We start from the raw sequence: 57671 nt of genomic DNA on the forward strand, positions 1-57671 counted from the left end.
CGACCCGACCAAGGGGTTGCGCCGTGGTTGGAAGACCCTGCCCTGCAGCCTGGCGATAGATTTGTCAGCGACAAATTTCCGTTGATCTATGGGACCTAAACGTCGATTTCTGCCGAAGACATAAAGGGCTTAATCATCCTCTGGAAATGCGCAGCTCATCAACCATCCAATAGTGTGGCAAGCGCGCGCCGGGACTTTGTCACATCAGCGAGCGTGTAGCGGTCGAGCGTCGCAAAGAACGCCTCCTGCGCCCGAGCCAGAGGGTCGCGCAAACCGCAGGCGGGCAGGATCAGGCAAGATTGATCCGTCCCAAAACACTCGACGACGGGTTGGGCCTTTTTAACGGCGCGGACCACTGCCCCCACGACGATCTGATCCGCCGGCCGCGCAAGGGTCAGGCCACCATTGCGGCCCCTCTCCGACGTAACAAAACCTTCGCGCGCGAGCTGAGTGGCCACCTTCGACAGATGGTTTTCCGACAACCCGAAAATCGCCGCTATCTCTGACGTCGGTAGTCTCTCCGGGTCACGCACCGCCAGCGTCATCAGAATGCGCAACGCATAATCAGTGAACTTGTCCAATTGCATGTCCAATATTTAGCATTTGCAATGCGCAATTAAAAGCGCTAGATAATGCGCACTCAGAATGCGGATTAAGGTACTTATGCCATGACACTGTCTGATGCGTTTCTCTGGCCCGGAACCAAAGCCTGCGAACGCTTGGGGTTGGACCCCGAAGCAGATGCTGGCCTGATCCGCTGGTTTTTCAACACGCTCTTCTATCTGGTGATCGGCCTCGTGATCGTCTGGATCATCGTCGCGTGACCATGCCGCCGCGCATCTCCGTGACCGAAGTGCAGATCGACCGGGTCGTATCGCGGTTCTATGCCCGCGTTCGCGCGCATCCGGCCCTTGGTCCGATTTTTGCCGCGCATGTGGACGATTGGCCAACGCACGAGGAAAAGATCGGGCGGTTCTGGCGCAACGCGTTGCTGCTCCAGCGCTGCTATGACGGCAACCCGATGCGGGTTCATAAAGAGGCGGGCAACGTCAGGAGCGCGCACTTCCCTGTCTGGCTGTCGATCTTCGATTCCGTGCTTCAGGAAGAGCTACCCCCGCCCTTGGCGCAATCATGGTCTGCCCTGACCCACCGGATCGGACGTGGGCTTAGCTTTGGTTTGCCCCAGCAGGATGGGCCGGGCCCGGTTCCTTATCTGGGCGAAGGATGGAACAAGAGATCCGGCGCCGCGTAGAATAATACCGAGCGAGTCTCAGTTTCGCACAGTTATCATCTGACTATCGACCCAAACAACAGAGTGTAGGATGGCTTTGCGCTGGAACATCAAGGGGTGTGCGTTCCACATTTTACGCCAAAATTTGCCCGTCGTTCATCTAACAAACCAAGATGCCGTGAAGGTTTCCCAAAGCCCTGCACCATGTGGCCTTTAAGTCCCGGAAGAGTGCGGGCGCGTAACGCGGACCTAATGTCGAGAATACACCCATTCAGAACCCAATCGCCGCATTCTGACCCGCGACCATTTTTACGACACTCATCGCCGCAAGGGCGGATGTTCGGGCGTTGCCGGGCAACGTCTTTCCGGAGATCGTGAAAGTCAGTTCACCGAAGTCTCCGGTCGCGTGGATTTCGTGGATGTTTGCGTGGACATTCGGATCGGCGATCAGGGAAACGCGTGTATTATCGAACCCGACCCCGGCGATTGCGACCGCGGCGGCGACGTTGGCATTTTTTGGATATTGGGCTGCGGCATCCCGGGCTGATCCTTCGAAATGGGTAGCCGCTTCGGCGGTCAGGGCGTCGAGGTCTAACACCTCCTCGGCGGGTGAGCCTTTCCAGCCGGCGGGTGGTTTGCGCCCGGTATAGGTCACCGATTGCAATGAACCGACACGTGCCGAGGCCAAGGCATCCAACCCGCCAATCGCCCCTGTCGACAAATGTAATGCGGTGCGCCCGACCTGAGCCGCCTTGGTCAGTTCCTGATGAAGCGCGTCATCAGACAGTGCTCCAATTGACACAGTAATCAGCGGCACACCTGCGCGCAGGATATCGGCGCCATGCTGACGCAAACCTTCGTGGCCGGCGCAATCGACGACCACATCCGGTCGAGCAAGGCCCAAAGCCTCGGCGGTTCTGACGTTGGGACCGAGCGCGTTCTTAGCCACCTCGCCCCGTCCGGGTCGTGTGATGGCCAAAACAAGCTCTGCGCCGATACCCGGCAAGGCAGCGGCCAAATATTGCGCGATTGCGCCATGTCCGATTACGCCAACTCTCAGCATTGGGTTCCTCCGGTTCGCGTCCGTTTCGATTGCGTCGATAGGTCAGCTTACGCCGTTCAAAAGCATCATGGCAGGCAGCCAACCGGTGAGAATTCCGGTGATGGTCGTGCTCCACGCAGTCAGTCTTTGGATGGGCCACCGCGCAAAAAGTAGCAGGAAATACATCAGCCACAGCGCCGCCCAAACGCCCCCGCTGACCGCCAGCAACATATCAAGCGCAGTCGTGGCCACCAGCATATCCTGCATCGCGACAGGCGCGACCCAAAGATAGGTTGCACTGAACAACAATGTCAGGGCGGCGGCCCTAACCTGTCTGACATCAGCGCTACCACGAGAGCATCAATAACGTTACACCCGCTGACGTTTACTTCGGGCGCGACAAAGCCATTCTAAAGCAAAGGGAAAGGATCAAACGAAAGGCACTCGAAGCGCGACGCTTGCATCACCGCCTGTGCGCCGCATAAATCTACCAACCAGATGAGCCAGATTCTCTCTTAGTTCAGGCCGCCTTTGGACCCAAAAACTCTGCCGACGGACAGGAACGTACGGAACTGAATAACGTCATGAAGAATGTTATTCGTTGATCAACGTGCGCTTTTGTTTATCAAGATCGTCAACATCGAAAAAAGCAGGTCCATGTTCTATGGTTTACGATCCTCGCGACAATATCCCGACATGAGCGATGCGCGTGATTGGGTAAAGATTCTAGCAAACTACCGCGACCCCAGCACGTTGCGCAGTTCATTTGAACTCGCCGTCACCTTGGGGCCTTTTGTGGCGCTTTGGGCTTTAGCGTGGTGGTCGTTGTCGATCAGTGCATGGCTGACCCTCGCAATATCCCTTTGTAACTCGGCCTTTCTCCTGCGCCTGTTTGCAATCCAACACGATTGCGGACACGGAGCGTTTTTCCATAGCCGGGTCGTGCGCGATTGGTTGGGGCGCGCAATTGGGGTGCTGACGTTGACTCCCTACGACGTCTGGCGACGGTCACATTCCGTTCACCATAGTTCTTCAGGGAATCTTGGTCGCAGGGGGATGGGCGATATCCATATGTTGACTGTCGCAGAGTATCGCGGCCTTACACCTCTCAAGCGCTTGGGCTATCGGCTTTATCGTCACCCAATCGTATTGTTCGGACTGGGACCGGGCTATCTGTTTTTTTTGCAAAACCGATTGCCCTTGGGGCTGATGAGCAAGGCGAAGTACTGGATAAGCGCGATGTGTACGAATGTTGCGATACTCGCTGCGTTGACGCTAATTCTATATTTTGGCGGCGTGATGCCGATCCTGCTGATTTTTCTGCCCTCAACGCTTCTCGCAGCGTCGGCGGGACTTTGGTTGTTCTACGTGCAGCATCAATTCGACACTACGCATTGGGAAGCCGAAGAGGATTGGGATTTGCATGATGCCGCCCTACACGGAAGTTCGCACTATGTGTTGCCACCTGTTCTGCAATGGTTGAGCGCAAATATTGGCATCCACCATGTCCATCACCTTTACAGCCGCATCCCATTCTACCGCTTGCCTGAAGTGTTGCGCGACTACTCCGTCCTTGCGGACGGCAATCGAATGACGATCCGTGAGAGCATTGCGAACGCGCGATTGCACCTATGGGATGAAAACAGCAAAAAGTTACTTTCGTTTTCGCAGGCAGAGAAGACCGTGTGATCAGTGTCGGCCTATTCTTACCGTTGAACGGATCGTTTAATGCTGAGTTGCAGCCCGTCAAATCTACCATCGGGCTCATATTGCAAACGATCTGGGGACCACGAACCCGATGAGGCGATAGCGTCAATACTCAAGGTCGCGCGATCGCTCCAAACACCATTTCTCCTATAACCGTTGCGCCACTTGAACGGCGCTCTTCTGCCAATCGCTGTTCCAGCGTTTCCACGTCGATTTCACGCGCTGTAGCAACACCTGCGGCCTCAATGCGCGGCAACATCACTTTCAGAATATCTGCCGTCAGACCCGCTTGTGTGGGGGTTTCCACCACCGCTTCAGCAGAAATAGTGATGCGTGAGCAACCTGCGGCAGATAGAATTTGATGTAGCTCGAAACCCGTGTTGATGTTTGCGCCTTCGGACTGAACGGTACTCCAAATCCACGACCGCGCCTGACGATGAAGCGGCAGCGATGTGCTTGCGTGCATAATTGATGCATCGTGCTCTTGAACAATGAAAACCCCATCTGGGTTCAATAGCTTGATAAGAGCCTTTGTGGTTTCAATTTGTTGCGGTAAATACATCAGAACACGCCGACACATAATGACATCAAACGTCTCTCCCTGCTCTGCGAATATTCTAATGTCGTGTTCTGCGAAAGATACGTTGCTGACGCCGTCATTTTCGGCTGTCTGACGAGCCACTTGCAACGCGGCGGAGTTCAGATCAATTCCTAGCACCTCTCCACTGTGCCCAACTGCCTTAGCTAGTCGGAACGTAACGTCGCCGCCACCGCATCCAAAATCCAATGCCTTTGCGCCCTGCTCAATACCAGCTTGAGCGATCAAACGGTCTGTAATCGTGCCACCATTATCCATAAGCATGGCAGCTACACGCTCTTTGTTGTCAAAACCATACGTCACGTCCACTAAGGGCTCTCTGCCGCCGTCGGATACACCGCGGCATCAGTCGAAAATCCGGCATATCTAGCGGCTGACGGCCCGAAGCTACCGTTGGTATCGACCAGAATTGCTTCGGCTGGGTATCACATTGCCGGCGTTCCAAAAATTGCGCAGTCTTGGCATATGCCGATACGGATCGCTAACTTCTCGGATCTACATGGTTGGGTTGAACTCCGCGCCCAGCTTTGGGACGATACTCCGCTCGACCGACATCGGGACGAAGCTACTGCGATGCTCGCCAAATCTCCTGATGAATGCATCGTTTTCTTGGATGTCGTCGATGGAACAGGCATCCGTGCATTCGCTGAAGCGGCCCTGCGCTATGATCACGTAAACGGATGCGAGACGTCGCCGGTTGCTTTTCTCGAAGGTGTTTTCGTACGTCCCGAAAATCGAGGGTCCGGCATCGGTCGGTCATTGTTGGGTTCGGTTCAATCCTGGGCACGGAAAATGGGCTGCTCGGAGCTTGCATCTGACGCCGACACCAAGAACCTAGCAAGTCATGCGTTTCACCGAGCCCTGGGCTTCGACGAAACTGACCGCGTCGTGTATTTTCGAAAACCGCTTTAGGTCTGCTTTCCTTCGCTCGAAATCACCTGAGGCGGTCGCAGCACCGATCAATATGGCTCCGATGCCGAAATACCAACTGCAACCCATTGTTTGAGCCGTCCATCTCGAAAACACTCAGCAACGTGCGTGGTAAGCGCGTGTGGAATCATCAGAGATTGGTGGTAATTTTGTTGATATATTACAATGCTTTAAATATAGTAAACTTGTTTGGCGGAGGAGGTGGGATTCGAACCCACGGTAGACTTTCACCTACGTCGGTTTTCAAGACCGGTGCATTCAACCACTCTGCCACTCCTCCGACGGGGTTTCGCTTAAACGCCCGACGCCGATTCTGAAAGGGAATTTCAACGGGGAATTTTGCCTATGTCGCTTGGCGGTCTTTCCAACGGGCATTGGCAACGCTAAGATGCGCGCGGGCGCTGGCCTTTCAGCCCAGCAGAGCAAATCAGACCGTTAATCGGCAATACGCGCAGCGAATGGCGTTGCAAGGGGGCAAAATGGCAAGAACAAAGCTGGGACAGCTTTTGGCACTTTCGGGTTTGGTCGTCGCATTGGCGGGCTGCGAAGACGGTGGAGGCTTTAATTTCCTAAGGAATAACCAAGACGCATCGGCGGACGGAGCACCCGCAGCGCGATCAGCCACAACCGTTGAACGAGATGTCGAAGCACCGGATGTGTTTCAGGTGTCCGAAGACGGGCTGTGGGACGGACGCCCCTCGCTTGGCGGCGTTTGGGTGGCCTATCCTGATGTCGCGGACCCGGAACGGGTGATGATCCGCAACAGCAGCACCGGCAAATCCGTTGTCGGCGCGCTGTTCAGACGTGAACGGGAAACGCCGGGGCCGTCGCTGCAAGTCTCCTCCGACGCAGCTGAGGCGCTTGGAATGCTGGCCGGGCAACCGGCGAGTCTGAGTGTTGTCGCGCTCCACAAGGAAGAAGTGCCTGAGGTCGTGGAAACCGAAGCAGCAACCACAGCGCTCGGCGCGCCTGAGCAGATTGATCAGACAACAATCGATCCGATCGAAGCAGCTTCTGCCGCGATTGATGGGGGCGGAGAGACCGCTGAAGCTGCCACGGCCGCGCCAGCAGCGGCGCCTGCCCAACCCACATCATCTTCGCTGAGTAAGCCGTTCATCCAAATCGGAATTTTCAGCGTTGAGGAAAACGCCGAAGGCACCGCAACATCCTTGCGCGCGGCCGGGCTTGTCCCGACAGTGTCCGAGGGATCCAGCAACGGCAATGCGTTCTGGCGCGTCGTTGTCGGGCCCGCACAGTCGGAGTCTGACCGCGAAGTGCTTTTGGCGAAGGTCAAGAACCTCGGCTTCGAAGACGCCTATTTCGTAACCAACTGAGACACGGGATAACGATCAACAATGACACGTCGCCTATTGCCGATCCTGATAAGCGCGATTGCGTGCGTCGCGACCATCCTGCCCGTCCACGCCTTTGAGACGCGGGCGGAAGCGGCATATGTGATCGACCTGAAAACGAACACGGTGCTTCTGGAAAAGGAAGCGGACGTGCCGCTTCCCCCTGCATCCATGTCAAAGCTGATGACACTCAACATGCTGTTTGAGGCGTTGCAGGATGGCCGCGTGGCGATGGATACCCGGTTCGGAGTGTCGGCACGGGCGGCTGCTATGGGTGGCTCTACCATGTTCCTGACGGAACGCGACCGCCCAACGGTTGAGGAGCTGATCCAAGGCATTATCGTGCAGTCGGGCAACGATGCCTGCGTGGTGGTGGCCGAAGGGCTCGGAGGATCAGAAGATGCCTTTGCGCGCATGATGAACGAACGCGCCAAAGACCTCGGCATGGCGGGCAGCACCTTCGCCAACTCCTCTGGCTGGCCGAACCCGGCACAACGGATGAGTATGCGCGACCTCGGCACCCTCGCAAAACGTCTGATTGAAGAATTCCCGGAATATTACGGCTATTTCGGCCAGATCGAGTTCGGATACGATGGCCGCGCGCCCGACAACCGCTTTAACCGCAACCCGTTGCTCGAACTCGGGATCGGCGCAGACGGCCTGAAAACCGGTCACACGAGCGAGGCTGGATATGGGCTTGTCGGGTCGGCGACGCAGGGCACCCGCCGCATTGTGTTCGTCATCACGGGCCTGCAAAGCGAAACCGACCGGGCCGAGGAATCCGAGCGTGTCGTAAACTGGGCCTTTCGCCAGTTCTCCGAACGCGAGGTGATTGCCCAAGGCGCGAAGTTCGCGGATGCCGAAGTGTGGCTTGGCGACGCGAGCGAGGTCGGGCTGATCGCGCCGAAAGACTACACGCTGCTGGTCCCTGCCCTGTCCCGCGATGGGGTCACGGCAGAAGTTGTTTACACAACGCCCATCGAAGCCCCGATTGAGGAAGGCCAGCAACTGGGTGAGCTTGTGATCCATCTTGATGGCCTGCCTGAAACCCGCCTTCCGCTGGTCGCTGATCGCGCCGTCAACGCGGGCGGGTTCGTGCCGCGCCTGCGCACCGCGGCGCGCGTATTGTTTCGCGACGTGGTCGGGGACGCCGTGAGCTTCAATTGATGTCGCAGGGGCGCTTTATCACCTTTGAAGGCATCGACGGGTCCGGCAAATCAACGCAAGCAAGGCTGCTTGCCCAACATCTGCAAGATCGTGGCGCTAAGGTCGTTCTGACCCGCGAACCCGGTGGCTCTCCGGGTGCTGAGGACATTCGCGCTCTGGTACTGGAGGGGGACCCCGACAAATGGTCCGCCGAGACGGAGCTTTTGCTGTTCACCGCCGCCCGCCGTGACCATCTGGAAAAGACAATCGACCCCGCGCTTCGCGCCGGGAAAATCGTGATATCGGATCGGTTCGCGGATTCCACCCGGCTGTATCAAGGGATTACCCGCGGGGATTTGCGGGCCAAGGTCGATACGCTTCACGAGATGATGATCGGGCGGGAACCGGATACGACCTTCATCATCGACATGGACCCTGATGTAGGGTTGGAGCGCGCGCTGTCCCGTCAGACCTCCGAAGAACGGTTCGAGGGCTTTGGCGTCGATCTGCAACGAAAGATGCGCGACGGTTTCCTGAAACTTGCCGAAGAATTTTCGAACCGCTGCATCGTCATCGACGGCGCCCGCGCGGTGGAGGATGTTGCAGTGGACGTTGCGGCCAAAGCTGATGCGCTGCTCGCATGAAAGACGGCTCTCCCAACCCCGAAAGTGACCGGGTCGAAGGCGCACCGCATCCGCGCGAAACCAAAACCCTGTTCGGTCATACAGCGGCAGAGGACGCGTTTCTTGACGCCTACCGCTCTGACAGGCTGCATCACGCGTGGCTGATCAGCGGGCCACGCGGCGTTGGCAAAGCAACGCTCGCTTGGCGCATCGCACGGTTCCTGTTGGCGACACCGATTGCTGGTGAAACGGGATTGTTCGACGACGCGACGGAAGCACCCACAACGCTCAGCATCTCGCCAGACCATCCCGTCGCCGCCCGAACCCGCGCCCTGTCTGAACCGCGCCTACACCTGATGCGCACGCCGTGGGATGATGAGAAGAACCGCTTCAAGCAAGGGATCACGGTTGATGAAACCCGTGCGCTGCGCGGGTTCTTTTCCATGTCGGCAGCCGATGGCGGACGGCGGGTTGTGATCGTCGATGCCGCCGACGACATGAACGTCAACGCGGCCAACGCGCTTTTGAAACTGCTGGAAGAACCGCCAGAGAACGCGACGCTTTTGCTGGTCAGCCATCAGCCGACTGGCCTACTGCCAACGATCCGATCCCGCTGCCGGACGCTGCGCCTGTCGCGCCTGTCACCTGACGATATGGCTCGCGCCCTTAGCGCCGCTGATCTACCGCCGACTGACGACACCGAATCCTTGGCGGCCCTCGCCGATGGATCGGTCGGAGAGGCCATACGCCTGCTGAACCTCGATGGGCTGAAAACCTACAAGACTCTTGTCGATCTGTTCGCCACGTCCCCCGGCCTGGACCGTCCGAAACTGATCTCGCTTGCCGAAAGCGTCGTGGGCGCCAAGGCGGTCGCCCGCTACGATCTGCTGCTGGGTTTGATTGAACTGTTCCTGTCCCGCCTCGCCCGCGCCGGTGTAACGGGCCCGATGACCCCCGCCGCCGCCCCCGGCGAAGCGGAGCTTTTGGCGCGACTCAGTCCCTCCCCGGCTGCCGGACGCGCCTGGGCCGAAATTCAGCAGAGCCTTAGCGAACGGGTCCGGCATGGGCGGGCGGTCAACCTTGACCCTGCCTCTCTCATCCTCGATATGGGGTTCAGTATTGATGCGACGGCGGCAAAATGGGCCGCCCGATAAGGCGGTTAGACATGACGACACCAGAAATCACCGACAGCCATTGCCACCTCGATTTTCCCGATTTTGACGGGGAATTGCCGGATGTGATCGCCCGCGCCGCCGAAAATGGCGTGACCCGGATGGTGACGATCTGCACCAAACTGCGGCTTGAACCGCAGGTCCGCGCCATTGCCGAGGCGCACGAAAACGTCTTCTACGCCGCCGGCACCCACCCGATGAGCGCGGCGGACGAACCACTTGCCACCGTTGACCAACTGACCGCCTTGGCGACGCATCCGAAATGCGTCGGCATCGGCGAAACCGGGTTGGATTACCACTACACGTCCGAAAGCGCGGCGGTGCAGCAGGATAGCCTGCGCATCCATATCGAGGCCGCGCGCCAGACCGGCCTGCCGCTGATTATCCACGCCCGCGCCGCTGATGATGACATGGCGAAAATCCTGAACGATGAGTTCAAGAACGGCGTCTATACCTGTGTTATGCATTGCTTTTCCAGCTCTGCCGAGCTTGCGAAAGCCGCGCTGGACCTCGGCTTCTACCTGTCGATGTCAGGCATCGCGACCTTCCCCAAAAGTCAAGAGCTTCGGGATATCTTCGCCGCCGCCCCCGTTGACCGCATCCTTGTCGAAACCGATGCGCCCTACCTCGCCCCGCCGCCTTATCGCGGCAAGCGGAATGAACCGGGTTACACCATGCACACGGCGCAGTTCGGCGCAGAGATCTTCGGCCTTCCCTACGAAGAATTCGCCGCGCATACCCAGGCGAACTTTGATCGCCTGTTCAGCAAGGCCGCGCAATACGAGAAGGCCGCCTGATGGCGCAGCATCGTTTTACCATCCTCGGCTGCGGATCGTCCGGCGGCGTCCCAAGGCTTGGCGGCCATTGGGGGGAGTGTGATCCGAACAACCCGAAAAACCGGCGGCAAAGATGCTCTATGCTGGTTGAACGGGTTGCGGAGTCCGGCACGACGACCGTTCTGATCGACACCTCCCCCGACATGCGCAATCAGCTTTTGTCGGCAGGGGTCGGACGCCTTGATGGCGTCGCCTACACCCACGCCCATGCGGACCATGTGCACGGCATCGACGACCTGCGGATGATCGTGTTCAACATAAAAACCCGCCTGCCGGTTTGGGCGGATGAACCGACACGCGCCGATCTGATGAAGCGGTTCAGCTATGCCTTCGTGCAGCCCGAAACGTCTAACTACCCGCCAATCCTTGAGATGAACGATATCGACGGCGATGTTGTCGTCGATGGCGCGGGCGGGCCGATTACGCTGTCCCCGTTCGATGTGAAACATGGTTCCATCAACGCGAAGGGGTTTCGGATCGGTGGCCTCGCTTACCTGCCCGATGTGGAACAGATGAATGACGCCGCGTGGAAAGCGGTGAAAGACCTCGACATCTGGGTGCTCGATTCCCTGCGCCGCGCGCCGCACCCGACCCACACGCATTTCGAACAGTCGCTAGAATGGATCGCCCGCGCCGCGCCTAAACGCGCTGTGCTGACGAATATGCACTTCGACCTCGACTATGCGGCGGTTGATGCGGAATCCCCCGGCAATGTCACCCCCGCGTTTGACGGCATGACCCTGACGCTGGACGTTTAGCGTGCAGGCGCTGATCGAGGTTATCCTTCCGGTCTTCCTCGTCATCGGATTTGGCTACCTTGCCGTGTGGCGAAAGCTGTTCAGCGCGAACGGGGTCGATGGATTGATGAAGTTCACCCAGAATTTCGCGATCCCCTGCCTGCTGTTCCGCGCGATCTCATCGCTCGACCTGTCTCAAAGCTTTGATGTCGGGCTGCTGGCAAGTTTTTACACCGGCGCAACCCTCTGCTTTCTGCTCGGTATCTGCGGCGCGCGCTACATCTTTGGCCGCAACTGGGAAGACGCCATCGCCATCGGGTTTTGCTGTCTCTTCTCGAACTCCGTCCTGCTCGGCCTGCCGATCACCGAACGCGCCTACGGCGATGGCGCGCTTGCCGGAAACTACGCGATCATCGCGCTTCATTCGCCGTTTTGCTACGCGGTCGGCATCACGTGCATGGAGGTCGTGCGCAACCGCGGGCGAAGCCCGTTTGACACCGGGCGACGGGTTATCACCGCGATGTTCCGCAACGCGCTCGTCATCGGTATCGCGCTGGGGTTTGTGGTCAACCTCGGCGGGATCAACCTGCCCGGTGTTCTCATCGACGCCGTTGATCTGATGGTCCGCGCCGCCCTGCCCGCCGCGTTGTTTGGCTTGGGCGGCGTGCTCGTCCGCTATCGGCCCGAAGGCGACATGCGCACGATACTTTACGTCTGTGGGATATCACTGATGGTGCATCCGCTGATTGTCTGGACCATCGGCAGCGCGATTGATCTGCCGACAGACGCCTTCCGCTCTGCGGTGCTGACCTCAGCCATGGCGCCCGGAATCAACGCTTATGTCTTTGCCAATATGTATGGCCGCGCGCAGCGGGTCGCGGCCTCTGCCGTTTTGCTGGCGACCGCGCTGACGATCCTGACTGCGTGGTTCTGGCTTGGCGTGCTGGGCTAATAATCGCGTTCGAAGAAGACGCCGACGCCGGTATCACCATCGGTGCCCACGCTTCCGCGGACGGTGACGGAAGGCGACAGGTCGAGGTTCAGGTTGATTTCGCTCTGCCCTTCGCTGTCGATGGTGACGTCGGTGTAGACGTTCTCGGATAGGTATTTCCCGGCCCGCAGGCCGGCGGTGCCGTCCTCGTCGGTGGTAATGTCGAGGTCATCCAGCCCGAAATTCTCGCGCAGCTGACCGATGACCCCGACGCCCCCGCGCCCGGCAAGCGTCGCGACCGCCGAGGCAAGCTGCGCCGCTTGCAGGGGGGATATTTCGCTGATCGCGCGGCCAAACAGCAGGCGCGATAGCACTTCATCCTGCGGCAATTCGGGTTCCGACAGGAATCGGATGTCGGGGTCCGACGCATCGCCCTCAACCACGATGCGCACATTAACGTCGCCCGCATCCGTCGCGGCCACAAGGCGGATAAATGGCGTGAAGTTGCCCTGCAACTGCGCGAAGCCCTCATCAAGGGTCAAACGCTTGCCAAGGATATCAAGCCGCCCACGCACCAGTTCAAACCGCCCGGTCGGGATCAGGTTGTTGGTCGTGCCGCGCAGTCGAAGCTGGCCACCCAGTTCCGCGTCAAGCCCACGACCCCGCAGAAAAATCCTCGACGGCGCACGGATCAGCAGATCGACCGGATAGGCCGGGCCGCTTGACGCGGCGCTACCTTGTGCGGCCTTGATAAGTCCCGCGCGGCGTCGCGTCGCCCGCACATCCGACGGTTCGTTGACATGGGTAAGGTCAGGCAAAGACCCATCGGCGCCAAAGCCGGTTTCCGGCACTTTCAACTCAGTCTCGCGCAGGTCGAACGCACCCTCGATGCGTGCACCGCCCGTCAACGGGCCGTCGACGCTCAGCTCTCCGTCAACGCGGGTTTCGTAAAGGTCAGGCTCTACCAAAGTGAGGTTTTGCGCCACCGCGCGAAGGGTGCCGCGATATGGCGGGGTCAGCGCAATCGGGCCAGACAGCGTGATCCGCCCGCCTGAGGAAAGCTCGCTCGACACATCGACAGTCGCGCGGCTGTTGGCGATGCGCATATTGGCACCGATATTTGTCAGCGCAAAACCGAGTGTCGGTGCGGACAGTCGTCCTTCATTGGCCGTCACGTTGCCGCTTAGCGACGACAACGCCAGCGGCCCGTTCAACGCGAGATCGAACCGCGCCAATCCCGCGAGGTTCCTTGGCCGGATAATCGGGTTGGCGAGTGCAAGCGGCGCGGTCCCGGATATATCAAGCTGCGCGGTTCCCGCATCGCTCGCCACCCGCCCTTTGACCGTCGCCCGCGTCTCGGCGGGACCGTCCGCCGCCACATCGATCTGCCAATCACCCGTGTCCGTCTGCGCCGCGTCACCCGATACCGTCAGCGGGCCGGACAATCCGGGCACAAACCGCGCCGTATCACGCAGCCGCGCCATAAAAGTCAGCCCACCGTCTGAGGAGCTAAGCGCACCCGATGCCTCGCCCTGAAGTTCGGGGGTCGTCACAGTAAGCTCCCGAACCGTCAGTCCCTCGGTATCCCGTTTCGCGGCCAAAATGACCTCACCCGCACCGGCGAGCAGTCGGTCAACCTCGGCAATTCCAAGCGCGAGGTTCGTGGTGTTCGCCGATAGCGTGAGGTCGAACCCGCCGCCAAGCGGTGTCACCTGCCCCGCGATATCCAGTTCCGCCGCCCCGCGCAGGTTTTGCCCTGCAAGGTCCGACAGGCGCGACAAGTCCCCGGCCCGCGCGGTCAACCGCCCGGCGATCCCGAAGCCTTCGCCCAAACCCGCAATCGTCGCGGTCGTTTCTGCGGCCAAATCACCGCTTTCCAGCGTGGCAGAACGGATTTCAAACGGTGCGTCTTCTTTCCATTCAAACACCGCCTGCCCCGCGATGTCCGTGCCGAGCGCCTTGGCCAAGGCGGGGTCCGTCGGAACGACACCTGACGCGCTATAGATCAACGTGCCGTCGACCCCGCCAAGGCTGTTATCCGCGCCATTCGTGATCGTGCCGGTGCCTGTCAACTGCGCCTGCTGAACCTTGATGTCGCGCTGACCGAAGCCCGCCACGTTCAGTTTCGCGGCCCAACCGTCGCCTTCGGCGCGGTCGTGTTCCAATTCAAGCGACAGGCGGTTGACTTCGGTCGGGTCGCCCGATGTTGGCAGCAACACGGGCGCGCCATCTTCGCGGCGGATTTCGGCGGCAAGCGACATCCGTTCCGGCCAACCGCCGGGGCCAAAAACGCCGTTTCCCTCAAGTTCGACAGACTGCGCACGCAACGCAATTCGCTCAAGAACCGCGCCACCTTCGGTCGGGATATTGCCCCGCGCGACAAGCCGAATGTCGCGGCCAAAAAACTCCCGGTAATCCGGCGCGAATAGAGGGGCGATATCCCCGCCGACGTTGACGCGGAAGTATTTTGACGCGGTCTGCGCCGTATCCTCGTTCGCGCCTTCAGTCGGCGGCGTCGCCGACAACGCGACCTGCCCGCGCAGCCGAACTTCGCCCTCTGTCGAAAGGGTCAGATCGGCGGTGTAGTCGTCAATCGGGCCGTCCCCGGCGACCGCAAGGTCAATCGCAGGCGATCCCGGCAAGTTCAGCAGCGTCGCCGCGATACCCCCCGGCCCTTCGCTGAGGCCGAGTTTCAGCGCAAGTTCCGCCGTCGCGTTGCTGTAGCTGACGGTCAGGTCCAGCAAGCCCTTTTCATCGTCGATCCGTTCAATTGCCAGTTCGGCAGCGCCTTCGCCGCCCTCAAGCGACATGTTCCCATCGACCTTCACGACCGCGTCACGCCCAATGACCGGCGCACCAAGCTCGACACGATCCGCCTTCAACTCTCCGATATTGACCGAGACCGGAAGCTCCGGCAGGGCGAATTCTGTGGCTTCCGGTGCGGGGGCGCTTTCGGATGCGGCGGGCAAACGCGGGAGGATAATCTCCTCCGCGCTCAGCGTTTCAACCTCTAGCCTCCCGCGCAGCAAGGCCGAGCGGCTCCAGTCAAGCTCTGCGCCGCGCAGAGTCAGCCAAATGCCGTCGTCATCCGCGATGGTCAGTTCTTCAATGGTCGCCGTGGAACTCAGCGCGCCCTCAAAGCCGACAATGCGAATATCCCGCCCGGCATCGGACAGGTTTTCCTCAAGAAACTCGGTCAGGAACCCGCGATCGTCATCCTGCGCCTGCGCCGCGCCGGGCAGCAGAACGACCATCAAAAGGACAGATAACAGAAACCTCAAAACGCTTGTCCTATACCAACGTAAACCTGAAAACCGCTGCCGCCGCCGCTGACAGGCACGGCAACATCAAGGCGGATTGGCCCGATCCCGGTATTGTAGCGCAGGCCAAGCCCCGCGCCCGAATGCCAATCCCCCGATCCATCGTAGAAAGAGCCTGAGCCGATATAGCCCGCATCGGCAAAACCGACGACGCCCAGCCTGTCCGTCAGGCCCATCCGAACCTCGCCGGACAGGCCAAGGAACGACCGACCGCCGCGCCGCAGCCCGCCGCCAAGGTCGATATCCAGCGATTGATAGGACTGGCCGCGCACCGTGCCGCCGCCACCGGAATAAAACAGGTAATCGGGCGGCGCATCAGCGACCGACGGCCCAATGACAGAGCCGAGTTGAATCCGCCCCGCCAGAACCACACGTTCCCCCAATGCCTGATAGATGCGACCATCGGCAAACAGACGCCCGCCAGATGACGTATCGCCGAAGCCGACAAAAGGCCGCAGTTCGGCCCGCAGGTAGTATCCGTCGGAGGGGTTCAGCGAGTTATCGCGCTTGTCCCACGTCGCGGACACCGGAAAGCTCAGCAGTTGAAAGCGCTGGACTCCGCTGACATCCTCAACCCGCGAATGGCGGAGTTCGATGCCAACCTCCCCCTCCAGATCGTCAGAAAAGATACGCCGCAGGCCAACGCCGAAGCGGAATTGATCGGACAGGAAATCCGGCTCATCCAGCCGCTCAACCCCCGTTTCAACATAAAGCGAGGTATCTGGCACCGGCGTCGCGGGCCGTTCGTAGCGCGCACCAAGACTGTAATCGAGGCCGCCGGTTTCGCCGCCGATACCGCCGATTTCGCCGTCGACGCGGAAACGCTCTGCCCCGCCAAGCAGGTTCCGGTGCAGCCAGTAGGCCGAGACGGTGGCGCCCTCAATGGTCGACACCTCAGCGCCGAACCCAAAGCGGCGCGGCTTCTCATCGACAATCGCCGCCGTCACGTCGAGCGTATTGTTCGGCCCGATCCGTTCGGCTTCGGTCAGGCTGACGGATCGGAACGTGCCGGTGCGGCGCAAACGCTTTGCAACGGTCGCTAGATCATCGGGGGAAAACACGTCGCCTTCGGGGAAGCCGGCGATCTTGCGAATGCGCGCCTCTCGCACCGCGCTTTCGCCGCTTAGCAGCAGGCGACCAAACCGCAGGCGCGGGCCGGGTGCCAGCGCGACGTCAACATCAAGCCGCCGCGCGCGGTGGTCCGCCTGAACGCCCTGACGCGCGACATCAGCCTTGGCGTGACCAACATCGCGCCAGCCATCGATGGCGGCGCCAACGGCCTCCCCCACCACGGGGCTTTCGGCGGGCGCACCGGGGCGGAAGCCTTCGGGCATTTCGGTCCCATTGGCTAATGGCGCAATCCGTGTGCGCCCGAATTGGAACGGTGGGCCGGGGTCGATCACAATCTCGGCCCGATTGATCCGGGCGGGGACGGATAGCGGCGAAATCTGCGCAGCCTCCCGGCCATCAAGCCGGATGCGGATCACCCCGCTGTAGCGCCCGGACGCATAGAGCGCCGACAGAAGGCGGCCGTAATCCGCACGGGCGGCGCTTAGGATATCCTGCGGGTTGGTCACGCCATCCCGCTCGGCCCCCAACAGCAGCGATGCGCCGCGCAGGTTTTCGACAACCTCCTCGGGCGCCGATCCGGTGTTGAAGCTGATCGACTCCAGCGCCATCGCCGCGCCGGATGTCATAACGCCAGCGACAAAGGCGGCAGCCTGCGCCGTCCGCCTTACAATCCGACATCGAAGGGTAATTCTCATATCCTCAGCCTGTCCCACTGCCAAACCAACACGGCAAACCCAATCAGGTTCCAATCAGACCTGAAACGGCGGCGGACTCCAACCCGATAGTTTCGTGGCAGGGGCGCGGGGCTTAGGTCTTGATCCGAAAACCGGTGCGGAAGGTCCACCAGATGACGCCAAGACAGATCACCAAAAAGACCGAGATCATCGCGAGGCTCAGCGCGACGGGTACATCGCCAACCCCGAAAAACGCCCAGCGAAAGCCGGAGATTAGGTAAACAACCGGGTTGAACAGCGTGACCCCCTGCCAGAACGGCGGCAGCATCGAGATGGAATAGAAACTGCCCCCAAGGAACACGAGCGGCGTGATGACCAGCAGCGGGATCAGTTGAAGCTGTTCAAAGTTTCGTGACCAAAGGCCGATGATGAACCCGAACAAGCTGAACGAAATGCAGGTCAGCGCAAGGAAGGCGACCATCGCCAGCGGGTGCTGAATCTGAAGGTCGACGAAGAACCCGGCAGTCGCCAGTATCACCAGCCCGATTATCAGCGATTTCGTCGCCGCCGCCCCGACATAGCCCAGCACGATTTCCATCGCGGAAATCGGGGCGGTGTGCAGTTCGTAGATCGAACCGAGGAATTTCGGGAAGTAGATGCCGAAAGATGCGTTCGATAGGCTTTGCGTCAGGACAGACAGCATGATCAGCCCCGGCACGATGAACGCGCCGTAGCTGACCCCGTCGATTTCCTGAATACGAGACCCAATCGCCGCGCCGAATACGACGAAGTAAAGCGACGTGGACAGCACCGGCGAAAACAGGCTTTGCGACAGCGTGCGCCAGAACCGCAGCATTTCGAATAGGTAGATGGATTTGACGGCCTGCAAATTCATGCTCTGTCCTTCAGGAAATCAACCATGATGTCTTCGAGAGAGCTTTGATGCGTGTGAACATCGCGCAGCACAATCCCGGCGTCTGAAAGCTCCGACAAAAGGGATGCGATCCCAGTTCTCTCGCCAATCGCAGAATAGGAATAGACAAGCGACTTGCCATCTTCCGCCCGCTCTAGGTCATAGCCGTTCAGGCTTTTCGGCAGGCTCTCTACTGGCTCCATCAGTTCGATCCGCATCTGCCGCTGTCCGAACCGTTCGATCAGCGCGGTCTTTTCTTCGACCACCAGCAACGCGCCTTCGCGGATGATACCGATGCGGTCGGCAATCGCCTCGGCTTCTTCGATGTAGTGGGTCGTCAGGATGATGGTCACACCGTCGGCTTTTAGCTGGCGCACAACGTCCCACATTTCCTTGCGCAGTTCGACATCGACGCCAGCGGTCGGTTCATCCAAGAACAGGATGCGGGGTTCGTGGCATAGCGCCTTCGCGATCAGCACCCGCCGCTTCATACCGCCCGACAGGTCTTTCGTCGCCGTGTCCCGCTTGTCCCACAGGGACAGCTTGCGCAAAACATCCTCCAGCAACTTCGGATCGGATTTCTTGCCGAACAATCCGCGCGTGAACCGGAGGGAGTCGATGACCGACTGAAACGGTTCCAGCGCGATTTCCTGCGGGACGAGGCCGATCATGCTGCGGCTTCCGCGAAAATCTCGGACAACGTCGTGGCCGCCGACGAACACGCTGCCCGCAGTGGCATTGACGAGGCCGCAGACAATGGAAATCAGCGTTGTCTTGCCCGCACCATTCGGGCCAAGCAGGGCAAGAATCTCACCCTCCCGCACCTCAAGATTGACGGATTTCAGGGCTTCGAACCCATCGTCATAGGTTTTGGAGAGATCGTTGATCTCAATAATCGGGGGCATCGCGCAATCCTGTTTCCGGTCCGTCAGTGTAGCCCCAACGCCGACCGGCTAAAAGGCCGATCTGACGCGTTGGGAACAATCCTGACACGCGGCTGGCAAGTCTGCTATCGCACCACGTAGACCGAACAATCCGAATGTCGGACCACCCGCGCGGCGTTCGGGCCAAGCAGGTAGTCGCTCAGCTCAGGCTGGTGCGCGCCGATTACGATCAGGTCCGACCCGGCCTTCTTTGCGGTTGCAAGGATCACGTCATAGGCCGTGCCGACCGCAACGATATGGCGGACAGATTTGTTCGCCTCGGCGCCGATCTCTTCCGTGACGAGATCGTTCAGCGCCTCGCGCGCGCCATCGACGGCCTTATCGGTGTGATCTTCGTCGAAATAGCTGCCGACGACGCTCATCCCGAAATCGGGAACGACCGTAATGACATCGACATGTGCCTCGTCAAGATCGGCCAACCGCGTCGCTTGATGCAGCACGCGTCTGGCCATTTCGGGTTGCGTGATATCGACGGCGCAAAGAACGGACTTGCTCATGCCGGGACTCCTTCACGGTTGGCCGGTGCGCGGCGCGATTGCAGCCATGCGATCGCCGCAAGCAGCAGCAGCGCCGGGATGAACATCAGTTCCTTCGGCATCTGATCCGACGGCGCACGCACCGCCGTTACTGTCACAGGCGTATCGCCGTAGAAGTCAAACGACCCCAGCTTTTCAAAGTAGCGCGTTCCGGGGAACGGCTCTTCGACGATCAGGGTCTCACCCTCCTCCAGAACCGTCAGGCCCAGCGTTTCAAGCCGCTGTTCGCCGCCCTCCTCTTCGCTGACCGGAACCAGCAGCGATACGTCTTTCATTTCCAACGTATCAAAGTCCGGGCCGGATACGACCACGCGCATCTCTTGCCCCGGTGAGGCATCCCCGACCGCTTGGATCAGCTCTGTCGGCGCACGTTCAATGAACGGTGGCTGTATCATGTTCATGAAGAACCCCGGTCGGAACAGGGTGAACGCTATCAGGATCAGCACGATGCTTTCAACGATGTTGGATTTGGTGATGAACCATCCCATCGTCCCTGCGGTGAATACAAGTATGCCTATGGTCGCTATTATGAACACTATTATCCCTTGGAACCACGTCACATCGATCAGCAACAGGTCCGTGTTGAAGATAAACACGAAGGGCAGCGCGACGGTCCGCAGACTGTAGAAGAACGCGATGAACCCAGTCTTGATCGCATCACCGCCGGACACGGCGGCGGCAGCGAAACTCGCCAGCCCCACAGGGGGCGTCACGTCCGCCATGATCCCGAAATAGAACACGAACAGGTGCACTGCGATCAGCGGCACGATCAGGCCGGATTGCGCGCCAAGTTCGACGACAACCCCGACCATAAGCGACGACACAACGATGTAGTTCGCCGTCGTTGGCAAGCCCATCCCGAGGATCAGCGACAAGATCGCCACGAAGATCAGCATCAGGATCAGATTGCCACCTGACAAGAACTCGACAAAGTCCGCCATGACCTGCCCGATCCCCGTCAGGGAAACGGTGCCGACGATCACGCCAGCGGTTGCCGTGGCAAGGCCGATCCCGATCATGTTGCGCGCCCCGTCGATCAGCCCTTGGAGTAGGTCTACGACACCTTCGCGGAATGTGTTGGTCCATTCGCTTTCTCCGCGGAACATCGCCTTCAGCGGGCGCTGGGTCAGCAGGATGCCGAACAGCAGGAACGTCGCCCAGAAGGCCGACAGACCGGGCGATTTGCGTTCGATCATCAGGAAGTAGACCAGCACGATGATCGGCAGCAGGTAGTAAAGGCCGGATTTGTAGATCTTGGCGATTTCCGGCAGTTCCAGAATCTCAGACTTCGGATCATCCAGTTCAAGGTCTTCGGTCGTCGACGCCAGCTTGACCAGCAGAACGTAGGCCAGGAAAACCAGCAGCGAAAGCACCCAACCCGAGGCATCGCCCATAACGGACATCACCGCCCGAACCGGATATTGAGTGAGATAGCAAAGTGCGGCGAACCCGGCAAAGAAAACGAACATCCCCCCGATAGTCCGGCCGAGCGATACGACCTTGTTGCCGATCGTCGGCATGTTCCGCTTCACCGCTTCCAGATGCACGATGTAGACCAGCGCGATGTAGGAAATGACGGCTGGTAGGAAGGCGTGGGTAATAACCTCAACGTAGGAAATGCCCACATATTCCACCATCAGGAATGCCGCAGCCCCCATGACCGGCGGCATGATCTGACCGTTGACGGAAGACGCAACTTCAACCGCACCAGCCTGTTCAGAACTGAACCCGACTCGCTTCATCAGCGGAATGGTGAATGTCCCCGTGGTCACGACGTTGGCGATGGAAGAACCAGAGATCAGGCCAGTCGCGGCAGAGCCGACAACAGCGGCCTTCGCAGGACCACCGCGCAGGTGGCCAAGCGCGCCGAACGCCATCTTGATAAAGTAGTTCCCGGCCCCTGCCTTATCTAGCAGCGCCCCGAACAGAACGAACAGGAACACGAATTTCGTCGAGACGTTCAGCGCGATGCCGAACACCCCTTCGGACGTGATCCACATATGGCTCATCGCTTTTTTCAGCGAGGCACCAGCCCAGCGTATCTGGTCGGGCACGAATTCGGACGATCCGAAGAACACGTAGCACAGGAAGATAACTGCAATGATCGCCATAACCGGGCCAAGCGCACGGCGCGCGGCCTCAAACAATAGCACCAGTCCGGCCAGCGCGAACCATTTGTCCACGTCATCCGCGAGACCGCCGCGATCAACGATCTTCTGATAGAAGATATAACCGTAAAGCGCGCAGAATACGCCTGCGAGGCCCAGTATCCAATCCTGTATCGGGATGTAGTGACGCGGGCTCGACTTCAGTGCGGGATAAGCCATAAAGGCAAGGAAAATGGCAAAGGCCAAATGGATTTGGCGGGAGTTATTGATAACGCTCCCCGGCAACAGGAGGTTGGCAAGAGGCGACGCCAGCAAAACCTGAAAGGCGGACCAGGTGATCGCAACGACCGCCAAGAAAGTGCCGACCGACCCGACTGGGTTCCGCGCACCGGCATCCGACGCTGCGACAAGCTCCTGAAGCTCTTCTTCACTCAGCTCGCGGCCTTTTTCCGACTTGTCCGACATGATGGTCCCTCCCGGTTGCCGCATCGTTGGCGGCGTTTCCTGTTCTTCTTTTTAGCACACCCCACGCAACGCCGGGATGAAAAAAGGGGGCGACATCAGCCGCCCCCATCTACGGCTGGTTATTCGATCCAGCCTTGTTCACGGTAGTATTTCTCGGCGCCCGGATGCAGCGGCGCGGACAGACCAGCGGTCGCCATTTCCTCGGGCACGAGGTTTGCAAATGCCGGGTGCAGCTTTTTGAAGTCTTCGAAGTTCTCGAACACTGCGCTGACCAGCGTATAGACCGTTTCTTCGGACACATCGGCCGAGGTTACGAAGGTCGCACCCACACCGAATGTCTGGGTATCGCCATCATTGCCGCGATACATGCCGCCCGGAATGGTCGCGGAGCGGTAGTAGGGGTTGTCGGCAATCAGCGCATCAACCTCAGCTCCGGACACCTCGACCAGCACGGAATCGCACGCAGTCGTCGCTTCCTGAATGGACCCGGACGGGTGGCCAACGGTGTAAACCATCGCGTCGATCTGGTTGTCGCAAAGCGCCGCGGACTGTTCCGCCGCTTTCAGTTCTGTCGCCAGCGCGAGGTTGTCGTTTGACCAGCCCAGCGCTTCCATAAGCACTTCCATCGTGCCGCGCTGACCGGAACCGGGGTTGCCGATATTAACGCGCTTGCCTTCAAGATCAGCAAAGGTCGTGATCCCCGCATCAGCCCGTGCCACAACCGTAAACGGCTCCGGGTGGACAGAGAATACGGCGCGCAGGCCTTCGAACGGGCCGTTTTCCTCAAATTTGGAAGACCCGTTATATGCGTGGAACTGCCAGTCAGACTGCGCCACACCAAACTCAAGCTCACCCTCGCGGATGGTGTTGATGTTGTAAACCGACCCACCGGTCGATTCGACCGAACAGCGCACGCCATGATCGCGGCGACCCTTGTTCACCAGACGGCAGATCGCGCCGCCCGTTGGGTAATAAACCCCGGTCACACCACCGGTGCCGATCGTGATGAACTCCTCCGCATGGGCAGCCGGGGCCATCATCGCCCCAAGCGCCACCGCGGCGGCCGTCACTTTTAACTTCATATACATATTACTCTCCCTCTGTTGATGAGTAGTGAAACTAACTATCCGTCAGAGATGTCACCCTTTTGACGGTTCGTCGCGTTGATTCTTGCAATCCTGTTTTGGGGATGTTGATGCCACCGCAACCTGCCGGACGCGCGGAAAAGTAGCCTGCCGCCGCCTTCAGCCGCGTGCTGAGCGTTCCGCATTCTGTGACGAGTTTTTCCTCGAACGACGTCGTTACTGACATCAATCCCCCCTAAGGATAGCCGAAGGGTTCCATCTGTTTCACACGTTGTCAACCGTCAGGGCATATGCTTCAAATGACCAGCCACCCGCACAGAGGGAGCTTGTGCAATGTCCCATATCCTTCATCGACAGACGAAATCTGTCCCGCCAGAGGCCGTCAGCGGCAAGGGCGTTTACCTCTACGACAGCGCAGGAAAACAGTATTTTGACGGCTCCGGCGGTGCCGCGGTCTCGTGCCTTGGTCATGGCGACCCGGACGTAACCGCCGCCATCAAGGACCAGCTCGACAAACTCGCCTTCGCCCATACCGGTTTTTTCACGACCGAGGTGGCCGAGGCGCTGGCCGACAAACTCGTCACCCACGCCCCCGGCGATATCGACCGCGTCTACCTCGTCTCCGGCGGGTCCGAAGCGATGGAAAGTGCCCTGAAACTCGCCCGGCAATACATGTTGGAAATCGGGCAACCCACCCGCCACCGCGTCATCGCAAGACGGCAAAGCTACCACGGCAACACGCTCGGCGCGCTCGCTGCCGGTGGCAACATGTGGCGGCGTGAACCCTTCGCCCCGCTGATGATCGAAACGACCCACATCGCACCCTGCTACGAATACCGCGACCGCCAGCCCGACGAAACCGCCGAAGCCTACGGCCAGCGGATCGCCGAAGAACTCGAAACCGAAATCCAGCGCCTCGGCCCGGAAACGATCATGGCCTTCGTCGCCGAACCCGTCGTTGGCGCGACCTCTGGCGCTCTGCCCCCGGTTCCCGGTTATTTCAAACGGTTACGGGACATCTGCGACCGCCACGGTGTCCTGCTGATCCTCGACGAAGTCATGTGCGGCATGGGTCGCACCGGCACTCTATTCGCCTGCGAACAGGACGGCATCGCCCCCGACATCACCGCCATCGCCAAAGGTCTTGGCGCAGGCTATCAACCGATCGGCGCCATGCTCTGCACCGCGAAAATCTACGACGCGATCCGTGATGGCAGCGGCTTTTTCCAACATGGCCACACCTATCTCGGCCACCCCGTCGCCGCCGCAGCCGCGCTCGCGGTTCTGACCAAACTGACCGAAGGCGGCCTCGCCGCCCGCGCGGGCATCATGGGTGACAAACTGCAATCCGCCCTCGAAACTGCCTTTGGCCAGCACCCTTATATCGGCGATATCCGCGGACGTGGCCTGTTCCGCGGCATCGAATTCGTCGAAGACCGCGAAACCAAAACCCCCTTCGCGCCCGAACGTGAACTCCACAAGGCGCTGAAGGCCGCGACCTTCGATGCGGGCCTGATCTGCTACCCGATGGGTGGCACGATCGACGGGCGGCGCGGAAACCACATCCTCCTCGCGCCCCCTTTCATCCTCGAAGACGCACATATCGACGAAATCGTAGGCAAGCTCAGCACCGCCTTCGACAAAGTGCTGCCTGCCTAAAGAAAAACGGGCGCTCAACCGCGCCCGCTCCTCACCATTTTCTACAAATATCCCCGCCGGAGGCTCCGGATGGCGCAGCGCACACATCGCCCGATCAGGCCGCCCGCGCCGCCCCGATCGACTCCTCAAGGATATCCATCGCTTCACCGAAAACCGCATCCGGTATCGTAATCGGCGCCAGGAAGCGGATCACGTTGCCATGCACGCCGCAGGTCAGCAGGATCAGGTTGCGCTTCAACGCCTCCGCCCGCACCCGGTTCGCCATGTCGGGGTTCGGCGCGCTTCCGTCCGTGGTGTTGAACTCCGTCGCGACCATGAAGCCGGGGCCGCGCACATCCACCATCTCCGGCGTCGATTGCCGGATCGATTCAAGCCGCTGCTTCAGGCGCGATCCAAGCTCATTCGCGCGATCACACAGCTTCTCTTCCTCGATCACATCCAGCACCGCATTCGCGGCGGCGATCCCCAACGGGTTGCCGCCATAGGTGCCACCCAATCCACCCGGTGCCGCAGCGTCCATCAGATCGGCACGACCCGTGACAGCCGCCAACGGCAAACCACCGGCCAAGCCCTTGGCCATCGTGGTCAGATCGGCGGCAACGTCATAGCCGTGCATCGCGAACAGGTTGCCGGTCCGGGCGAACCCGGTCTGAACCTCGTCCGCAACCATGACGATCCCATGATCGTCGCACAGCTTGCGCACACCGCGAACCAGCTCCGCCGGGGCAGGATAGAACCCGCCTTCGCCCTGCACCGGCTCAAAAATGATCGCGGCAACCCGCTCCGGGTCCAGATCAGCCTTGAACAGGCCTTTCAACGCATCCAGCGCCGCCTCGGTCGAAACACCGTGCAGTTCAACCGGGAACGGCACGTGATACACATCCGGCATCATCGCGCCAAAGCCTTTTTTGTAAGGCGCAACCTTCCCGGTCAGGCTCATCCCCATGAAGGTGCGGCCATGAAAACCGCCACCGAAAGCGATAACCGCAGGCCGCCCCGTCGCCGCACGGGCGATCTTGATGGCGTTCTCAACCGCCTCGGCCCCGGTCGTGACAAAGACCGTCTTCTTCTCAAAATCACCGGGAACGGCCGCGTTCAACCGCTCCGCCAGCCGCACGTAGTTTTCATACGGCAGCACCTGGTGGCAGGTGTGGGTAAAGGACTTCAACTGCTTCTCAACCGCCTCCATCACCTTCGGATGGCGATGGCCCGTGTTGACGACGGCGATGCCTGCTGCAAAGTCGATATAGCGGTTGCCCTCAACGTCCCACACTTCGGCATTTTCGGCGCGATCCGCATAGATTTGCGTCATCATGCCAACGCCGCGTGAAATCGCATCGTCGCGCCGCGCGGCTACTTCTGAATTCAACATCAAACTCTCCTTCGATGTGCCCCCGCGCCCGTCACCCTGACGGCGGTCGGTGAGTCTCATCCCCAAATCCTGCGCGCATGTTTCACATTCCGGGGTGGGGCCGCAAGATCACACATGACGACAGAGGAACTGCGCCCGGATCGACCGTCACCGACCCGCGGACGTGCAACAAAGCGCAAACATGGCCCATCGGCCATTACTGACGGGAAAACCGCTTCGGAACAGCCAGCCGCACGCCCGTCCGGCGCCAAAGTTCGTCTTTGGCTTGGCGCAGAATGCTCTTTACCCATGGCACCGACCCGTAGTGAAACGGGTTTTGCATTGTCCCGAGGTTCGTATCGCTCGACTTCTGGATACTCAGAACAGGATTCGAGACCAGACAGGTGTGATCGGTAAACCGCCGCCGGAAATGATAGAGGGCGCCGTCAATATACATCTTTCCACCTTCAGGGTGGCCCGAAGGGCGCTCGCTGACCAGCTTCATGTAGTCTCGTAATGGCGCAAGGCCGCGACGGTGGACGGCGTAGCAATGTGCCCACCAGAATTCGGCCCTGCTCGGATAGACCGGTTTCGCCGCCCCCTTGGGATGAGATCTCAGCCGGTGTCCGGGAAACCACATGGACCAGTCATGGGCTTCAACCTGCGAAAGCACGTAGTCCTGCTGATGCGGGCTGCGCAGATTCGACCGGAAGATCGCATCGTCTTCCAGAACCAGGATCCTTTCAAAGCCGTTCTTGTGGGCATCCTCGATATTCTGCAGGTGACTGAAAAAGTTCCCCCTGACCCCTTTCGTCGGAAACCCGCCGGCGTCGTCGCAGATCGGAGCTTCGGGAACGACGATCTTGTCATCGTGATCCGAAATCCCCAGGCGGCTCATCTCGGACCTGATGGATTCAAGCCTGTCAGGGCGTGACGGCAGATTAATCACGTAAATCCGATCGAAAAAATTCTCAAATGTTCTGCTCAAACCGGTATTATCATCCATGATTTATCGATCTATTAATTATGCCAGCTCCTTGGGTACGACATCTGCCCTAGTTCTCCAAAAAACCGTCGGCATGTTTCCGCTATACCGTCCCCAGACGCGGCGCCCGCCTCCTACCCCGACCTCTTGAGGCGACTGACGTGTATCACTTGCGCGGGGCACAAAGGATGATATCGCGCGGAAAACGGTGATGCTTGAATGGGGATTGACGCGGCATGATCGACCTCAAAAACCCGAAACTGGCCAAATCGCCCGATTAATGCACCAGTCCGCGGAAACCACCCGGTTTTCTGTGCGCATTTCGTCCCGAAACCGGTTTGGCCGAATATCTGCACCCGCGCCGGAAATGCGTTATACTTCCCTTATTTCGAGCCCCCATTTTGACGCTCGGCTTCCGGGCAGGAGATCAGTTATGTTCGAAGACCGCGAGATTAGCGTCAAATCCCCGCTAGCCGAAGAGGCTTTGTTCTTTTCAAGTATGAATGGCGCCGACGAAATCGGCCAATGCTTCCGGTTTGAACTGGAGCTCGCCAGTGAAGATATTGAGCTGAAGGCCGAAGATCTGCTGGGCAAAGGCCTGACGGTCCGCGTCGGCAAATCTGAACCGCACCGCTACTTCCACGGACTGATTTCGGAGTTCGGCTTTGTGCGGATCGAGGGCAGCCACGCGTTTTATCGCGCGGTCATCCGCCCTTGGACGTGGTTCCTGTCAAAGACCCACGACACCCGTATTTTCCAACAGATGAGCGTGATTGAAATCGTCGAAGAGGTGCTGAATGAATTCAGCGGCGCGACCTTTGAAAAGCGGCTTCAGGGCAACTACGAGCCGCGCGAATATTGCGTGCAGTATTGCGAAAGCAACCTCCATTTTGTCCAACGATTACTTGAGCATGAGGGCGTCTGCTTCTTCTTTGAATATGCCGATGGCGAACACACGATGGTGCTGACCGACGCCAATGCCAAACTGAAACCGGTACCGGGGTATGAGACGATCCCGTTTCAACAGGACACGCTGCTGTCGTTCATCGATGGCGACTTCATCACCGATTGGCAACCCACGCATGAAGTCATGTCGGCAACCTTCGTCCAGACCGATTATGACTCCACGAAGCCAAGCGCCGACCTTATGGCAAAATCCGAAAACGCCCTTGGCCATGAAAACGACGACGGTGAGGTTTACCACTATCCCGGCTACTACAAACAGCTTTCGCGCGGCGATGCGCTGACCGAAGTGCGGCGGGAAGAGGTGCAGACGCCATCTCACAAGGCCCACGCGAAAGGCACTGTGCGCGGAATGTGGTCGGGCGCGACCTATACGCTTGAAGGCTTCCCACGCGAGGCTGAGAACGACGAATACCTGATTTTCAAGACCCGCTACAACATGTGGGACGACCAGTATCGCACCGGGCTTGATCGCGCGGGCGCCGGCTTTCAAGTCGAATATGACGTGACGCCGACGGCACTACCGTTCCGCCCGCCGCGCCGCACGCCCGTGCCCTTCGTTCACGGCCCGCAAACCGCAACCGTCGTCGGGCCGGGGGGCGAGGAAATCTACACCGACGAATATTCCCGCGTGAAGGTTCAGTTCCACTGGGACCGGCTAGGCGGCAATGACGAGAATTCATCCTGTTTCGTCCGGGTTAGTTCCGTCTGGGCCGGGGCGGGTTGGGGTTTTATCCAGATCCCGCGGATCGGGCAGGAAGTGATGGTCGATTTCCTCGAAGGCGACCCGGATCAGCCGATCATCACCGGCCGCTACTACAACGCTGAACAGATGCCGCCCTACAGCCTGCCCGACAACGCGACCCAATCGGGGTGGAAGTCGAACTCGTCCCCCGGTGGCGGCGGATTCAATGAGCTGCGGTTTGAGGACAAGGCAGGCGCAGAAGAAGTCTATTTCCAAGCCCAGAAGGACCACAACGAGCTAATCAAAGACAGCGAAAGCCGGGTTATCGGAGTCAACTTTTTCGAAGAGGTCGGCAACGACGCGGAACAAGACGTCAAGAACAACCGGACCGAACACGTCGGCAACGACAAATCCACAGCCGTCGACAACAACCGGAACGTGGTCATCGGTGTGGACGACACGGAAGAGGTTGGAAGCAATCGCAAGCTTAAGGTCGGATCAAACGAGAACATCGAAATCGGCGTGGATTCGACCGAAAAGATCGGCAGCAACCACACCCAGACCGTGGGTGGCGTTCAAAGCATCACGGTCACGCTTGCGCGAATGGACAACGTGATGGCCGCCGAAACGCGCTCTGTCGGGCTGGCACAGACCCAGAATGTCGGCAACCGGCGCAGCGTGACCGTCGGCGCGCAGCAAAGCCACAAGGTCGTCAGCGACGATTCATGGAGTATCGGGGCGAACCAGATCATCAACGTTGGGGGAAATCAAAACCTCGATGTCGGGGGCGTGCAGAGCAATACGATCACCAAGGACCAGACCAACAAGATCAACGGCGCCCGCGCGACCGACGTCACCAAGTCCGAGGCGCACAAGGTCGGAGAGGATATGGGCGTCAATGTCGGCACCGACTACATCCTTGAAGCGGGGGATACCTTGACCCTTAAATGCGGCAGTTCCGTCATTGCGATGAAAAGTGACGGCACAATCAATGTCGAGTGCAAGGACATCACCGTTAAAGCAAGCGGCAAGATCAATTTCGACGCGGGCGGGGATATCGTCGGCAAGGGCGCCAACATCAAGTGGAACTGACGGCCATCTGCGCGACCGCATCGGCGGCGGTTGCCCCGTCGGCACCGATGGGGTCCGTGCCTTTCACCCAGATCAGGCAGCCCGATTGGTCAGGGTCAGCGACCCACCCGTCCACCGAAATCTGCGCCAACGCCTCTAACGCCTGATCGGGCGGCAGGGGCGTGTCGATGACCTTCCGGGCGGCAGGCAACACCGCATCGCACCAGCCATCAGCCGTCACAATACTGGGCGCGCCATCAGACATCATCCCTATGATCGCAAACGGGTATTCCCGGCCAAGTTTATCGTGGCTTGGCAGGATCAGCGCCGCGAAACCTCCATCCTCCCGCGCCATGACAAGTCTAATGCCATTATCCGGCAATCCCCGATCTAAAGGAAGCCCACCGACCACATTGCGCGTCAGCCATTGATCCAGAACCGGACGCAAACCGGGCGGCAAACCGCGGGCAACGAAGTCTCCGGTCGAGGGTAGCTTGCCGAAGAACCCGACCATCGCGGGTCAGATCCGTTCAGGGCATTGGAACGATCCGAACACCTCAAGATCAAACGGATTGTCGACGCTGTTCGCCCGCAGCTCATATTGCGCACGATAGGGACCGTTGCCGAGGGTCAGGCGGAACAGCTCAGGCAATTCCGTCTTTTGCATCCGTCCCGTTCGGATCATCCTCAGCCAAGCCCAATCCCCGGTTTCCGACGAAATGACCTCTCCCGCCCCATCAATCGGCGCGAAGGTGAGGGAGATCAGGTTCGTTCCATCCGGCCCCGGCCACGTCATCGGCTCGGGTCGCGTGGCGGAGTTGAAATAGTTCAGCGTCTGCCCATCCAGATTAAGCGTGACGCGGGAGGCGTTGGGCGACAGGTCAATCGGCTGAAGCGTGAAGGCCATCACCGGCCCAGCCCCGCCGGGGAACAGCCCATCACGGATCGACCGCGCGCGTTCAAACGGGGTCAGCCGATCAGCGGGCAAGTTGAAATCCGCGCGCCACTGCCATGGTCGCACAGTGTTGTTGATATAGGGCAGCAGATGGTCGTTGGTGTAGCTGTCGATCAACCCGCCGGGGCCGAACAGGCGGGCAAAGTCGGACGTGTTGACATCAATCCTGCTGGATTGGTCAAACGGATAGCGCCCCGCCGTTGCCGACACGCAGAACGGCAGCACATCAGCCCGCCAGCGGGCGTTCAACTGGGCGATCACCGCGTCCATCGTGATGGTGATCGTGTCGCCCGCGATGCCGCGCAACCAGTCGTCCAGCGGATCGGGCAACAGCGCGGCTTCGTTCGAAATCGCACCGATCAGCTGTGGAAGCCCGCCCCGTGCCAGCAAAGCCGCTTCGGGGTCGGGGCTGGCGGCGACGGTCTGGAGTTCGTTGGAAAGCGCCGTCAGCGCCGCAACGGCGGGATCAAGCAGCGGCGGCTGGCCATCGCTCTCTTCAATCGCGGTGCGAAGCGGCGCGAAATGGTCCGACACCGGCTGACCCACCGGCGGCCCCGTCGTGTCGGCGGCAAAGGTCGTTGAAATCGTCGTGGCCCCCGACCCGGCCAACTTGTTCAGGTTCGCAAGCCGCTTGCGCGCGGCGCTCAGCAATCCGTCGCTCACCGCGTCTGCGGCGGTCTCCTCGCCTTCGGTCCGGGCAAGGTGGGTTTCAGCAACGACCGCTGTCAGCAGCCGGATCAAGGCGCTGTCGGTGCTGGAAAGGTCCTTCAGGTTATTGCGTGCCTGCGTCAGATCGGTGATCGGCGTCAGCCGGACATCGCGCATGAAACTGTCCCACTGGGCGATGTAGTCCTCGTAGTAGAGCTTCAGCAGATCATTCTCGATCTCCGCCACCGACGGGTCGGCATTTTCCGAACAGCCACCGGCAAAGACAACGCGATCAAGCGCCGCTTGCGCCGCGACCTCGGGCACCAGCGGCAGGATGGTCGAATGGAACCCGTCATGCGTGAACGCGCCGGGTATTCCGATACGCAGCGTTTTTTCCGACAGGCGCGACAACACCTGTGCACCGTTTGGTCCGGCGAATTCGGCGGGCACCCAATCATCCAGATTGCCGAGCGACGGATGTCGCATCAGCGCCGTGTAGGCGCGGGTCGACAAGGGGACCGTGCAGATGGTTTCCAGCGTCAGGTTCACCAGCCTTGGGTCCGGGTCGAACTTCTGTTCATCAAGCGCGAGGCGGTGCAAGGCATCCACCTGGAACGTGCGTGCGGCCTCGGTCGGGAAGGGCGTGATCGGACTATGTTCGGGTAACTCAATCTCCCACCACGCGGCGGCGAACTCGCTGTCGAAGGGCGCGAGGCCCGTCATCATCTGATAGGTCTTCATCGCGCCCAGCAGGAATTCCGGATTGCGGATTTCGCGCCACATCGTTGCTTCGATAAGGGCGAGCATCCGGGGTTCGAGTATATTCTTCAGCGCGTGTTCATAGGCCAATTGCTGTGACTGTCGGATTTCCGGCAACGCCGTCGGACCGGCTACGGTCAGGATATTCGCCGACACCTCCGTCCGGGCCGTGGCGACGTCCTGCACCGCCGCCAGCGCGAGGTCGAGGTCGAGAGGCTCAACCGGTGCCTGCCGCGACGCGACATTCGCAAGCTGGCCCTTCAAGGCCGTCAGCAAGCGTTCCTGATCAGCAATGCCGCCAGAATAGCGCAGGTAGGAAAACAGGAACAACAGCCCGGCGAAAACCGCGACCAGCGACGCGCCCGCAAGCGTTCCGCGCCAGATCCAGCGCCGCCGTTCTTCGGCTTTTGGGTCAAACGTGCCAAGACCCGCTTCGCGGAACACCACATCGGTCATGAATTCGCGCAGAAAGAATGACCGCTTTTCGCCGTGGCTCCGGCTTTCGGGCGCGGGGGCTGCCAAACCGAACGCGCCGGAAATCTGGTCAAGCATCCTGTCAATGGGCGAGCCTTCTTGCGTCGCCGACGTCAAGTAGAAGCCGCGCAGCCACGGGCTTTCCTCATATTTGTTTTCGCCGAATACTGTTTCGGTCAGCAGCTTTAGCGGGGCGGTCAGCGCCTCGACCTGTGCCGGGAAACGGAAGACGAGCGCACGGTCAGACAGCCGGTCGGTCTGGCTTAGCCGCGCGGTCATGCGGTTCTCAAGCTGCTCCGTCAGCGCCTTGATTTCACCGTCGACCGTCATCCCATCGACCCGTGCGTCTGTTGGCAGAGTCGCGCCCCACACCTGTTCCCGCTCACGTGTTGAAAGGTCGTCAAAAAACTCCTCAAACCCCGGAACTAGGTCGGTTTTCGTGACCATCAGGTAAACCGGCAGGCGGATTTCCAACAGCTCTCGCAGTTCGGCCAGCCGTTTGCGGATTTCCCGGCCGTGCTCGCGTAACTCTTTCTCATCGCCGAGTAATTCCTGCAGTGAGATCGTCAGGATCACCCCGTTAAGCGCCCGCCGCCCCCGGTGCTTGCGCAACATTTGCAGAAACCCGCGCCACTCGGCCGCGTCAATCTCGGGATCGCTTTGCTGTTCGACATAGCGCCCGGCGGTATCGACGAGGATCGCGTTTTCGGTGAAGAACCAATCGCAGTTCCGCGTGCCGCCCATCCCTTTCAGATCGTCGGACAGGTCGATCGGGAAATGCAGCCCGGACTGGCGCAAGGCAGTGGTCTTGCCGGTTCCCGGCGGGCCGATGAAGATATACCACGGCATGTCGCGCAGAAACTTCCGCCCGCCAAGCTTGCTGCGTTTCATCTGTTCAAGGATGCCTTGGAACTTTTCGTTAACCTCGGCGACGTTCTCGTCGCCCGGCGCCGACGGTTCAGGCTCCGGCGCCTGCGCGAGTTCGGTGACGAACATCCGGTTCGCCCGCGCCGCCCGCAATTGCCGGACCAGCATCGACACCAGCCAAATCACAATGATTAGGCCAATGACAATCACGCGGGTCAATTCCGACGCCAGCGGCGCGACAGAGCCAAAGCTTATGATCGCGCCGAATTGCCAGATCAGCAGGCACAGCACGGTGACGCCAATCAGCGTCCAGAGGAACCGCGAGAACAGGAACCGAAACAGACCTTTGAGAATCTTCATGGCTCAGATCCTCTTTTCCAGCACGATTTCGACGCGCCGATTGCGGGCACGGCCTTCGCGCGTGCCGTTATCGGCGATGGGCCGGGTCGCGGCGCGGCCTTCGGAGGTGATGAGGTCGGCAGGAATGCCAAGCGACACGAGCAATCCGGCAATCGTCTCGGCCCGCGCCTCGGACAGTCCCTGGTTCGACGCGAAAGGGTTCGACCGCTGGACCGGGATGCTGTCGGTGTGGCCGATCACTTTGATCCCGCCGATCACGTCGATGTTTTCCTTGATAACCCCGGCGACTGAAGCCAGCAGCGACTGGTATTCGCTGTTCATCTCTGCCTTGGCAGAGCGGAAAACTTCGGGGTCCGTCGCCTGCATCACTATGATGGCAAACGATACGTCCTCTCGCCCGGTCAGTGCTCCGACGGTTTCCGGCGGGGCCGCCGCGGCGAAGAGGGGCAGTAGTTCCAGCACGACCGGATTGATTTCAATCACCGGGGCGGGCTCGGAATCGCGCACCGGGCGAAAGACCTCTGCCCGTTCATCGGGGGGCAGGAAATCAACCAGCGTGTAAAGCTGTTCGCCCTTGTTCGAAAGCTGCGTGCCAAGGCCAACGTAAAGCGCGATAATCAGCGCGGCCGCGCCCAGCCAAATCGTCCAAAGCGGGAGGGCAAAGCGCGAGGGCTCATCGCTCGCCTCGACGCCCTGCCAGTTGGGGGCGAGGGGGGCTTTATCCTCGTCCGGGTGGCGCAGAACGCGGGCGATAGAGCCTCGCAGCTGCGCGAGTGCACCTTCGCCTGACGCCCCCGCAATCCGGTGTTTGCCACGAAAACCTAGGGACAGGCAAACATAGGCGTGTTCCAACATCTCGGGGTCGCGTTCAGGGAAACGTAACAGGTCTTCGATGCGGTCAAAGAAGCGTTCGCCAGCGTCTACATCGCCATAAAGCGACACCACCAGCGGATGCCCCGGCCAGTCGCTATGTCCGCCCCAAGGGGTGTTAATTGCTATGTCATCCAGCAGCGCCGCGACGAACCACGCCGCCTGATCGGCGCGCGCCAGGGGCACGCCCTGTCCCACGGCGCTGTCCCGCGCGTGGATCAGGTTATCGAGCAATCCGGCCCGCAGCGTATCGGAATTTTCGGGCGCTTCCGCGCGCTCCAGTTCGGGTGCAAAGCTCATCAATGCAGCAAACGCCGCGATCAGCGGGTTGTCGTTGGTCCGCACCTGCCGGACCCGCCCCGTTCCGCCATCCACCCCCGCGCGAGCGTAGTTCTGGCCGCCCGCCTTCCGCTGGCTTTTCGAGGGGCGGATAACGGTGCGCCCCGCGTCATTGGATAGGCCGAATGGATCATCTTCGGTCATGGCTACCTGCTCACCGCATAGCAATCGATTTCGGGTTCGTGCGCCAGTTCGCCCGACACACCGATGACAAACCCCGGCGCGTCCATCAGCGACGGCCAGTGTTCCGATTTCCGGTCAAGCTCAAGACATAGGCGGTCGCCGTCATAGGGGATTTCGCGCGGCTGCGAATGAAGCGGGCGCAGCGCGATGCCCGGCAGGCGGGATTTCCAGAGCTTTTCAAACTCGTCTGCCGCGCCGACCGTCGCCTGATCGACGAAAATCTTGCGCATCATGTCTTCGGACATCTCGGACCCGACCCGCAGGACGATCCGCGCCGATTTCAGCAGTTCGGGATTATCAAGCCGCACCTTCCAAATGTTTTTGCTGTGCTTCGCGACCGGCATCGCGCGGGATTTCGGCTCTACATGGCGCAGCGACAGGATCAGCGACCGAAGCGTATCGGCCAGCGCCGAAAACGCCGGTTGCGGGTCGCTGTGGTCGTAGGCCGGAAATTCGCTCAGGCCCCGGTCGTTTGATCCATAGGTCGCCATCCGCCCGGCAAGGCCCGCCAATTCGCGGAAATATTCAGCCGGGTGAAACAGGTCGGTCGACAGCATATGCGCGATCCGTGGCCGCGCCGAATTTGCAAGTTCGAGGATCAGCAGGTTTTCGACCGACCGCCCCGCCCCGCCACGCACGATTTCGCCGTGCGCCTCGGAAATGCGGTCAAGGCCGGTCACGATTTCCTTGGAAAGATTGGCATACCACGGCACCGCTGCCGTCACCAAAGCTGGCGGCAGGAAGCCGTCGTCAAGCGCCACAGACCCGTCGGCCCGCAGCCCGTCGATCCGCGCCACGGGCAGAACCGCGTGGCCTGCGTGTTCTTCGCCCGGTAGCAGCAAAGTCGCGGCAAGGCGCGCAACCTCAACGTCTTCCGGGTCGGCACCCCCCCGCACCGCGTCGGGCACGTTGACGATACTGCCGCGATAGCGCCCACCACCCGACGCCGCGTGGGCCGGGTCAATCGACGCGGCCCCGGCGGTGTCCATCGGAATAGCGATGGCGACAAGCCCGGCCTCGGTCTTTGAGGTGACCGGAGCGGCCTCGGGCGCATCCATTTCGCCGGGGATAGAGAATGGCGTGCCGTCGGGAAAGATACCGTCGGCCGAAGCGATGGCAACGCGCCCCGCCTCAAGCGCCGAAGGGTCAAGCTCCAGACTGCGAAACCCGAAGTTCTGAAGCGGCGCAGCCTGCATTGCGCCCCGCATCAGGGCCTCAGTATAGCGGTCCTGCTGCTGGAAATGTTGGGTCCGCAGAAACAGCCCCTCGGACCATACAACCTTGTTTTTCCCTACCATTCTGCTGTTCAACCTCTATGCGGACTGCAAGGAAATGCCGCCGCCGCCGACGGTCACAACAATCCCGGCATCGCCACTGGCCGGGGCCGGGACCTTGGCGCGGAACACCTTGCCGCCCGGCTGGCGGAACCCGGCAATCACGCCGATAAACGCGGTTCCTTCTTCAACACCGACGATCTTTTGCGCGGATTGTCCGGCGGATAAGACCAGTTGGTCGGACTTGACCAGATCGCCGCCAAGCGCGCTGGCTGGATCTTGCAACGCAAAGAAATCGGCGTTGTCGAATGACCCTGCCCCGCGCAGCTGCACGATGGTCAGCGTCAGGGGTCTGTCGCTCCCGTCCGGGCCGGTGTTCATCCCGGCAGACCCGGTCGCGCTGATCGTAACGGCCCCCGGTCCAGATGGCCCAAGACACCCTCCAAGGGCTAGCATTGCGCCGCCCGACATCATCACTGTTCTGCGGTCTAGCATATCATCGTCTCCCTTTTTGTTCATATGCGTCACGAAATTCACTGCCGACTTCGCCGAGAAATCGGTTCTCTGCCGCCTCTGCAATTTCGGCGTAGCGGTCTTGGTAGAGCTTCCACAGCTTCGCGCTGCGCCCGCCCGACAGCAGCGATTCCAGCAGCCCGTCATCTTCCATCGCGCGTTCGATTTCAGCCGGGTCAAACCGGTCGATCATCCGCCTGAGCGATACTTGCAGCGCGGTCCACGTTCGTATCTGGTGGTCGGCCAGATCGGAAAACGCCGCCTCAATCGCGCGGTCGGGGTCAAGATACCCCTGCCCGCGTGCCTTGATCAGCGCGGCGACGGCGTCATCGGTGGTGACGAGCGATTTCAACGGATTGACGTCTTGCGCCCCGATCACGGTCTGGGCCACACGCACGTTCTGCTTTTCCTGTGCGCGTGTGCGTAGCATTAGCATCACGCCATCGACCAGCAGGCGAAAGCGTTTTCCCATCGCCTCCATCGCCTCGGGTGAGTTCAGATGGTCGGCCATGTCCGGCGACACGCGCAGACCACGCAGGAACGCATCGATCGCGTCGGACGGGGCGGCGGTAGGCGGCGGCGTCCGTTCGGGTTCGGGCGTGGGTTTCGTAGCCGGCTCCGGCGTCGGGCGCGATGGCGCGGGGTCGAGCGTGAATGGGTCGTCAAACAGCGGCGGCGGGGCCGCTTCCTCCTCGCTAAAATCAAACGAAGCGTCTTTCTTCAATTTCGGCCCTTCGAACGGGTCGGGCAGAGTGTCCGGACGCTCGGGCCGCTTCACCTCCTCGGATTTCACCGAAAAGAACCCGTCATCCTCAAAACCAACGGGTGATTTTTTCGCGGCAACGGCGGTCTTCGGCGTCGCCTCTGGCGCGGGCGCTGGCGTGGCATCAAGCAACTCAACCCGCATCACGAAATCACCCAGCCGTAGCCGCATTCCGTGTTCCAGAGCCGTGCCGTTTCCGGGGCCAAGTGGCGTGCTTCCCCCATCCACGAACAACCCGCCAGAGCTCGCGTCGACCACCTCGTAAACACCGTCCTGACCGCTGATGACGCAATGCCGCCGCGACACGTATTTGTCCGGGTCGTCGATCTGCCAGCCCGCGTCGTCGCCCCGGCCAATCGTCAGCTCTCCGCCCTCGAAGCGATAGCTGTTTCGCGCCTGCTTGGTCGGTGAAAATTCGAGGACGAGGTTGACCGTCATGCCGTTGCAACCCCCATCTGATCCGTCAGGGGCCGTGTGTTCAGCCGAGTGAAACAAAGGTCGTCTGCGTCTTTCGATTGATCCGGGGACAACCACAGCGTGCGACCAAGTTGCCCGTGGCCCAATCGCGCCTCCGGGACTTCACCGGCCTTCAGCACCAGCCGTAGATCGTACTCCGTTTGCAGGCCCACGGCGAACAGAACGGCATCGCGCAGCTGGTTCAGCGCGCGTCCATCGGTCACGAATTCCAGGAACCGGGACAGCGGGACGGGGCCGACCCGGATCTCAGCCCGGTCCTGCCGCGAAAAGACGCGGCTGCCGATCGTGGCCGACTGGCCGAGTTGCGCATACTGCCCGCCCAGCCGGGTTTGTAGGTTGCGCGGAATCTCAAGCCAATGGGCGATGAATTCGCGGACGGACACGGCGGCCCCGGCAACGTCTGACATGTAGCCAGTCAATCGCTCAACCCCGTGGGTTTCCGAAATCAACGACGTGCCATGCCTCAGCTTGTGGTCGCGGGTCGCGGCGCCTTCGGGCACCCCCGGCAACGCAATCCCGGCCAGCGCGCGGAACATCGCGCCGACGCGTCCGCCGGTGCCGTGTTCATGCTGAATCTCCATCCGCGCATCGGCCCAAGATCGCCAGTAAAGCGCGATCAACCGGTGCTGAAGCAGGTTGCAGAAGTTGAGGAACGCGCGGTCCGACGTCGCCCCCTCGGCATCGCCACGGAACCAGCGGTTCGACAGACGGTTGATGACCCAACGGGTGACATGCAGCGGCATCGGGCCTTCGGGGCCGAGCAGCCCCAGCGCATGCACGTCGAGCCGCACCTTCCCGGTTTCCGTTTCGATCCGCAACGCCTCGACATCGCCGGTCGCAAAACTCAGCCGCGCGCCCTGCCCCAGCCGCGCCGGTTCACGGTCCGGCCCGCCGCTGCGGCCAAAGCGCTGATCGCCAGATTCAAGCTGGCGCAGCAGTTCAAAGAACTCTGTCTGCGTGGCGCGGTCGCGCAGCAGCTCTAAATCAGGGCGCGATTGCCCGGTGTCATGGGCCATACCACCTCCTCCTGTTTCTGGGCGAGGCGCACTCGCGTGTGAACGAAGGAGTTGATGGCGGCGTGCCGCGCGAACAGTCGCGCAAGAAGGGCAGGCAATAGCAAGGTGCTGCCGCCCACAAAGATCGATTCATCAACCTCAAGCCCAATCTCGACGCCATGCCCAAAACAGATCGGCCCGGCGATGTTGAGCCGTTCCACCACGTTGTTTGACCGGATGCCGGTGATCGCACGGACATGACGGCCAAGCGTCGGGTCGCCGCGATCCGCATAAAGGTCCAGCACGGCGCGCAGTGGTTCGGCGTCTTTACCCTCCTCCGCCAGCGACAGAAAATTCAGGCTAAGCTGGGCAATCAGCCGCCATGCGAGGTCGTCCATGTACGCTTCTCCGCCGACCTGCACGGGGGCAGCGGCAGAGAGCGACGGGCGCGGACGGCGGAAGGCCGATAGCAGCGCGACACCGCCAACTGGATCGCCTGTCTCCAGCGTTAGTGTCGGCGTGTCCTCAAGCACGGGAATATCACGATTGGTGCAAAGCGCCCGGATGTCGAGCCGCTTTAACGCCCGCGCGTCCGAGGCATCAGGCATCCGCGACACCGTCACAAAGAAATCATCGCCGACGTAGCTGGTGCGCGTCTGGCCGCGGCGCACCTCGTCCTCTCCGGCCCGACGCGGACGGCGCGATGTCGCGTAGACATAGCCGCTGCCCCGGTTCTGTTCGGGCGAATAGATCGGCTGAACACGTGCTTCTTGCCCGACGGTGTCAGCGTCTTCGACACGGATCAGACGGTAGATTTCAAAATCCCTCGGCCTCGTCCGGTCGGCGTGAACCGCGTGTCGGGTGCGGCGGGGATCGAGTTCGACGAAGTTACACTCTTTCTCGAACAGATTGATCAGCGGCGTGACGAACAACTTCAGGTCGGGGTCGGAGACACTCGTCAGTTCCGGTTGGTCATTGCGCAGGGTTATGATGCACTCAAGCGCACCTTCACCGCAGGCCCGGACCGCGGGGTTGAGGCCGGTCAGCCGGGCGTAGTGGAACCGTTCCGGCATCATGAAATATTCGCGCAGCAGCCGGTAGCCTTCAAAGGCGGCGCGGGCGCGGGGCAGCAGTGCCTCGCTGCCGTCGATGCCGACCATTTGCGGGCGGCCAATGCTGCGGAATGGCGGCGCGGGCTTGCCATCCGCCGGGCGCACGAAGGCGTCGCAGGACCGCCCAATCAGCGCGTCGAACAAAGCCCCACCAAGCGCCTTGCCGCCCAGAAAGATATCAAGCCGATCAAGCGATAGCTCACTCAGCACCGCGCTTTGTTGCGCCTCAAGCGTAAAACGTAACGCTGCCGCTGCGTCGCGAATATCGTCATCGGCCAGCCCTGCTGATTTCAACTGGCCCGCGCCTTGCAGGTATTCGACATTCGTCAACTTCACGGGCCACAGGCCGACGTCCTGCGCGATGCTAAAGGTGGCGCGGGTCGATAGCCCGTCCGTCAGGCCCGAAATCAACCGCGTGCCCTTCCCCACAACATGCCCGTCCAGCATCGTTTCGACCTGTGGACCGGGCGCAAGTTGCGCCATCGTCACGGCGGGGCCGGGGCCGGTCAGATCGGGGTAAAGCGCGTCGAGCAGATCGCGGGCATAGCGGATGCTTTCGGAATCGACCTTGGCGCGGGTCCGCGCGGCGAGGTAGGCGACCCCTTCAAGCAGCCGCTCGACATAGGGGTCGGGGCAAGGCGTTGAATCAAGCGACAGGTTCCGCGCCACAGTCGGATTCAACGCCGCGAATTCCTCTGCCAGTTCTCGAATATGGGCGAGCTCTTCCTCGTAATATGACAGGAACGCCCGATCCATCAGTCGTCCTCGATCTCTGTCACCGCCTGCCCGTTGTCGAGGTCGATGGACGTCGCCAGTCGTAGGCGTTCTGGCACGGGGGACAGCATCAGAACCGCGTCAAGGGCGATCCGCATCCCGGTTTTCTTGTCCATCTCAACTTTCACCTTGATCGATTCCCGCTTCAGCCGCGGCTCATAAATCGCAAGGATGTCGCGCAGCTCTCGGGCCAGTCGGTCGCGGTCAAAATCGCTGCCGGTTTTGCCGGCGAAGGACGGCACGCCGAAATTCACCACGCTGCGGCGGACATGCGGAAAGCTTGCCAGCATTTCCTCTGGTGTCGTGTGGGTGACGCTTTCGTGATCCGTCATCATAAAGTCCGCCTCTAGCCGTTCGATGTTGAACAGCATCTCGATGTCGCGGCGCACCGCTTCGCGCAGCACGTCGGCGGTGACGACGATACCGCTCGCCTGAATCGCCCGCGCCCGGTCAAGCTGCGCGCTGAGATGGTGAAGCTCTTTTCTTGTGTCGTCCTTCAGCCCCTCCTCCTGCTCAATCGCACGGGGGCCGCCGGCCAGAACCTTGGCCAGCCGGTCTTCGCCAAGGTCTTTGCCCAGCTCTGCCAGCAAATAGTCGCTTTCCGCCGTCAGGCCCGCCAAATCATCGACGAGGCGGTCCCAAAGGCTTGGCTGAACCGCCTCTCGCCGGGATTGCAGGTCTTGTATTTCAGGCACTCGGTGCTCTCCGGAGTTGCGGCGGTGGGCGCAGCGTCATCGCGAATCAGCCGCCCGCAACGACGTCGTATTCCTGTTCGGACTCTTTGCCGCCGGAGCCGTCCGGTTCTTGAACGGTGTATTTGATGTTGATCTTCTCGCAGGCGATCGCGATGTCTTCGAGAAGCATCTGCTCGTCCTTATCCTCGCCATCATTGCTGTAGGAGTAGCGCGAGATCAGGCAATTGGTCATCGTGATGATGAGATATGGTAGCCGTTTATCGCCGGAGTCCTTGAGCGCGGTGAACACAGCCTCGTCTACCGTCCCGCCAGTCAGGCATTTCTTCGCAATATGTGGCGAGGATGAATCGTACCATTTTCGAAAGTGGAAATTCCCGATTTCGGCGCGGGCCTGGGTCAATCCGCTGCCGATCACAGCGCCACTTTTCTGGTCAACCGTCCAGTAGGCGCCGTGCACATCGATTTGCTCTTCAAAGTCAGCCTTTTTGGACTCACCCGGAATATCGGTCAGTTCTAGCAATCCATTCACACCCATTCTAACACTCCTTTAATGTCGAATTAAATTGGCTTGGCCTCCTCAGCTGCTTTTCACCGATGGAAGCTCGGAAACCAGCCTCAGGCTCGCGTTAATCCCTTCAAGCTGGTAGTGCGGCCGCAGATAGAAGCGGGCGTTGTAGTAGCCGGGGCGCCCCTCGACGCTGTCGACCTCGACCTCGGCCATCGCCAGCGGACGCTTGGCCTTGGCCTTGTCATCCGCCATTGCCGGGTTCGCCAGCACGTAGCGGTTGATCCACTCCGACAGCCAAACCTGCATGTCCGAGCGTTCCTTGAACGTGCCCACCTTGTCGCGCGCGATGGCCTTCAGGTAGTGGGCAAAGCGGCAGACCGGCAGCAGATAGGGCAGGTTTGCCGATAGCCGTTCATTCGCCTGCGCGTCCGGGTCAACCAAACGGCCCGCGCGCGCTTCGTCATCCTGCAACGAATGGGCGCCGATAAACGCCGCGACATCCGTGTTCTTCCTGTGCAGGATCGGCATCATGCCAAGCTTCGCAAGCTCCGCCTCGCGCCGGTCGTCGATGGCGATTTCGGTCGGGCATTTCATCGCCACGGTCCCGTCATCGGTCGGGAAGGTGTGCACAGGCAGGTTCATCACCGTGCCGCCGGATTCGACGCCGCGGATTTGCGTGCCCCACCCGAACAGCTTGTGGCTGCGGTTGATGTTCACACCCATCGCGAAGGCCGCGTTCATCCAAGTGTATTTCTCGTGATCGCCTGCGACGACCTCCTCAAAGTCAAACCCTTTGACCGGTGTCGTATCCTTGCCGTAGGGCAAACGCGCCAACACACGCGGCATGGTCAGGCCGATATACCGCGCGTCCTCGCTTTCGCGCAGGCTTTGCCAAGAGGCGTAATCGGGTGACGATACGATCTGCTCAAGGTCTTGCGGGTTGGGCAGTTCCTGCCAGCTTTCCATGCGGAATAACTGCGGGGCCGCCGCCGCAATGAACGGCGCGTGGGCCGAGGCACAGATGCCCGAGAGGTTCTTCAGCAGGCTGACATCACGCGGATGGTGCGAGAATTCATACGCCCCGACCAGCGCGCCGAACGGCTCGCCCCCGAACATCGAATACTCATCCGTGTAGACCTTCTTGAACGCCGGGGACTGATCCCACATCTGGCCTTCAAAATCCTCAAGCTGATCGGCGAGTTCATCTTTCGTGATATTGAGAACCCGGATTTTCAGCCGCTTGTCAGTCTCGGTGTTGTTGACGAGGTAGTGCAACCCGCGCCACGTCCCCTCCATCGCGCGGACCTCGGGCGCGTGCATGATCTCGTTCATCTGATCGCTCAGCATACTGTCGATGCCTGCGATCAGCGATTTGATCGACTTCACGGCATTGCCGGAAATCGCGGCGGTTCCCGCCTTTTCCTTCGCGGCAAGCGCGAGGTTCTGGACCAGCCCTTGCAACTTGTCGCTTTCGGATTCCTTGACGCGGAAATCCTTTTCCAGCAGTTCGCTGAATTCCCCTAAATCGAGGGCTTCAGCTTCGGCGCCTGCGGCTTCTTTTGCTTCTTCTTTCGCCATGATCAGCCCTCCCCTTCAGAAGACGCTTCGGCGGCGGCCTCAGCGGCCTGTGCCAGCAGCGGTTCGTTCGACAAAAGCTGGGCGATGCGTTTTTCCGCATCCACCTTGCCGTCCATGTAGCTCAGCAGTTCTTCAAGCTGACCGCGCATCCGCAGCAATTCAGCCAGCGCCGGAACCTGCATCGCTATCTTGTCGGGGGCGAAATCGCCCATGTTCTGGAAAGACAAATCGACGAACATCTCTTCGTCGGCATCGTCGCCCTCCTTGCCGGGCAGCTTGTTACCCACGCGCGCCTTCACGCGGGGGGACAGCGCCTCCATGAATTTCGGGAAACGACCAGCATCGGTTTCGACGAAGTTGCGTTCGCCGACCGGTTTCTGCGCCTCACGCGTCTCGGATGCGCCGGCAAGATCGGCCATGACGCCCATCACGAACGGAAGCTCGATCGTGGTCGGACTGCCGTAATGTTCGACATCATAGGCGATTTGCACCCTTGGGGCGCGGTTCCGCTCGATCACCTTCTGCTTGCTTTCAGCCATCAATTATCCCTCTCTTGCTGGTCCTATTTTGTTTTTTCGGCGGCAACGCCTGCGGCGCTGTTGAACTCTTTCATTCCGCTTGGGGCGATTTCTTCCATCAGCTCCATGAAATCCATCGGCACCATGCGCCGGATACGCTTGGCAAGGTGCGGGATTGGGCTGGATGGTTCGGTGCGTTCGTAGAATTCGATAATCAAGTCGAGGTGACGCATCACGTCGTCGCGGCTGGCAATCGCGCCGACCGGGGCGGGCGTGCCGTTGATCGCCGCAGGCTCAGCCGCTTTGGCGGGAGTCGTGGGGGTGTCGTCCGTCATATCGCCACCTTCCGTTTTTTGCGTCTTGGCCGCATCTTTCGCGGGGGCGTCCGCCGTCGCGTTCAGCGTGGCAGCCACGCGTTCAAGGAAGCGGCTCAGCTCCCCAAGGCTCACGCCTGCGCCGTCGCCGCCGATTTTGCCGCTCATCGTGCCTTCCAGCGTGGCGAGCGCGGTGACGGACTGCGCGACGGCCTCTTTCAACGCCGCCATCTCGGCTTCCTGTTCGGCGGTATAGGCCCGGCAGGCGGCACCGACACGGCTGCGCAGCGCGTCTTGCGCCTCTGCGATCTTCGCCTGTTCCTCCTGACCCAAGCCCGACGCGCTTTCGCGCAAAACCTGATCGGCATTCAGCAAGCCCCGTGCCAAATCGCGGCCCGTCACCGGTCCCAGCCCGCGAATGGTAAAGACCGGGTTGATCTGAAGATCACCCAGCAGGCCGTTTTCGTCGTTCTGTAGTTGTAGAACCGCGTTGATCCGGCGCACCGCCGCATCGCGTGGGTTATCCCGCTCTCGAAGTCCGGGATGCACGGTGTCCCAAAATTCGTCGATTACGCCCGAAAGCATCCCCAGCCCGGCGGCCAGACCCCCGAACCCGTCAAGGTTGTAAAGCGCCCTAACGACGATAACGAGAAGACGCAGGTCCTGGCCATCCTTAGCCAGGTCCCGAGATTTCTCAATGACCTCTTCCCAATCAACGATTGCTGCCGCATCCGGGTCTGCACTGTCCGCGCCCGAGCGGTTCGCTATTGCCGCGGGCTCTAATTGCCGTTCTAACGCGTGAAAGCGCGCATCGTTTCGTAGTTCGACCCCGGAGGGGTTTGAATTGTCGGCCGGGACGAGGAATATTTCCAATTCCTCGGACACTTTTTTGTCCCCACTAGACCTTACGTAACGTTAAGGACTGTTTCACACTTTTTACGATTCGTCCAATTTTTCGCTGCACTTAGGGCTGTGCATCAATGATGCGAGTCGCGACGCCAAGCACCTCGGTTTCGGGATCATTCATAACGTCGCTCAGGGCCGCCGCGACGGAGCCTGCACTTTCGACCGCAGGGCGGCGCGTATTGAACAGGCTGTCGCGGGTCAGGATCGCAACGATTTCGCTTTTTCCAAAGTCACCATCCGTGATCCGAAATGCGCGGAGCGTGTTGTCGGCAATGAACTCCTCGACCGAGTGCAAAACCCGGATCTGGCGAATGCCGCCGCGCACCTCGCCAAGTGCGCCGACATTGTGGCTCGTTTGGTTGAGGTTGGGCAGAATGTGATAAACTTCGCCATCCGTATCGACGATCAAAACCCAAAGCGATGCGTCCTCAATCCCGACGGGCACCTGAATTTCGGCAAGGGGATTTTCGCCAATGGTATAGACGCCGGACAGGTTCGCCTCTCCGGTTTCGCCCTTACCAAGCCAGATTGAGACGTTGGTGGATGGCCGCGCCGACACCGCATCGCGGATGGCGCAGATGTGGTCGTTCATCACGGTGGTTTCCAGTCGCAAGGTGCGGTCGCCGATCAACGGTTTCAGGACGGCCTCGATTCCGTCGGTATCGCTCGGCTCGGCGATGTTGCCGGTGATCGTGATGGTGTCGGTCAGGCCGTAAACGGCGGCGGGGCCGTCTGCGGTTTCAAGCGGCCCGCAACTGGCCGCGCCGTCAAGGTCGGGTTGAATGTCGGACGCAGACAGGCGCAGCGGCCCGGCGGCAAGGTCGACCGTCGCCTGAAAACCGGCCTCCGCCGCCCAATCGGACAGCGTGGTAGCGATCTGGTCCCGCGAGGGTGCATCCGGCGCGACGCCGCTGATGGCAAGGCGCATGTCGCTCGCCTCCGCTTCCCACCGCAACAGAGGGCGAAGCTGCGCGAACATCTCGGAAAGCCGCGTCGGCCATGCCGGATCGGGCAGCCCATCCGCCAATTTCGCAGCATCTTCAGGCGGTTGAACGCCGGTCACGTCGGCAAACGAAGCCCGCAACCGCGCAGCGGTGTCCGTGTCGGGCGCGTTGAACTCCAGCCGCGACACGCCTTCGGGATCATGCGCCGCGACTAGCCTGTAGGGGCTGGCGACCTCGAGCGGCGGAACGAAGAACCGATCAAGCGCTCCGCTGAAATAGGCACCCCCTCCGCCGACCATCAGCAGCAGAACCAGCGGCACCAGCCAGCGGGTCTTGCGACGGGTTTTCTGCTTTGCGGGTCGTTTGTCCCGTTCCGGTCGGTTCAAACGTTCATCCAACCACGATTGCACAGCCTTCGCGTCACGTGGACGCGCCGTAAGCTCTGGCGCGGTCAGCCAATCGATCAGTTCTTTCAACGGCTCCGGCACGCCTTCGGTATCCAGCGCGGCCTGCTTTCGGCGGATGATCTCACCCGGGGTGGCACCGCCAAACGGCACCTCTCCGCGCCACGCGGCCAGCAGCGACGCGCCGAGGCCGTATAGGTCGGATCGCGGCTCCGCCCGCCCCTCAAGCTGCTCTGGCGCGGCGTATTCATACTTTCCGGCGAAGTCATTGCCGACGATGGTGCGTGCGCCCGCCGCCGTGTCCTTGGCGATGCCAAAATCGATAATCACCGTCTTATCCGGGGCGCCATCTCGCAGGATCATGTTGTCAGGCGACAGGTCGCGGTGCACGATCCCGTGCGCATGAGTCGTCGCCAGCCCCTGCACCACTCGATGCGCGACGATCAACAGTTCGCGCACATCCATCCGTCGCGCCAGCATCAGATCGTTCAGCGACTCCCCGTCGATATAGTCCATGACCAGAACGACGTGGCCTTCATCCGTTCGCGTGCAGTCGGAATAGCGCACCACCGCATCGTTCACGATGTTGCGCATTTCCTCTTCGCGCTTCATCAACTCGATGTAGTCGGCATTGCCCGAATAACTGGCGTTCAGCGCCTTGATCGCCACCACCCGCCCGGTGATATCGTTGCGCGCGCGATAGACTTCCCCGGTGCCGCCACGTCCCAGCACCCCTTCGATATGATAGGTGTTGTTGAGGACCTGGCCGCGCGTGAAAATGTCGGATGGCAAGGCGTCGATCATCCACGGCACTCCGCAAAGCCGAACCAACCCTGACGCGAAAAAAGTCGCGTTAACGGCGGATTCCGATTAGGCTTACCTTACGGAAGTTTTTTGGAGCATTACAACAAGGAACATCGCACACCCCCAATTCATGTGAACGAGAGGAGCCCGCAATGGCCCAACGCGGATCACAGGAAACCGTGAAGCGGAAAGAGCTGGTAGGCAAACTCAATCCCCTTTGCCTGAAGGCGTTTTCCGCCGCCGCACAAGCGGCCAAGACGCGCGGCAACCCGTATGTTGAACTTGTGCATTTCGTCGCGGAGCTTAGCCGTGCGGAACGATCGGATTTCGACATCTTGCTGCGATGTGCCGATGTGGACGCGGATCGGCTTGAGGCGGACATCACTCGCGCGATCGACGACCTTCCGCATGGCGCGAGTTCGGTTGAGGAGTTCTCAGACCACATCTTTCGCGGGATTCAGGAAGGATGGAATCTCGGCTCTCTCGAATTTGGCGATGAAGCTGTGCGGTCGGCCTATGTCCTGCTTGGCGCGCTGCAAACTTCGGTGCTTGAGGCGCTGTTCTTCAAGATCAGTCTTGAGTTTGACAAGATTGATGTCGCTTCGATGCTTGGCCAGCTTGATGAGCTTTTGGTCGAGTCTCTCGAAGGGTCGGCTGATACCGAACCAAAGACGAAACCCAAACCCGGTGGGCAATCCGCGCTCGATCAATACGCGACCAACCTGACGGAGCGTGCGAAAGCGGGACAGATCGACCCGGTGGTGGGCCGCGACATGGAAATCCGCCAGATCGTCGATATCCTGATGCGGCGGCGGCAAAACAACCCGATCCTGACCGGTGAGGCCGGCGTCGGCAAAACCGCCGTCGTCGAAGGCTTCGCCCAACGGCTGGCCAAGGGCGACGTGCCGCCACAGCTTCGGGCGGTCGAACTTCATATGCTTGACGTCGGGTTGATGCAGGCGGGGGCATCGGTGAAGGGCGAGTTTGAAAAGCGCCTGAAAACCGTGATTGAAGAGGTCCAATCCTCAGACGTGCCGATCATCCTGTTCATTGATGAGGCGCATACGCTGATCGGCGCGGGCGGTGCCGCGGGAACAGGCGACGCCGCGAACCTGCTGAAACCCGCGCTTGCCCGGGGCGAGCTGCGCACCGTCGCCGCGACCACATGGGCCGAATACAAGGAACATATCGAAAAAGACCCGGCCCTGACCCGCCGCTTTCAGGTCGTGAAAATCGAAGAACCGTCCGAGGAGGGCGCCGTCCGCATGTGCCGGGGCGTCGCGGGGGTTCTTGAAAAGCATCACAAGGTCGAAATTCTGGATGAGGCGATTGAGGCGTCCGTCGCGCTGTCGCATCGCTACATCCCCTCGCGCCAATTGCCAGACAAGGCGATCAGCCTGCTCGACACGGCGTGCGCCCGTGTCGCCGTGTCCCAGCACGCCACCCCGGCCGAGGTCGAGGATACCGAGCGCCGCCTTGCCGCGCTTGAGATCGAACAGGGCATCGCGGAACGCGAGGCCGCCATCGGCATCGACACAACCGAACGGATGGTAGGCATCGACGCCGCATTGGCCGAAGCGAACGCCGACCTCGACGCCGCCCGCCTTCGCTGGGACGCAGAGAAAGAGTTGGTCGAAGATATCCTAGACCTGCGCGCCCAACTCCGCGACGCGGGGCAACCGCTGGACGACACTGGCGATGTCGGGGAAACCCCGCCGGAGGACGCTCCGGCAGAGGACGACGCCCCCAACGAACCCCAGCCGCTATCGCCTGAGGATCGCGCCAAGACCCTCACCCGACTGCAGGAACGCATGGCGGAGCTTGCGACGGCACAAGGTGAAACGCCCCTGATCTTGCCCTCGGTTGATCGCAACGCGGTCGCGTCGGTCGTGCAGGATTGGACCGGCATCCCCGCTGGGCGAATGCTTGCCAGCCAAACCGAACGCGCCCTGACGCTCGCCTCGATCCTTGGCGAACGCGTTGTGGGCCAAGATCACGCGATGGAGATGATCGCGAACCGCATCCAGACGTCCTTCGCCGGGCTGGGTGCGCCCGAAAAACCTGCGGGCGTCTTCCTGCTGTGCGGCCCCTCCGGCGTCGGCAAGACCGAAACCGCGCTGGCCCTCGCCGAAACGCTTTACGGCGGTGAGCAGAACCTCATCTCCATCAACATGAGCGAGTTTCAGGAGGCGCATACGGTCTCCACCCTCAAAGGCGCACCCCCCGGCTATGTCGGATACGGCAAGGGCGGCATCCTGACCGAAGCCGTGCGCCGCCGCCCCTACTCCGTCGTTCTGCTGGACGAGGTCGAAAAGGCCCACCCCGACGTGCACGAGATTTTCTTCCAGGTGTTCGACAAAGGCATGATGGATGACAGCGAAGGCCGCCGCATAGACTTCAAGAACACGCTGATCCTGCTGACCTCCAACGTCGGATCGGACGAGATAATGGCCCTGACCGAAGATGGCAAGACCCGCGCCGATCAGGATGAACTGACCGCCGGCCTGCGCGCGCCGCTTCTTCAGGTTTTCCCGCCCGCGCTGCTGGGGCGGCTGGTCACGATCCCCTACTACCCGCTGTCCGACGCGATGATCGAAGCCATTGCCGGGCACAAGCTAAGCTCTATCGCGCGGCGACTGGAGGAAGGCCACGGCGCGGAAATGGTCATCGGCAAGGGCACGATGGACGTGATCAAGGCCCGCTGCACCGAGATCGAAAGCGGCGGCCGCATGATCGACGCGATACTGACCAACACGCTGTTGCCGGAACTTAGCCGCCAAGTCCTGAACCGCCAGCTTGAGGGCCGAGAGGTAAATAAAGTGACCGTGACCGGCGATGATGCCGGTTTCAGCTACAAGATTGAATAGGCGGGAATTTTTCAAGTCGATTTGAGTGCGGGACGCCCTATGCAGATCTACAACCAGACGCGATATGTCAGCGAATTCACCCAAGGGATGGACCCGGCGGGCCGTGAATTCCTGTCGCTCGTCGTGAAGGGCACGTTCGATTTTCCTGACACCCCGCAAGACCGCCCCCGCGCTTGCAAGGAACAGCGCCCGCCTGTCATGGCGGATGAATTCACCGGGGAGCCGGGGTTTTCCGCGACCCTCTGGGAAACCGATTTCGCCTTTCGCAAACACCGCTGCGACGTGATCCTGCAAGGGGCGGCCCACGCACCCGGCGGCAAACCGGCAGAGAAGGTGCGTGTCGGGCTGAAGGTGGGCGGCTGGTCAAAAACCATCGACGTTCTGGGCCATCGGGAATGGCGCAATGTCGGCCCAAAGGCGGTCGCGACCCGACCGCAACAATTCGTCCGCCAACCATTCAGTTACGACACCGCGTTTGGCGGGCCAGACCGGCTCGACCCCGACAACGACAAGCCCGATGTCTATCGCCCGAACCCGGTCGGCAGGGGCTGGTCCGACGGGCGTAACCCGGACCGGCTGCCGGGGTTGCCGCTGCCCAATACGCAGATGCCCGATGAAGACGTCCGCTCGCCCTATGGCACCTATCGCCCGGCTGCATTCGGTCCGATCGGGCGCGGCTGGCCGCAGCGGCTGAAATACGGCGGCACCTACGATCAGAACTGGATCGACAATATCTTTCCGTTCCTGCCGCCGGATTTCGACGAACGCTATTACCAGTCCGCCCCCGAAGATCAGCAGATCGACCCGCCCGCCACCGGGGCCGAGGTCGTGATCGTCAACCTGAGCCACAATGGGCGCGAGGCCTTCCGCCTGCCCGAAACCAATCTGCCAATCACCGTCTTTCGTCGCCGCGACATCGTGTTTGAAAAGACTGTCCGCCCCGATACCCTGACCTTCGACACCGAGGCGCGGGTCTTTTCAATGGTCTGGCGCATCGACGTGCCGATCCTTCGCATCATTACCGAATTTACCGAGGCATGGATCGGCGCCCCAACCCGCGCGATGGAACGGGCGCGAGCCACCGGCAAGACCTACATCCGCCGACCCGCATTGCAGGAGTCCGCATGACTGGCACCCTCAGCATACGGGCGGCGGGGATGGTCACGGCTGTCGGGCTTGACGCCGCATCGTCTTGCGCGGCGATGCGCGGGCGGCTCGACGGGTTTCAGGAAACCCGGTTTCTGGGCAGCGGCGGCGACTGGCAAGTGGGCGCACCCGTGCCCCTGCCCCGAAACTGGATCGGCGTGAAACGCCTTGCCCACCTCGCCGCCGGTGCGCTGCACGACATCTACCGGAAAGTGCCCGAAGCCCGTGGCGACGCCGCCCTGATCCTCTGCGTCGCCGAACCAGACCGTCCCGGCAACCTGACCGGGGACGGCGACGGACTGGCCAAGCTTATCCTCAAAATCCTCGACTTGCCGCAGCATACCAATGTCCGGGTGATCGCCCATGGTCGCCCCTCCGGCCTCGTCGCGCTGGATCAGGCGCGGCGGATGTTATCGCGCGGTGACGCCGAGCGCGTTCTGATCCTTGGCGTCGATAGCTACCTGACGACGCTCACCATCGCGCATTACCTCGCCGAACAACGGCTGCTGACCCCCGACAACGCCAACGGCTTCATCCCGTCAGAGGCCGCAGCCGCCGTGCTGGTCGAACGCGGCGACGAAGGCCCGCTGGTCCTGACCGGCCTCGGCCTGTCCCGCGAAGAGGCGTCGATCTACAACGGCCGGGGCGAAGACGGCACCCACCTTCCCCTGCGCGGCGACGGCATGACCGCCGCCTATCGAACCGCACTGGACGAAGCGGGCGTCGACCTCGCCACCATCGACTACCGCATCTCCGACCTGATCGGAGAGCAGTATTTCTTCAGGCAAACCGCGCTCGCCGCCCTCCGGCTTGAGCGTGGCCGCAGCGAGTTCCAGGACCTGTGGAGCCCGGGTGAGAACGTCGGCAATATCGGTGCCGCCGTCGTCCCCGCCATGATCGGCATGGCCCTGACCGCCGCCGAGAAAACCTACTCTGGCGGCTCCCCGCTCCTTGTCGAAGCATCGGGCGACGACGGCGCCTGCGGCGCGGCAGTCTTCCACGAAAGGGCGGCGTGATGGGGGGCGTGTTTGCCAACGGGCTGGAGATCTCCGGCAAAGCCGTCAGCGCCAAGACGATCGCTGCATTCCCCGACGTCTGCATGACACCGCCAGAGAACCCCGCAACACCGCCAGGCGTCCCGGTGCCCTATCCGAATTTCGCGATGGCGGGGGACACCGAGAAAGGGACAAGCACGGTCTTCATCAAGGGGAAGACGGTAAACCTGAAGAACAAGTCGGATATGTCGAAGACGTCAGGTGACGAGGCCGGGTGCGCGGCGAAGAAGGGGGTCGTCACCTCGAAGAACATGGGCAAGTCCTACTTCAACTCATGGTCGAACGATGTGAAGTTTGATGGTGAGCCGGTTGTGCGCATGTCGGACGTGACGACGAACAACCATGCCTCACCGGTGGGGAACGTGTGCCCGTGGCCTCACATGGCAAAAGTCCAGGCTGTATGGGACGATTGTGAAACCATTTTTGTCGATCTGAAAGTCCACAAGCACGGCAACAGCCCATGCGACAGTGCGACCGAAGAATCTGACCACATCATGCAAAATGCTTACTTTACTACAGGTAAGCGCATCAAAAGACTCTCCGCATCAACGGGACTACCGAAGGTTGTGCCTGGTTCCCGGAACCATTACCGCCGAGGTTGGGGTAAGAGCGACAAGAGACCGGGGTATACCTGCGGAGACGCTCCTGCGATGTGTCTCGAAAAACAAACTGGTAACGGCACCGCGCACGATCTGAAAACAACGAAGCAAAAAGGACAGGCAGCGGCCAACCGCGCGGCTGGAGCCAAAACCATTCCGTTCAGTCAAGCCAAAGAAGAATCCATGGATGCGATGGTTGCGAGCGGCGATGTGGACAAGCCGTCGGATGCGTATGATTGTCTAGAAGCCTTGATCCAGGCATATTTCGAGGAGGCGGCAAGCTGCGGACCTGCGGCGTTGAACAAAAAGAAATGCCGGGTGCCCGGTGTAGTTCCCAAGGCGATATTGGATAAAACATGATAAACGCTTGCATCGGGTTGGAATTTCGTAATGGAAGTGACCTTTATGTACTCACAAACCACGAGGATGGAGAGTATACCGAGTCGCGGATCTTCTCCTACAATGTTGAGACTGGGGATATCTCTCCGTACTTTATATTTGAAAACTGGATAAAAAGGTTTCGTATTCTCGGGGACAAGAAAGTCTATGCGTCCCAATGGGACGACGCACTCTACATGACAAGCGAGACGGAGGATGAAGAGCATCACTTCACGATCAAGTGTATTACGGCATTCGATATCCTTGATTCCGGTGACGTTGTGTTGGTCGGGCTAGACGGAAAGGCGGCGCGTCTGACCAAGGAAGGTAAGCCGAGCACCATACAAACCGGGCTGACGGGGGATATCCTGAACTGCAAGGCAGTTGGTTCAGAAGTCTACTTTTGCGGTGCGAAGGGACTATTCGGAAAAATCCAAGATTTGAAGAAAGCGACCAAAATCGAACTCGGCACTAATCGCTTTCTGACTGCTCTTGAAACCAATTCGGATATGTCGAAATTGCTGGTCAGCGGTCGCGGTATTCTTCTCGAGATCGAAGACGGCGAGTTAAAGGAAATCGCGAGGGATATCGACTTCTACGAAAGCACCGAAATCGAAGGGGTTTGGTATGTCACAGCAGGCACTGACGGGCTGTTTCGCGTGGTGCGTGACGAGTTGGAGCGCGTCTCGGCCATTCCCGGATACTGTATTGCAAAGACAGATGGTGCCATAGCAATCGGTGGTTTGGACGCCTTCACGATCCTTCGTGATGGCGTAGAAACGACTATCAAACTGGATCGAAATGTTCTTGAGAAAATCCACGTTTACTGACTGGTTTCGCCCAAATACCCCCTGACCTTCTCCAGATCCAACTCCACCACCTTCAACCCCTCCGCCCCCGGCTGGAGCATCCTGAGAACAAACAGCTCCCCGGCTTCAGGATATTCCGCATACCTCTCCTCGGCGATCTCCAGACCCTCGGCACCGGCCACGCGCAGGCCGTCGAGGTGCGCCTCAAGCCGTTCCACCACGCGGGCGATGCGGGTTTCGTCCATCTCCTCGTTCTCGTCGGGGTAGAGCAGCGCGCGGTCGTAGATCGTCCAGAGGAACGCCGCCTGTTCCGCGTGCTGGCGAACGATGTCCTTCAGCACCGGAACCGTCATCAGTTCAGGTTCACCGACCCGCCGCGGATGCGGTTGGCGGCCGAGGCGTGGCTGACCAGGTAGGTGCCGCGGATGGTGATGTGGCCATCCTTCTCCATGATGATCGACGCCTTTCCGACGCGCAGTTCGATGCGCTCCTGCCCGGTGACGGACACGCGTTCGCCGTCGCGGATGACATGGGGGGTGTCGTCCTTGGTTTCGGGTTCGACGATGCGGCCGATAATCAGCGGGCGTTCAAGGTCGCCATCCTCGAACAGCAGCGCGACCTCGGCCCCGGCATCATCGCTGCCCAGCGGGACGAGGCTGCGCGCGGCGATTGCGTGATCCTTTGGATTGCCGGCGAAAACAACCAGTGGGCGGCTGTCTTCCAGCCCCAGCATGACGCCGATGACAACGCCGTCGATCCGCTCTTTCGTTTCCATGTTGTCGCCCGGATTACCTGTGTAAAGTATTCCACACTCTCGCAGATTCTCCAAACGCCGCGCTAAAGCGCCGCTGGGCAGACAAAGCCAAGCAGGAGCGCGCGGCGCGACAGCGGATTGGCGGGTCCGTCAAAGACGACCTCAACGAAAACCCGGCCGCCGCTGGCGCGCAGATCGACCAGAAAGCGCCGCCCGCCATCTCGCGCGCGAAGACGCACACCGTCAAATAGCCGGATCATGCCCCACGCGCCGGGTTCGGCCAGGGTCGCGGAGTCCGCACCCGCGCTGAGTGAGACCGAGATACCCAGATGCGGCGCGGCCCCCGGCCAGATCAGATCGGCAGGCTCCGCCGTGGCGCTAAGCGCGACTTCGGTGCCCCCGATGTTCATAAACGCCTGCCCACGTTCTGCGAGCGTTGCGACACGCATCCGTTGGCTTAAGGCGTCCGAGCCGCCGAAATACGCCTCCGATATCGCCATCGCGCGCTGGAAAAACACGGCGGATTCTGGCGACAGGCCGGAGAACCGCGCTTCGGGCCGCCAGCGCCATTCTTCGCCTTCGCGGTCGATCAGCGGCTCTAGCTGCGTGCGGAAAAAGCGGGGGAGTCGACCGTCAGCGCCGAACAGGTCCGTGAAACCTGCGATATCGCTATCGGGGCCACCAGCAACAAAGGGAAACTGCCCCTCGGTGATCGCACGGCATTCCGGGAAAATGCCCCGTTGCCACAGCCGGGTCAGCGGGTTGGAAATCGAATCCGCATGAACGGCGGCGGATTGCGCCAACACATCCTCGACGATCTGCACGACGACCGTCGGTGCTTGGCGCAGGGCGGCGACGGATTGCCCCCGTTCTTGCACGTTCATCAACTGCTGCATCCGGGTGTCGTTCCGCTGATCCATCGCCCCCAGGGCAACGTTCAGCGCCCCGAACAGCTTGGCGATGTCGCGCATTTGGCCCTGTTCGACATACTGGATCATTGGGCCGAAACTTGTCGCGAGCGAAATCTGCTGCGGGTGGCTGCGAAGACGGTCGGCTCCGCCGACCTGCTGCCACACCTCCTTCAGCAGCGCTGGAAGCGGTGAATCACGCTGCGACAGACGGCCTGATATCAGAACCGCCGTATCGTTGTCGGTGAACGGATGGACGCGCAGATCGGCAAGCAGCGCCTTCCACTCCGCAACCGTTTGGCGGTGGAGTTGTTCGAGCACAAGGTCAGGCGCGTTGTTGACCTGAGCGGGGGGTTCGGGGAACAGACGCGCGGCTTCCTCCCGCGCTTTTTGCACGGCGAGGCCCGCGCCGGTTGTGCGGGCGTGGTTCCAGCCTGCGGTGGTGTAAAGGCCCGCAATCGGGGCGGTCAGGGGTTGGCCCGAGCGGCGTTGGAAGATCTGGTCGAGGTCGGGCGCGACGCGATCGCCCCGCCACGGGCCAAGCGCACGCACGGCGTCTGATCGGGTCAGCTCCAGAAATGCGCGCTCCGGTTCGCTGGCCTCAGCAGAAAATTCCAGCGCCTGGGTCATCAGCAACGGGTCCGGTTGTTGCAGATTGGCCTGCGCCCCCGAAAGCGCTGAGACATGCCGCGCAAGGCCTGCGAATTCGGGCAAGCTCTCCTCCCGCGCCTCAAGCCAGCCTGCCAGAAAACTGGGCGTCCAACCCGATTGCCCGGTCAGAATTGCCCATGTCCTGAGGGTGCCGTAAAGCCGCAACCCGTCGCCTTCCTGCGCGATTGCGTCGTCCACCGCGCGGGCGATGGCGGCGGGCACGGTCCGGTCCGCAGCGTCACCATAGGCCGCCGCCGCTCGTGCGCCCGCGTCGTAGCGCAGCACGCCCGAAACACCGGGAAGCGGTGATTTCTCCGCCGCGCGGATGGCACGTT

49 protein-coding genes, 1 tRNA gene and 1 pseudogene (2 of these 51 cut by a window edge) are annotated in these 57671 nt (G+C 60.8%); 20 read left to right on the forward strand and 31 right to left on the reverse strand.

All coding sequences use genetic code 11. From position 1 onward, the window contains the following. Positions 1-99, forward strand: partial view of a phytanoyl-CoA dioxygenase family protein gene (locus ACEWPJ_RS11130; protein ID WP_416513143.1) — the 3' portion only. 690 nt of this gene lie to the left of the window's left edge; only the last 99 of its 789 coding nucleotides appear in the window; its start codon lies off the left edge, out of view; the stop codon is at positions 97-99. Between the two features lie 59 nt (positions 100-158). On the opposite strand, the gene ACEWPJ_RS11135 is transcribed toward ACEWPJ_RS11130, so the two are convergent. Further along, complete coding sequence (locus tag ACEWPJ_RS11135) at positions 159-587, reverse strand: RrF2 family transcriptional regulator (protein WP_416513144.1); 429 nt, start codon at positions 585-587, stop codon at positions 159-161. Between the two features lie 81 nt (positions 588-668). Here ACEWPJ_RS11135 and ACEWPJ_RS11140 point away from each other — a divergent pair, with 81 nt between their 5' ends. Next, positions 669-824, forward strand: coding sequence for a hypothetical protein (locus tag ACEWPJ_RS11140; protein WP_416513145.1), 156 nt, complete (start codon positions 669-671; stop codon positions 822-824). A gap of 2 nt (positions 825-826) precedes the next feature. Next, entirely contained in the window at positions 827-1252 is a 426-nt protein-coding gene (locus ACEWPJ_RS11145; RefSeq protein ID WP_416513146.1) for a group III truncated hemoglobin, read from the forward strand. A 250-nt stretch (positions 1253-1502) separates the two neighbouring features. Here the strand turns inward: ACEWPJ_RS11145 and ACEWPJ_RS11150 are convergent, their stop codons facing one another. Together ACEWPJ_RS11150 and ACEWPJ_RS11155 are read right to left on the reverse strand one after the other, a co-directional pair. Beyond that, positions 1503-2294 carry an aspartate dehydrogenase gene (locus tag ACEWPJ_RS11150; RefSeq protein WP_416513147.1) on the reverse strand — a complete coding sequence of 264 codons (792 nt, stop codon included), beginning with the start codon at positions 2292-2294 and terminating at the stop codon, positions 1503-1505. Between the two features lie 42 nt (positions 2295-2336). Then, the gene (locus ACEWPJ_RS11155) at positions 2337-2579 is read right to left on the reverse strand and encodes an AmiS/UreI family transporter (protein WP_416513148.1); all 243 of its coding nucleotides are present in this window, start codon (positions 2577-2579) and stop codon (positions 2337-2339) included. Positions 2580-2611: 32 nt separating this feature from the next. Here ACEWPJ_RS11155 and ACEWPJ_RS11160 point away from each other — a divergent pair. Then, positions 2612-2758 (forward strand): annotated as a pseudogene (locus tag ACEWPJ_RS11160) (IS3 family transposase); the annotation flags it as partial. Positions 2759-2930: 172 nt separating this feature from the next. After that, positions 2931-3962, forward strand: coding sequence for a fatty acid desaturase (locus tag ACEWPJ_RS11165; RefSeq protein ID WP_416513563.1), 1032 nt, complete (start codon positions 2931-2933; stop codon positions 3960-3962). Between the two features lie 130 nt (positions 3963-4092). Here the strand turns inward: ACEWPJ_RS11165 and ACEWPJ_RS11170 are convergent, their stop codons facing one another. Next, a complete protein-coding gene (locus ACEWPJ_RS11170) occupies positions 4093-4887 on the reverse strand; it encodes a class I SAM-dependent methyltransferase (RefSeq protein ID WP_416513149.1) in 795 nt (264 codons plus the stop codon). Positions 4888-5043: 156 nt separating this feature from the next. On the opposite strand from ACEWPJ_RS11170, the gene aac(6') reads away from it, so the two are divergent. Continuing rightward, positions 5044-5490 carry an aminoglycoside 6'-N-acetyltransferase gene (aac(6'), locus tag ACEWPJ_RS11175; RefSeq protein WP_416513150.1) on the forward strand — a complete coding sequence of 149 codons (447 nt, stop codon included), beginning with the start codon at positions 5044-5046 and terminating at the stop codon, positions 5488-5490. 208 nt (positions 5491-5698) lie between these two features. On the opposite strand, the gene ACEWPJ_RS11180 is transcribed toward aac(6'), so the two are convergent. Beyond that, positions 5699-5788 (reverse strand) — tRNA-Ser (locus ACEWPJ_RS11180). A gap of 199 nt (positions 5789-5987) precedes the next feature. Here ACEWPJ_RS11180 and ACEWPJ_RS11185 point away from each other — a divergent pair. The 7 genes from ACEWPJ_RS11185 to ACEWPJ_RS11215 are packed head-to-tail and all read left to right on the forward strand — an operon-like array spanning position 5988 to position 12326. Further along, positions 5988-6842 carry an SPOR domain-containing protein gene (locus tag ACEWPJ_RS11185; RefSeq protein WP_416513151.1) on the forward strand — a complete coding sequence of 285 codons (855 nt, stop codon included), beginning with the start codon at positions 5988-5990 and terminating at the stop codon, positions 6840-6842. 21 nt (positions 6843-6863) lie between these two features. Next, positions 6864-8027, forward strand: a complete 1164-nt coding sequence (locus ACEWPJ_RS11190; RefSeq protein ID WP_416513152.1) for a D-alanyl-D-alanine carboxypeptidase family protein — start codon at positions 6864-6866, stop codon at positions 8025-8027. Next, the gene (gene tmk / locus ACEWPJ_RS11195) at positions 8027-8650 is read left to right on the forward strand and encodes a dTMP kinase (protein WP_416513153.1); all 624 of its coding nucleotides are present in this window, start codon (positions 8027-8029) and stop codon (positions 8648-8650) included. Before ACEWPJ_RS11190 ends, tmk begins: the two co-directional genes overlap by 1 nt. Next, positions 8647-9783 (forward strand): DNA polymerase III subunit delta', encoded by a 1137-nt coding sequence (locus ACEWPJ_RS11200; protein WP_416513154.1) that lies wholly within the window; start codon positions 8647-8649, stop codon positions 9781-9783. Before tmk ends, ACEWPJ_RS11200 begins: the two co-directional genes overlap by 4 nt. An 11-nt stretch (positions 9784-9794) precedes the next feature. After that, positions 9795-10598, forward strand: coding sequence for a TatD family hydrolase (locus tag ACEWPJ_RS11205; protein ID WP_416513155.1), 804 nt, complete (start codon positions 9795-9797; stop codon positions 10596-10598). Continuing rightward, complete coding sequence (locus tag ACEWPJ_RS11210) at positions 10598-11395, forward strand: MBL fold metallo-hydrolase (RefSeq protein WP_416513156.1); 798 nt, start codon at positions 10598-10600, stop codon at positions 11393-11395. Before ACEWPJ_RS11205 ends, ACEWPJ_RS11210 begins: the two co-directional genes overlap by 1 nt. 1 nt (position 11396) lies before the next feature. After that, positions 11397-12326, forward strand: coding sequence for an AEC family transporter (locus ACEWPJ_RS11215; RefSeq protein WP_416513157.1), 930 nt, complete (start codon positions 11397-11399; stop codon positions 12324-12326). Here the strand turns inward: ACEWPJ_RS11215 and ACEWPJ_RS11220 are convergent. From ACEWPJ_RS11220 to ACEWPJ_RS11250, 7 genes are all read right to left on the reverse strand, one after another. Then, the gene (locus ACEWPJ_RS11220) at positions 12323-15586 is read right to left on the reverse strand and encodes a translocation/assembly module TamB domain-containing protein (RefSeq protein WP_416513158.1); all 3264 of its coding nucleotides are present in this window, start codon (positions 15584-15586) and stop codon (positions 12323-12325) included. The two genes, ACEWPJ_RS11215 and ACEWPJ_RS11220, sit on opposite strands and share 4 nt — an antisense overlap. Beyond that, a complete protein-coding gene (locus tag ACEWPJ_RS11225) occupies positions 15583-17391 on the reverse strand; it encodes an autotransporter assembly complex protein TamA (RefSeq protein ID WP_416513159.1) in 1809 nt (602 codons plus the stop codon). The genes ACEWPJ_RS11220 and ACEWPJ_RS11225 overlap by 4 nt, the downstream gene beginning before the upstream one ends. Positions 17392-17503: 112 nt before the next feature. Beyond that, entirely contained in the window at positions 17504-18265 is a 762-nt protein-coding gene (locus tag ACEWPJ_RS11230) for an ABC transporter permease (RefSeq protein ID WP_416513160.1), read from the reverse strand. Further along, the gene (locus ACEWPJ_RS11235; RefSeq protein ID WP_416513161.1) at positions 18262-19188 is read right to left on the reverse strand and encodes an ABC transporter ATP-binding protein; all 927 of its coding nucleotides are present in this window, start codon (positions 19186-19188) and stop codon (positions 18262-18264) included. The genes ACEWPJ_RS11230 and ACEWPJ_RS11235 overlap by 4 nt, the downstream gene beginning before the upstream one ends. 104 nt (positions 19189-19292) lie before the next feature. After that, entirely contained in the window at positions 19293-19724 is a 432-nt protein-coding gene (locus tag ACEWPJ_RS11240; RefSeq protein ID WP_416513162.1) for a universal stress protein, read from the reverse strand. Then, positions 19721-22336: a TRAP transporter permease gene (locus tag ACEWPJ_RS11245; RefSeq protein WP_416513163.1), complete on the reverse strand. Its 2616-nt coding sequence runs from the start codon at positions 22334-22336 to the stop codon at positions 19721-19723. The genes ACEWPJ_RS11240 and ACEWPJ_RS11245 overlap by 4 nt, the downstream gene beginning before the upstream one ends. A gap of 119 nt (positions 22337-22455) precedes the next feature. Then, the gene (locus ACEWPJ_RS11250; protein WP_416513564.1) at positions 22456-23418 is read right to left on the reverse strand and encodes a TAXI family TRAP transporter solute-binding subunit; all 963 of its coding nucleotides are present in this window, start codon (positions 23416-23418) and stop codon (positions 22456-22458) included. A gap of 336 nt (positions 23419-23754) precedes the next feature. Here ACEWPJ_RS11250 and ACEWPJ_RS11255 point away from each other — a divergent pair, with 336 nt between their 5' ends. Continuing rightward, positions 23755-25080, forward strand: a complete 1326-nt coding sequence (locus tag ACEWPJ_RS11255) for an aspartate aminotransferase family protein (protein ID WP_416513164.1) — start codon at positions 23755-23757, stop codon at positions 25078-25080. A gap of 94 nt (positions 25081-25174) precedes the next feature. Here the strand turns inward: ACEWPJ_RS11255 and ACEWPJ_RS11260 are convergent, their stop codons facing one another. Together ACEWPJ_RS11260 and ACEWPJ_RS11265 are read right to left on the reverse strand one after the other, a co-directional pair. Further along, on the reverse strand, positions 25175-26452 hold the full coding sequence (locus ACEWPJ_RS11260; protein WP_416513565.1) for a 4-aminobutyrate--2-oxoglutarate transaminase: 1278 nt from the start codon (positions 26450-26452) through the stop codon (positions 25175-25177). Between the two features lie 196 nt (positions 26453-26648). After that, complete coding sequence (locus tag ACEWPJ_RS11265) at positions 26649-27437, reverse strand: hypothetical protein (RefSeq protein WP_416513165.1); 789 nt, start codon at positions 27435-27437, stop codon at positions 26649-26651. A gap of 412 nt (positions 27438-27849) precedes the next feature. On the opposite strand from ACEWPJ_RS11265, the gene ACEWPJ_RS11270 reads away from it, so the two are divergent. After that, positions 27850-30156, forward strand: coding sequence for a type VI secretion system Vgr family protein (locus ACEWPJ_RS11270; protein ID WP_416513166.1), 2307 nt, complete (start codon positions 27850-27852; stop codon positions 30154-30156). On the opposite strand, the gene ACEWPJ_RS11275 is transcribed toward ACEWPJ_RS11270, so the two are convergent. The 14 genes from ACEWPJ_RS11275 to ACEWPJ_RS11340 all read right to left on the reverse strand — a co-directional run bounded on the left by ACEWPJ_RS11275 (position 30143) and on the right by ACEWPJ_RS11340 (position 48169). Further along, entirely contained in the window at positions 30143-30649 is a 507-nt protein-coding gene (locus ACEWPJ_RS11275) for a TagF domain-containing protein (protein ID WP_416513167.1), read from the reverse strand. The two genes, ACEWPJ_RS11270 and ACEWPJ_RS11275, sit on opposite strands and share 14 nt — an antisense overlap. 6 nt (positions 30650-30655) lie before the next feature. Then, on the reverse strand, positions 30656-34198 hold the full coding sequence (tssM, locus tag ACEWPJ_RS11280) for a type VI secretion system membrane subunit TssM (protein ID WP_416513168.1): 3543 nt from the start codon (positions 34196-34198) through the stop codon (positions 30656-30658). A gap of 3 nt (positions 34199-34201) precedes the next feature. Beyond that, positions 34202-35551 (reverse strand): type IVB secretion system protein IcmH/DotU, encoded by a 1350-nt coding sequence (gene icmH, locus ACEWPJ_RS11285; protein WP_416513169.1) that lies wholly within the window; start codon positions 35549-35551, stop codon positions 34202-34204. A 2-nt stretch (positions 35552-35553) separates the two neighbouring features. Further along, positions 35554-36888, reverse strand: coding sequence for a type VI secretion system baseplate subunit TssK (gene tssK, locus ACEWPJ_RS11290; RefSeq protein ID WP_416513170.1), 1335 nt, complete (start codon positions 36886-36888; stop codon positions 35554-35556). 15 nt (positions 36889-36903) lie between these two features. Then, positions 36904-37359 carry a type VI secretion system lipoprotein TssJ gene (tssJ, locus tag ACEWPJ_RS11295; RefSeq protein ID WP_416513171.1) on the reverse strand — a complete coding sequence of 152 codons (456 nt, stop codon included), beginning with the start codon at positions 37357-37359 and terminating at the stop codon, positions 36904-36906. A 1-nt stretch (position 37360) separates the two neighbouring features. Then, positions 37361-38578 carry a type VI secretion system-associated FHA domain protein TagH gene (tagH, locus tag ACEWPJ_RS11300; RefSeq protein ID WP_416513172.1) on the reverse strand — a complete coding sequence of 406 codons (1218 nt, stop codon included), beginning with the start codon at positions 38576-38578 and terminating at the stop codon, positions 37361-37363. Beyond that, the gene (gene tssG / locus ACEWPJ_RS11305; RefSeq protein ID WP_416513173.1) at positions 38575-39633 is read right to left on the reverse strand and encodes a type VI secretion system baseplate subunit TssG; all 1059 of its coding nucleotides are present in this window, start codon (positions 39631-39633) and stop codon (positions 38575-38577) included. Before tssG ends, tagH begins: the two co-directional genes overlap by 4 nt. Next, entirely contained in the window at positions 39597-41480 is a 1884-nt protein-coding gene (gene tssF / locus ACEWPJ_RS11310; RefSeq protein WP_416513174.1) for a type VI secretion system baseplate subunit TssF, read from the reverse strand. Before tssF ends, tssG begins: the two co-directional genes overlap by 37 nt. After that, the gene (locus tag ACEWPJ_RS11315; protein WP_416513175.1) at positions 41480-42193 is read right to left on the reverse strand and encodes a type VI secretion system baseplate subunit TssE; all 714 of its coding nucleotides are present in this window, start codon (positions 42191-42193) and stop codon (positions 41480-41482) included. Before ACEWPJ_RS11315 ends, tssF begins: the two co-directional genes overlap by 1 nt. 46 nt (positions 42194-42239) lie before the next feature. Further along, positions 42240-42728 (reverse strand): Hcp family type VI secretion system effector, encoded by a 489-nt coding sequence (locus tag ACEWPJ_RS11320; protein ID WP_416513176.1) that lies wholly within the window; start codon positions 42726-42728, stop codon positions 42240-42242. A gap of 42 nt (positions 42729-42770) precedes the next feature. Then, positions 42771-44279 carry a type VI secretion system contractile sheath large subunit gene (tssC, locus tag ACEWPJ_RS11325; protein WP_416513177.1) on the reverse strand — a complete coding sequence of 503 codons (1509 nt, stop codon included), beginning with the start codon at positions 44277-44279 and terminating at the stop codon, positions 42771-42773. A gap of 2 nt (positions 44280-44281) precedes the next feature. Next, a complete protein-coding gene (gene tssB, locus ACEWPJ_RS11330; protein ID WP_416513178.1) occupies positions 44282-44818 on the reverse strand; it encodes a type VI secretion system contractile sheath small subunit in 537 nt (178 codons plus the stop codon). Between the two features lie 23 nt (positions 44819-44841). Beyond that, complete coding sequence (gene tssA, locus ACEWPJ_RS11335) at positions 44842-45996, reverse strand: type VI secretion system protein TssA (protein WP_416513179.1); 1155 nt, start codon at positions 45994-45996, stop codon at positions 44842-44844. Between the two features lie 79 nt (positions 45997-46075). Continuing rightward, complete coding sequence (locus ACEWPJ_RS11340; RefSeq protein WP_416513180.1) at positions 46076-48169, reverse strand: protein kinase domain-containing protein; 2094 nt, start codon at positions 48167-48169, stop codon at positions 46076-46078. A 152-nt stretch (positions 48170-48321) separates the two neighbouring features. Here ACEWPJ_RS11340 and tssH point away from each other — a divergent pair, with 152 nt between their 5' ends. Genes tssH through ACEWPJ_RS11365 form a run of 5 tightly spaced genes read left to right on the forward strand, consistent with a single transcriptional unit; the run spans position 48322 to position 55044 of the window. Beyond that, complete coding sequence (gene tssH, locus ACEWPJ_RS11345) at positions 48322-51036, forward strand: type VI secretion system ATPase TssH (protein ID WP_416513181.1); 2715 nt, start codon at positions 48322-48324, stop codon at positions 51034-51036. Between the two features lie 39 nt (positions 51037-51075). Continuing rightward, complete coding sequence (locus tag ACEWPJ_RS11350) at positions 51076-52164, forward strand: DUF2169 family type VI secretion system accessory protein (protein WP_416513182.1); 1089 nt, start codon at positions 51076-51078, stop codon at positions 52162-52164. Next, positions 52161-53198: a beta-ketoacyl synthase N-terminal-like domain-containing protein gene (locus ACEWPJ_RS11355; protein ID WP_416513183.1), complete on the forward strand. Its 1038-nt coding sequence runs from the start codon at positions 52161-52163 to the stop codon at positions 53196-53198. Before ACEWPJ_RS11350 ends, ACEWPJ_RS11355 begins: the two co-directional genes overlap by 4 nt. Further along, positions 53198-54196, forward strand: a complete 999-nt coding sequence (locus tag ACEWPJ_RS11360) for a DUF4150 domain-containing protein (protein WP_416513184.1) — start codon at positions 53198-53200, stop codon at positions 54194-54196. Before ACEWPJ_RS11355 ends, ACEWPJ_RS11360 begins: the two co-directional genes overlap by 1 nt. A gap of 17 nt (positions 54197-54213) precedes the next feature. Further along, positions 54214-55044: a hypothetical protein gene (locus tag ACEWPJ_RS11365; RefSeq protein WP_416513185.1), complete on the forward strand. Its 831-nt coding sequence runs from the start codon at positions 54214-54216 to the stop codon at positions 55042-55044. On the opposite strand, the gene ACEWPJ_RS11370 is transcribed toward ACEWPJ_RS11365, so the two are convergent. From ACEWPJ_RS11370 to ACEWPJ_RS11380, 3 genes are all read right to left on the reverse strand, one after another. Next, positions 55038-55364, reverse strand: coding sequence for a hypothetical protein (locus ACEWPJ_RS11370; protein ID WP_416513186.1), 327 nt, complete (start codon positions 55362-55364; stop codon positions 55038-55040). The genes ACEWPJ_RS11365 and ACEWPJ_RS11370 overlap by 7 nt on opposite strands. Positions 55365-55375: 11 nt before the next feature. Continuing rightward, a complete protein-coding gene (locus tag ACEWPJ_RS11375) occupies positions 55376-55798 on the reverse strand; it encodes a DUF6484 domain-containing protein (RefSeq protein WP_416513187.1) in 423 nt (140 codons plus the stop codon). Positions 55799-55860: 62 nt separating this feature from the next. Continuing rightward, on the reverse strand, positions 55861-57671 hold the 3' portion of the coding sequence (locus ACEWPJ_RS11380; protein WP_416513188.1) for an ImcF-related family protein. 628 nt of this gene lie beyond the right edge of the window; the window shows 1811 of its 2439 coding nt (coding positions 629-2439); its start codon lies beyond the right edge, outside the window; its stop codon occupies positions 55861-55863.

Source organism: Aliiroseovarius sp. YM-037 (genome assembly GCF_048060095.1).
GTDB lineage: Bacteria > Pseudomonadota > Alphaproteobacteria > Rhodobacterales > Rhodobacteraceae > JBLUOA01.

What these genes read in the sequence shown, in the direction of transcription:
- ACEWPJ_RS11135 (WP_416513144.1), bottom strand. Translation starts at nt 587, where the DNA reads ATGCAATTGGACAAGTTCACTGATTATGCGTTGCGCATTCTGATGACG.
- ACEWPJ_RS11140 (WP_416513145.1), top strand. Translation starts at nt 669, where the DNA reads ATGACACTGTCTGATGCGTTTCTCTGGCCCGGAACCAAAGCCTGCGAA.
- ACEWPJ_RS11145 (WP_416513146.1), top strand. Translation starts at nt 827, where the DNA reads ATGCCGCCGCGCATCTCCGTGACCGAAGTGCAGATCGACCGGGTCGTA.
- ACEWPJ_RS11150 (WP_416513147.1), bottom strand. Translation starts at nt 2,294, where the DNA reads ATGCTGAGAGTTGGCGTAATCGGACATGGCGCAATCGCGCAATATTTG.
- ACEWPJ_RS11165 (WP_416513563.1), top strand. Translation starts at nt 2,931, where the DNA reads ATGTTCTATGGTTTACGATCCTCGCGACAATATCCCGACATGAGCGAT.
- ACEWPJ_RS11185 (WP_416513151.1), top strand. Translation starts at nt 5,988, where the DNA reads ATGGCAAGAACAAAGCTGGGACAGCTTTTGGCACTTTCGGGTTTGGTC.
- ACEWPJ_RS11190 (WP_416513152.1), top strand. Translation starts at nt 6,864, where the DNA reads ATGACACGTCGCCTATTGCCGATCCTGATAAGCGCGATTGCGTGCGTC.
- tmk (WP_416513153.1), top strand. Translation starts at nt 8,027, where the DNA reads ATGTCGCAGGGGCGCTTTATCACCTTTGAAGGCATCGACGGGTCCGGC.
- ACEWPJ_RS11200 (WP_416513154.1), top strand. Translation starts at nt 8,647, where the DNA reads ATGAAAGACGGCTCTCCCAACCCCGAAAGTGACCGGGTCGAAGGCGCA.
- ACEWPJ_RS11205 (WP_416513155.1), top strand. Translation starts at nt 9,795, where the DNA reads ATGACGACACCAGAAATCACCGACAGCCATTGCCACCTCGATTTTCCC.
- ACEWPJ_RS11210 (WP_416513156.1), top strand. Translation starts at nt 10,598, where the DNA reads ATGGCGCAGCATCGTTTTACCATCCTCGGCTGCGGATCGTCCGGCGGC.
- ACEWPJ_RS11225 (WP_416513159.1), bottom strand. Translation starts at nt 17,391, where the DNA reads ATGAGAATTACCCTTCGATGTCGGATTGTAAGGCGGACGGCGCAGGCT.
- ACEWPJ_RS11230 (WP_416513160.1), bottom strand. Translation starts at nt 18,265, where the DNA reads ATGAATTTGCAGGCCGTCAAATCCATCTACCTATTCGAAATGCTGCGG.
- ACEWPJ_RS11235 (WP_416513161.1), bottom strand. Translation starts at nt 19,188, where the DNA reads ATGCCCCCGATTATTGAGATCAACGATCTCTCCAAAACCTATGACGAT.
- ACEWPJ_RS11240 (WP_416513162.1), bottom strand. Translation starts at nt 19,724, where the DNA reads ATGAGCAAGTCCGTTCTTTGCGCCGTCGATATCACGCAACCCGAAATG.
- ACEWPJ_RS11245 (WP_416513163.1), bottom strand. Translation starts at nt 22,336, where the DNA reads ATGTCGGACAAGTCGGAAAAAGGCCGCGAGCTGAGTGAAGAAGAGCTT.
- ACEWPJ_RS11250 (WP_416513564.1), bottom strand. Translation starts at nt 23,418, where the DNA reads ATGAAGTTAAAAGTGACGGCCGCCGCGGTGGCGCTTGGGGCGATGATG.
- ACEWPJ_RS11255 (WP_416513164.1), top strand. Translation starts at nt 23,755, where the DNA reads ATGTCCCATATCCTTCATCGACAGACGAAATCTGTCCCGCCAGAGGCC.
- ACEWPJ_RS11260 (WP_416513565.1), bottom strand. Translation starts at nt 26,452, where the DNA reads ATGTTGAATTCAGAAGTAGCCGCGCGGCGCGACGATGCGATTTCACGC.
- ACEWPJ_RS11265 (WP_416513165.1), bottom strand. Translation starts at nt 27,437, where the DNA reads ATGGATGATAATACCGGTTTGAGCAGAACATTTGAGAATTTTTTCGAT.
- ACEWPJ_RS11270 (WP_416513166.1), top strand. Translation starts at nt 27,850, where the DNA reads ATGTTCGAAGACCGCGAGATTAGCGTCAAATCCCCGCTAGCCGAAGAG.
- ACEWPJ_RS11275 (WP_416513167.1), bottom strand. Translation starts at nt 30,649, where the DNA reads ATGGTCGGGTTCTTCGGCAAGCTACCCTCGACCGGAGACTTCGTTGCC.
- tssM (WP_416513168.1), bottom strand. Translation starts at nt 34,198, where the DNA reads ATGAAGATTCTCAAAGGTCTGTTTCGGTTCCTGTTCTCGCGGTTCCTC.
- icmH (WP_416513169.1), bottom strand. Translation starts at nt 35,551, where the DNA reads ATGACCGAAGATGATCCATTCGGCCTATCCAATGACGCGGGGCGCACC.
- tssK (WP_416513170.1), bottom strand. Translation starts at nt 36,888, where the DNA reads ATGGTAGGGAAAAACAAGGTTGTATGGTCCGAGGGGCTGTTTCTGCGG.
- tssJ (WP_416513171.1), bottom strand. Translation starts at nt 37,359, where the DNA reads ATGCTAGACCGCAGAACAGTGATGATGTCGGGCGGCGCAATGCTAGCC.
- tagH (WP_416513172.1), bottom strand. Translation starts at nt 38,578, where the DNA reads ATGACGGTCAACCTCGTCCTCGAATTTTCACCGACCAAGCAGGCGCGA.
- tssG (WP_416513173.1), bottom strand. Translation starts at nt 39,633, where the DNA reads ATGGCCCATGACACCGGGCAATCGCGCCCTGATTTAGAGCTGCTGCGC.
- tssF (WP_416513174.1), bottom strand. Translation starts at nt 41,480, where the DNA reads ATGGATCGGGCGTTCCTGTCATATTACGAGGAAGAGCTCGCCCATATT.
- ACEWPJ_RS11320 (WP_416513176.1), bottom strand. Translation starts at nt 42,728, where the DNA reads ATGGGTGTGAATGGATTGCTAGAACTGACCGATATTCCGGGTGAGTCC.
- tssC (WP_416513177.1), bottom strand. Translation starts at nt 44,279, where the DNA reads ATGGCGAAAGAAGAAGCAAAAGAAGCCGCAGGCGCCGAAGCTGAAGCC.
- tssB (WP_416513178.1), bottom strand. Translation starts at nt 44,818, where the DNA reads ATGGCTGAAAGCAAGCAGAAGGTGATCGAGCGGAACCGCGCCCCAAGG.
- ACEWPJ_RS11340 (WP_416513180.1), bottom strand. Translation starts at nt 48,169, where the DNA reads ATGATCGACGCCTTGCCATCCGACATTTTCACGCGCGGCCAGGTCCTC.
- tssH (WP_416513181.1), top strand. Translation starts at nt 48,322, where the DNA reads ATGGCCCAACGCGGATCACAGGAAACCGTGAAGCGGAAAGAGCTGGTA.
- ACEWPJ_RS11350 (WP_416513182.1), top strand. Translation starts at nt 51,076, where the DNA reads ATGCAGATCTACAACCAGACGCGATATGTCAGCGAATTCACCCAAGGG.
- ACEWPJ_RS11355 (WP_416513183.1), top strand. Translation starts at nt 52,161, where the DNA reads ATGACTGGCACCCTCAGCATACGGGCGGCGGGGATGGTCACGGCTGTC.
- ACEWPJ_RS11360 (WP_416513184.1), top strand. Translation starts at nt 53,198, where the DNA reads ATGGGGGGCGTGTTTGCCAACGGGCTGGAGATCTCCGGCAAAGCCGTC.
- ACEWPJ_RS11375 (WP_416513187.1), bottom strand. Translation starts at nt 55,798, where the DNA reads ATGGAAACGAAAGAGCGGATCGACGGCGTTGTCATCGGCGTCATGCTG.